Below are 49,252 nucleotides of genomic sequence, written 5' to 3' on the forward strand. Positions count from 1 at the left end.
TTGAGCAAGGCGGCCGAGGTGATGGAGTTGCTGGCCAGCGTGTCGATGCACGGCATCCAGACCAGCGGCAACGACATTCGCAACATCAACGCCGATGCCTGGGAGGGGGTGGCCCAAGACAGCGTGGTCGATTGCCGCCCGTTTGCCGAGATCACCCGACAATGGAGCTCGCTGCACCCCGAGTTTTCTTATCTGCCGCGCAAATTCAAAATTTCCTACAACGGTGCGGTGGAAGACCGGGCCGCCACGGGCTGGTACGACATTGGTCTGCTGGGCGTGAAAAATGCCCAGGGGGAGGTGGGCTTTACCGTCAAAGTGGGCGGTGGCATGGGGCGCACCCCGGTGATTGGCACGGTGGTGCGCGAGTTTTTGCCGTGGAACCAGGTGCTCAATTACATCGAAGCCATCATCCGGGTGTACAACGCCTACGGTCGGCGCGATAACAAGTGGAAGGCCCGCATCAAAATTTTGGTCAAGTCCGAAGGGCAGGCCTTTATTGATGCCGTCGAAAAAGAATTTAACGCGATTGTTGAGCTGGACGGTGCCCCGCACACCATCACCCAGGCGGAGCTGGACCGCGTGAGCGCCTTTTTTGTCGTGCCGCCGTTGAAGCCGGCCAACCGCCCTGCGCAGACCGACACCAGCGCGCCGCTGTACCAGCGCTGGCTGGAGCACAACGTGCGCGGCCACAAGCTGCCGGGGATGAAAACCGTCACCTTGTCGTTCAAGCGCCCCGGTTTTGCGCCGGGGGATGCCGATGCGGACACCATGGAGGCGCTGGCGCACATGGCCGAGCTGTTCAGCGCGGGCGAGGCGCGGCTGACGCACGAGCAAAACGTGATGCTGCCCTGGGTGTTTGAGAGTGATTTGCCGGCCGTTTATGAAGTGGCGCACGCACTGGGCCTGGCCACGCCCAATATCAATTTGCTCACTGACGTGATTGCCTGCCCCGGTGGGGATTTTTGCTCGCTGGCCAATGCGCGCACCTTGCACATTGCCGACCATGTTCTGCTGCGTTACCAGGACGTGAATGAGGTGCTGGACATTGGCCCAATTGACCTGCACATGAGCGGCTGCATCAACAGCTGCGGCCACCACCACAGCGGCCATATCGGCATCTTGGGCGTGGATAAAGACGGCAAAGAGTGGTACCAGGTCACCCTGGGGGGAGCCGACGGCACCACACTGTCCGGCCCGGCGACTGGGGGCAAGGTGGTGGGCCCGGCGTTCTGTGCGGCAGAAATTCCGGACGTTCTGGAAGCCCTGCTGCGCACCTACCGCGCGCTGCGCCAGCCCGGCGAATTGTTTATTGATGCGCTGCGCCGCATTGGTCACGATCCATTCAAGGCCGCTGCCAACGCGGCACGCCATCCGCGCGTCGAAGCGGCGGCGATTTAAGGTGGGGAATGCAGGAGTAAATGCTATGAAAATTATTGCTAATAGCGCTGGTATAGAAAGCGTAAAAACCGAAAAATCCTTAGAAATTGCGAACGATGCCGATGTGGCCGAGCTGGTCGCCAGCGGTGCTTTGCAGGGCATCGCGCAAGTGGTGCTGCACTTTCCGAAATTTACCGATGGCCGCGCCTACACCCAGGCCGTGCTGCTGCGCCGGCGCTACCACTTTCAGGGCGATATCTGCGCCACGGGCGATGTGCTGATTGACCAATTGGTCCACATGCACCGCAGTGGTTTTACCAGCGCCATCCTGGCCGAAGGGGTGAACGCCGATGCCGCCCAGCGGCAGATTGAGCGCTTTACCGCGTTCTACCAGGGCGATGTGCTGCAGCAGCGCCCCCTGTTTGCCCGCCAGGCGGCCGAGCTGGAGCTGGCATGAGCGCCGCCCCCGCCCCCGTCAGCACCCTGCGCAGCGTGGCCCAGCAGGTGGTGCAAACCTCTGCCGTGGCCCTGTTTGCCAAGCCCAGCGCCGACTATGCCGACAAGCTGGCCCAAGCCCAAGACTGCCTGCGCCAGGCCGCGGCCCTGGGCGCGGTCACCCAGGCCAACAGCCTGGGGGTGGAGGACATGGTCATTACCCACATCGCCCGGCAGTTGCAGTTGAACCTTCCCGTGTTTGTGCTCAATACGGGCCGCCTGCACACCGAAACCTTGGCCTTGCTGGAGCGCTTGCAAGCGCAAGAGGGGGTGGACGTGACCGTGTACCACCCCCAGGCCGAGGCGGTGCGCGATTACATCCGCCAGCATGGCCAAGATGCGCTGTACGACAGCATCGCCCTGCGCAAGCAATGCTGCGATCTGCGCAAGATGGAGCCGCTGGCCCGTGCCCTGGCGGGGAAGAAAGGCTGGATTACCGGCCTGCGCCGCGAGCAATCGAGTGCCCGCGCGGCGGTGCCCTTGGTCGATACCAGCGAGCCGCGCACCAAGTTCAACCCCCTGGCCAACTGGACGCAGGGCGATGTCTGGCACTACGTGGCCGAGCACGGCGTGGACACCAACCCCTTGCACGACCAGTTCTACCCCAGCATTGGCTGCGCCCCTTGCACCCGCCCGGTGACGTTGGGCGAAGACTTTCGCGCCGGGCGCTGGTGGTGGGAAGATGAAAACGCCAAAGAGTGCGGCCTGCATGTGCAGAAAAGCAAGCATTAAAGAAGATAGCTGCTTACGCTTGCCAGTTCTACGAAATCTCTGTTTTTATTAAGAATTATCATGAATGCCCCTGTGAACCATGATGTGCTGACGGCCGTCAGCAACCGCCACCTGGATGCCTTGGAGGAAGAGACCATCTTCATCCTGCGCGAAGTGGCCGCCGCGTTTGAGCGCCCCGCGCTGCTGTTCTCGGGCGGCAAGGATTCGCTGGTCATGCTCAAGTGCGCGGAAAAAGCCTTTGGTGTGGGCCGCCTGCCGTTTCCGCTGCTGATGATCGACACCGGCCACAACTTCCCCGAAATGATTGCCTACCGCGACCAACGGGCCCAGGAGCTGGGGGCTGAGCTGATTGTGCGCAACGTCGAAGACAGCATGGCCCGGGGCACGGTGCGCCTGGCCCGCCCGGACGAGCCGCGCAACCCGCACCAAGCCGTCACGCTGCTGGAGGCGATTGACGAATTTCGCTTTGATGCGCTCATCGGTGGGGCGCGGCGCGATGAGGAAAAAGCCCGCGCCAAAGAGCGCATCTTCAGCCACCGCGACAGCTTTGGCCAATGGCAGCCCAAAGACCAGCGCCCCGAGCTGTGGACGCTGTTCAACACCCGCATCGCGCCGGGCGAGCATTTCCGTGTTTTTCCGATCAGCAACTGGACGGAACTGGATGTGTGGCAATACATCGCCCGTGAAAACGTCGGCCTGCCCTCGCTGTACTACGCCCATGAGCGCGAAGTGATTGAGCGCCGGGGCCTGCTGGTGCCCGTCTCGCCGCTGACCCCGCCCAAAGACGGCGAGCAGGTGCAAACCCGCACGGTGCGCTTTCGCACCCTGGGCGATATCACCTGCACCTGCCCGGTGGAAAGCAGCGCAGCCACCCCGGCGGACATCGTGCTGGAGACCCTCACCGTGCAGGTGAGCGAGCGCGGGGCCACGCGCATGGATGACAAGACCAGCGATGCCTCGATGGAAAAGCGCAAAAAAGAAGGCTACTTTTAAATGACAACGATAGCTAACACCACAGAACAGACGGGCCTTAACGTGCAAAAAGATCAAAATTTTTCTGCCCTGCGTTTCATTACCTGCGGCAGCGTGGACGATGGCAAAAGCACCCTGATTGGCCGCCTGCTGGTCGATAGCCGCAGCGTGCTGCAAGACCAGGTGGCCGGTGTCACCAAGGGCGGCGAGGTCGATCTGGCCCAGCTGACCGACGGCCTGGCCTCCGAGCGCGAGCAAGGCATCACCATCGACGTGGCCTGGCGCTACTTTGCCACCGATCGGCGCAAATTCATCATTGGCGATGCCCCCGGGCATGAGCAGTACACGCGCAACATGGTCACTGCGGCCTCGCAGGCCGATGCGGCGATTGTGCTGGTCGATGCCACCAAGCTGGACTGGGCCAATCCGGCCCTGCAACTGCTGCCGCAAACGCGCCGCCACAGCCTGCTGGTGCAGCTGCTGCGCGTGCCCGGCCTGGTGTTTGCCGTGAATAAATTGGATGCCGTGGCCGATCCGGCCCTGGCGTTTGCGCACATTCAGGCCGCACTGCAGCAGTTTGCGCAGGATGCCGGCCTGGCGGTCACCGCCACCGTGCCCATCTCGGCGCTGCTGGGCTGGAACGTCGTCACCCCCCACGCGGGCTGGTGTGGTTACCAAGGCCCCAGCCTGCTGCAGCTGCTGGAAAGCCAGCCCACCACGCCGGCCGATACCCACCTGCCCCTGGCCTTTCCCGTGCAGTGGGTGGAGAAGTTTTCTGCGTCCAGCGACACCAGCCAAGGCCGCCGCGTGTTTTGGGGCCGGGTGGCGGCGGGCCAAGTGCAGCCGGGCCAAGCGGTGCAAATCTTCCCCAGCGGGCAGCTGGCCAGCGTGGCCCAGGTGCTTAACCACACGCGCCAGCCGCAGACCGTGGCTGCGGGCCTGAGTGCAGGCGTGGTGCTGGACCGCGAGGTGGATGTCTCGCGCGGCGATTGGATTGTGGCCGCCCCGCAAGCGGCCGCCGTGGCCGAGGACGACTTTGACACCCCCGCCGCCATCAGCCCCTGGCCCGCCCAGAAAACCGCCACCGCCACCGTTGCCTGGATGGACGACGAACCCCTGGTGGTGGGCCGCGTGTACTGGGCGCTGCATGGCCACCGCTGGGTGAAAGCCAAGGTGCAGCACGTGCTGTTCAATCTGGACGTACATACCCTGGAGCGCCAGGAAGCCAGCCAGCTGGCCCCCAACGCCATTGGCCAGGTGCAACTGCTGCTGCAAGAGCCGCTGCCGCTGGCCAGCTTTGCCCAGGCGCGGGTTTTGGGCTCACTGATTTTGGTGGACACCGCCAGCCACAAAACAGCGGGCGCGGTGCTGGTGCAATAAGCCGCCAGGCTGGGCTGCGGCCCCAGGGCGTTGCGCTGGGCCTGAGATCGTGAACACGTTCTTAGTTCTAGTTGTGGTCTTGGCGCAGTTGCCCATGCGCGTGACACGCCTGGACAAACGCGCTCAGTGGCGCGGTCAGGGTGTGCGCGGGGCGTTGCAGCAAAGAAAAATCACGCCGCAGCGGCGGCAGCAGGCTGGGCAGGATGACCAATTCGTCCCGGTCCAGCCATGGCTGCACCAGCACGCGGGACAGGCAGCCAATGCCCAGCCCCAGCGCGGCGCAGCGGGCAATCGCTTCTGAGCTGCCCAGGGTTGAGCAGGTGCTGGGCCACTCTTGCAGCAGGGGCAGCAGGCTGTGCTCCAACACCTCGCGGGTGCCCGAGCCCGGTTCGCGCAGCAGCCAGTGGGCCTGGCGCAGCGCGGCAATATCGCAGCCGTTTTGCGTCCAGCGTGAGCCGGGGCGGGCCACGAGCAGCAACTCGTCCTGGTACCAAGGCTGGCGCAGCAGTGCCGGGGTGCGGCAGGGCCCTTCGGTTAGACCCAGATCGACCTCCAGGGCCAGCACCGCGTGCTCGACCTGCTCGGTGTTGCCAATGCGCAGGTCCACGTTGATGTGCGGGTGGGTGGCCCTCAGGCGGGCCAGCACCAGGGGCAGAACATGGTTGCCAATGGTGCTGCTGGCGGCCAGGTGCAGGCGCACCGGCTGGGTGCTGGCGTTGGCGGCCCCCACGCTCAGGGCCAGGTGCTGGGCCTGCTCCAGCAGGTTGCGCGCTTGCGGCAGCAGGGTGCGGCCCGCAGCGTTGAGCACCAAGGCACGGCCTTGGCGCTCAAACAGCGTGGTGCCCAGCACGCGTTCGAGCTGCTGCAGCGCCGCACTGGTCGCCGATTGGGACAGCCCCAGCGCCCCGGCTGCCGCCACGGTGGAGCCATGGCGCACCACGGCGGTAAACACTTCCATCTGGCGCAAGGTCATGGGCAGCATGGCAGATCCTATCTATCGGTTTTTTAGTTAAGCGCAACGTAAATTATTCGTTATCCAGGCGCGTCCCGTATCCCTACAGTCGCGTCCATGCAAATTGTGACTGGGCTGGGGTCTCGGGCCGTACCGGGACTGGCATTGACGGGGGCGGGTGCCCTGCTGTGTCTGTTGTTAGAGCGCTTGCCGCTGCTGCAAGCTTGGAGTTTTGGGGCGCTGACCCTGGCGATCGGCCTGGGCATGGTGCTGGGGCATGTGCCCTGGCTGCAAGGCGCAGGCGCAACCCGCTGGGCCGCAGGGGTGCAACTGGCCAAGGGGCCGGTGCTGCGGGCGGGCATCGTGCTGTACGGCCTGCGCTTGAGCGTGCAGGACATCACGGCCCTGGGCTGGGGCGCGGTGGCGCTGGATGTGTTCATCCTGAGCAGCACCGTGGCGCTGGCCTGGGCACTGGGCCGCTACGTGTTCAAGCTGGAGCCGCGCAGCGCCTTGCTCATTGGTGCGGGCAGCGCCATTTGCGGGGCGGCGGCCGTGCTGGCAACGGCCCCGGTGGCCCAGGCGCGCGAGCGTGATGTCGGCGTGGCCGTGGCCACCGTGGTGGTTTTTGGCACGCTGTCCATGTTTTTGTACCCCTGGCTGGCAGGGGTGTTGTGGCCGGCAACGGCGCACAGCAGCCCCGGCTATGGCGTGTACGTGGGCGCCACCGTGCACGAGGTGGCGCAGGTGGTGGTGGCCGCCAGTGCCATCGGGGGCCAGGCGGCGCATACTGCGGTGATCACCAAAATGCTGCGTGTGCTGTTGCTGGCCCCGTTTTTGCTCATCCTGTCGTGGTGGCTGGGGCGCGGGGCCCCGGCCGACGGGGGGCGCGGGCGCATCACCATTCCTTGGTTTGCCCTGGGGTTTGTGGCGGTGGTGTTGCTGCACCCTGGCTTGCCGCCGCCGCTGGTGCGCCTGGGGGTGCTGCTGGACCAAGGGCTGCTGACCATGGCCATGCTGGCCTTGGGCATGGGCATCCAGTGGCAGGCGCTGCGCTGCGCCGGCATCCGGCCCTTGTGGTTGGCGGGGGCGCTGTGGCTGTGGTTGCTGGGGGCCGGTGCGGTGCTGACCCGCTGGGGGTGGCCGGGGTAATGCCAACCCCGTGCCCCCAGACGTTGCCCACCCGTTGCCCTGGCACCAGGCTATGGCGTGGGCCGTTGCGGGGCGCTGCTGGGTGCTTTTTCCGTGACAATCGCGGCATGCACACCACCCCCGCTCTCACCACCACTACGCCCATCGTCCTTTTTGCCCATGGCTCGCGCGACCCGCGTTGGGCGCAGACGCTGGACCACCTGCAAACGGCCCTGGAGCAGCAAGCCGCCGCCCAAGGGCGCACCTGCGTGGTGCGCCAAGCGTTTTTGGAGTTGATGGAGCCGCCCTTGCCCCAGGTGCTGGCCCAGTTGGGCGCCGAAGGGGCCACCCAGGTGGCCGTGCTGCCGGTGTTTTGGTCGGCAGGCAGCCATGTGCTGGGCGACTTGCCCGCGCTGATTGCCCAGGCGCAAGCGGATTACCCGCAATTGCAGGTGCAAACGTGGCCGGTGCTGTCGCGCTGGCCGGGGCTGCTCGATTGGCTGGCGGGGCAGGCGCTGGCGCAGCTGTCTGAATAATTGAATTGGCCCTGGCCGTTGCTTTTGGCCACGGAAACCAGGGTTTTCCCTGTTTTTACGAGGTGCAACCTCTGCGACATTTCAACCTGTTTAGGTTGCACCTTGGTGCGACCTTTTTGTTTAAAGGTTGTTTGCAATGTCTACTACCCTTGGTATCAAAGTTGATGAAGCGCTGCGCGAGCGCATTCGCGCAGCCGCCCAGAATTTAGGGCGCACCCCGCACTGGCTGCTCAAGCAGGCGGTGGTGCAGTATGTGGATGCGCTGGAGCGTGGCCTGCCCAGCATTCGCATTGTTGGCACCGAAAGCGCCGCCGCCGATGCGCTGGAGAGTGAAGAAAGCGCCCTGGCTCCCCACGAAGTGCAGCCTTTTTTGCACTTTGCCCAATCCATCTTGCCGCAAACCCCGCTGCGCGCGGCCATTACCGCCGCTTGGCACCGGCCCGAGACCGAATGCCTGCCCGCCCTGCTGCCCCTGGCGCGGGTGAGCGATGCCGAGCAAGCGGGCAAAGTCCATGCCCTGGCCGCCAAGCTGGTGCAAGGCCTGCGCGATGCCCCGGTGGGCAGCGGCGTGGCGGCGCTGGTGCAGGAGTTTTCGCTGTCCAGCCAAGAAGGCGTGGCGCTGATGTGCCTGGCCGAGGCTTTGCTGCGCATCCCGGACAAGGCCACGCGCGATGCGCTGATTCGCGACAAGATCAGCCAGGGCGACTGGAAATCGCACGTTGGGCGTTCGCAATCCATGTTCGTCAATGCCGCCGCCTGGGGGCTGGTGCTGACGGGCAAGCTGACCGGTACGAACAGTGAAAAAAATCTTTCATCGGCGCTGACCCGGGTGATCGGCAAGGGCGGCGAGCCGCTCATTCGCCAGGGCGTAAACCACGCCATGAAGCTGATGGGCGAGCAGTTCGTTACCGGCCAGAACATTGGCGAGGCGCTGGCCAACAGCCGCAAGTTCGAAGCCCAAGGCTTTCGCTACAGCTACGACATGCTGGGCGAGGCGGCCACCACCGAGCAGGACGCCCAGCGCTACCTGCGCGACTACGAGCAGGCCATCCACGCCATTGGCGCAGCGTCGGCCGGGCGCGGTATTTTTGAAGGGCCGGGCATCTCGATCAAGCTCTCGGCCCTGCACCCGCGCTACAGCCGCGCCCAGTACGACCGCGTGATGGGCGAGCTGCTGCCGCGCGTGCTGCACCTGGCCGAGCTGGCCAAGCAGTACGACATTGGCATGAACATCGACGCTGAAGAGGCCGACCGCCTGGAGCTGTCGCTCGATTTGATGGAGGCGCTGTGCGCTGCGCCCTCGCTCAAAGGCTGGAGCGGTATCGGCTTTGTCGTGCAGGCCTACCAAAAGCGCTGCCCGCAGGTGATCGACTATCTGATCGACCTGGCCCGGCGCAGCCGCCGCCGCCTGATGGTGCGCTTGGTCAAAGGCGCGTACTGGGACAGCGAGATCAAACGCGCCCAGCTCGATGGCCTGGCCGGTTACCCGGTCTATACGCGCAAGGTCTATACCGACGTGAGCTACCTGGCCTGCGCCCGCAAGCTGCTGGAGGTGCCGGACGCGATCTACCCGCAATTTGCCACGCACAACGCGCAAACCCTGGCCACCATCTACCACCTGGCGCAAACCGTGGGTGGCAGCTACTACAGCGGCCAGTATGAATTTCAGTGCCTGCACGGCATGGGCGAGCCGCTGTACGCCCAGGTCACCGGCGCGATTGCCGATGGCAAGTTGGCCCGCCCCTGCCGCGTGTATGCGCCCGTGGGCAACCACGAAACCCTGCTGGCCTACCTGGTGCGCCGCCTGCTGGAAAACGGGGCCAACACCTCGTTTGTGAACCGCATTGGCGACCCCAGCGTGCCCGTGGCCGAGCTGGTGGCCGACCCGGTGGAGGAGGTGCTGCAAATCGCCAGCCAAGAAGGCCGCTTGGGGGCACCGCACCCAAAAATCCCGCTGCCCGCCCAGTTGCTGGCCCAGGGCCCGCAGGGCCGCGCCAACTCGCAAGGGGTGAACTTGGCGCACGAGCAGCAACTGGCCTCGCTGGCGGCCGCCTTGCTCAATAGCACCACGCAAAACTGGCTGGCCGCCCCGGCCGGGGTGCCCCTGCCGGCCGACCCGGCGCAAGACAGCCAGTGGCAGCCCGTGCGCAACCCGGCCGAACTGACCGATGTGGTGGGCTGGGTGCGCGAAACCGATGCCGAACAAGCCCAGGCCGCAGCCGCTGCCGCCGCCCAGGCCGCGCCCATTTGGGCGGGCACACCGCCGGCCGTGCGCGGCGATGTGCTGGCCCGTGCGGCCGATTTGCTGGAGCAACGCAGCCAGCTCTTGATGGGCCTGATCGTGCGCGAAGCGGGCAAAACCCTGCCCAACGCCGTGGCCGAAATCCGCGAGGCCGTGGACTTCCTGCGCTACTACGGCGCCATGGTGGCCGACCAGTTTGACAACGCCCGCGAACGCCCCTTGGGCGTGGTGCTGGCCATCAGCCCGTGGAATTTCCCGCTGGCCATCTTCGCTGGGCAGGTGGCCGCTGCGCTGGCCGCCGGCAACGCTGTGCTGGCCAAACCCGCCGAGCAAACGCCGCTGACGGCCGCCGCCATGGTCGCCATCCTGTACGAGGCCGGGGTGCCGCGCGATGCGCTGCAGTTTGTGCCCGGCCAGGGGGAAACCGTGGGCGCAGCCCTGGTGGCGCACCCGCAGGTGGCCGGGGTGATGTTCACCGGCTCCACCGAGGTGGCCCGCATCATTGCCAAGCAACTGGCCCAGCGCCTGTCGCCCAGCGGCCAGCCGATTCCGCTGATTGCCGAAACCGGCGGGCAAAACGCCATGATCGTCGATTCGTCCGCTCTGGCCGAACAGGTGGTGGGCGATGTGCTGACCTCGGCCTTTGACTCGGCCGGTCAGCGCTGCTCGGCCCTGCGCCTGCTGTGTGTGCAGGCCGATGTGGCCGAGCGCCAGCTCACCATGCTGCGCGAAGCCCTGCAGGAGTGGAGCCTGGGCAACCCCGACCGCCAGAGCACCGATGTGGGCCCGGTGATCGACGAAGAGGCCCGCGCCCAGATCGAGGCGCACATTCAGCAGATGCAGGAAGCGGGGCAAAAAGTCACCCGCGTGCAACGCCAGGACGGCGTGTTAAACGGCCACTTCGTTGCCCCGGCGATTATTGAAATTGATAGCGCCAAGCGCTTAACTCGTGAGGTTTTTGGCCCAGTTTTGCACGTTATTCGCTTTCAGCGTGACCAGATTGACCGCTTGGTGGACGATATCAACGCCACCGGCTATGGCCTCACGTTTGGCGTACACAGCCGCATTGACGAAACCATTGACCGCCTGACCGGCCGCATCCACGCGGGCAACATTTACGTAAACCGCAACGTGGTCGGGGCCGTGGTCGGCGTGCAGCCCTTTGGCGGCATGGGCCTGTCGGGCACCGGCCCCAAAGCCGGTGGGCCGCTGTATTTGTACCGCTTGGTGCAGGGCCAGCCCAATGCCGCGCTGGCCCCGCTGCCACGTGCCCAGGCCAGCGCCCCGGTGCCGGCCCAGCAATTGCTGGCCAGCCTGCAAACCACGGTGGTGGCGGGGGTGGAGCAATCGGGCCGCATCTGCGCCGAGGCGCTGGCCGCCTCGCGCCTGGGCACCAGCGTGCTGCTCAATGGCCCCACGGGCGAGAGCAACCGCTACCGCCTGCTAGCGCGTGGCCCGGTGTGGGCGCTGCCGCGCACGCCGCTGGGCCTGGTACACCAGGTGGCCGCCGCTTTGGCCACCGGCAACCCCTGCCACGTGGTGCTGCCTGCGCAGGACAACGGCTGCGCCGCCGCCTGGCAAGCGCTGCGCGCGGCGGCCGGCGATGCCGGGGTGGCCTGGCTGCACAGTGCCGATGACCAGTCCTGGGGCGATGCCCAGGCCCCCATCACGGCCTTGCTGTTCGAGGGCGATGGCGATGCCCTGGTGGGCATTACCACCGCCGTGGCCGCCCGTGCCGGGGCCATCGTGCGCGTCGAAAGCCGCAGCAGCGAAGCCTTGCACGCCGGGCACGGCTACGACCTGGCCGCCTTGCTGCACGAGCAATCCATCAGCACCAACACGGCCGCGGCCGGGGGCAATGCCCAGTTGATGACCATGGCCTGACAGGGGCCACACCGCCTTCGTTTGGACAACCCTGGCGCGATGCGTTCGCGCGGGGTTTTCTGTTCTTAAAAATGCTGGTTTTCGCTTGCTGTGTAAGCGCTGCTAGCTATTAAAAAGTAGTACATCTCTATGCAATTTTCCTGGAACGATCCCACCGCGATCATGTTCGCGATTTACCTGCTTGCCATGCTGGCCATTGGCTGGCTGGGGTATCTGGGCACTAAAAACCTGTCTGACTACATCCTGGGCGGGCGCAGCCTGGGCAGTTTTGTCACGGCCTTGTCGGCCGGCGCGTCGGACATGAGCGGCTGGCTGCTCATGGGCCTGCCGGGGGCCATCTACGTCTCGGGCCTGTCCGAGTCGTGGATTGCCATTGGCCTGTGCCTGGGCGCTTACCTGAACTGGCGCTGGGTTGCCGCCCGCCTGCGCCTGTACACCGAGCGCGCGGGCAATGCGCTGACGCTGCCGGACTTTTTGGCCAATCGCTTCGAGGACAAGAGCAACGCCCTGCGCATCGTCACCGCGCTGGTGATTTTGGTGTTCTTCACCCTGTATTGCGCCTCGGGCGTGGTCGCTGGTGCCCGTTTGTTTGAAAACATGTTCGGCATGCCCTACGGCGTGGCGCTGTGGGTGGGCGCAGCCTGCACCATCGCCTACGTGCTGATTGGCGGCTTTTTGGCCGTGAGCTGGACGGACACCATCCAAGCCTCGCTGATGATCACCGCCTTGCTGCTGGCCCCGGTCATGGCCTGGCTGGCCTTGTCCGGTGATTTGCAGCAGGGGCTGGACCTGCACACCGTCATCACGGCCGAGCAGTTTGACCTGTTCCGGGGCGCAAGCTTTGTCGGCATCGTCTCGTTGATGGCCTGGGGGCTGGGCTACTTTGGCCAGCCGCACATTCTGGTGCGCTTTATGGCGGCCGCTTCGGTGCAAACCATCCCCAAGGCCCGCCGCATCAGCATGACCTGGATGATTTTGTGCCTGGGCGGTGCCGTGGCCGTGGGCTTTATCGGCATCCCCTACTTTGCTACCCATGCAGCCGGGGCCGCTGCCGTCAATGCCAACGCGGAAACCGTGTTTATGGAGCTGGCCAAGCAGCTGTTCAACCCCTGGATTGCCGGTGCCCTGCTGGCGGCCATTTTGGCGGCGGTGATGAGCACCTTGTCGTGCCAGCTGCTGGTGTGCTCCAGCGCCTTGACCGAAGACATCTACCGCACCTTTTTGCGCAAAAACGCCAGCCAGCAAGAGCTGGTCTGGGTGGGCCGCATCATGGTGCTGCTGGTGGCGCTGATCGCCATCGGCCTGGCCAGCGACCCCAACGCCAAGGTGCTGGGCATGGTCAGCTACGCCTGGGCCGGCTTTGGCGCAGCGTTTGGCCCGGTCATCATCTTGTCGGTGTTCTGGCAGGGCATGACGCGCAACGGTGCGCTGGCCGGCATCATCGTCGGGGCGGTCACCGTGCTGGTGTGGAAGCAGTTTGGCTGGTTGGGCCTGTACGAAATCGTCCCCGGCTTCATCCTGTGCGGCCTGACGGTGTTTGTCGTCAGCCGCCTGGGCCAACCCTCGCCCACCATGCTGGCCGCGCACGCAGCGGTGGAAAAAGAATTTGCCGCCATCGGCCAAGCCTAAAACGCCATTGCTGGCTGCGACAACGCCCCAGGGTTTGTGCCCTGGGGCGTTTTTTGCTGGCGGCCGCAAGCCAACAGGGGCTTCACACGGAAGGTGTACGTTTGTCTTCCAGGTCACGCGGGCCAGCTGCCAGGGAATTTCTAGTCTATAGTGGCCTTACTTTTAATTAATATGACCGAGACTGTCAGAGATGTCTTTCATACCCCGTCTGGATCTGGCAGATACCCTTTCCTCCTTGCTGGATGAGCTTTCCCGCGCCGACATGGGGCGCACTACTGCGCACCATGCCGAGATGCCCGATTCTGAGCAGGAGCAGGAGCAGGAGCAGGAGCAGGAGCAGGAGCAGGAGCAGAGTATTGCATCTAAACCCAGTGCGGACTTCGCGACCGCACTGTCCGCCTTACTCGAAGCACTTGCACTCGCCGGCATCGGGCAAGCAGTGCAGCCTTCGCCGGAAGCCGCACCTCCGGACATCCAGAGCCTCACCGCCTTACTCAATTCTGTGGAGCACCCCCTGCATGCTGCTCGGGCCAGTGCGTTGAACTTTGATCCGTGGAAAGTCGCCGGCCTGGGGCGGGATGAAGTGCGCAACTCCCGCGTACTCGCCTGGTTGCTTAACCCCCGTGGCAGCCACGGTTTCGGGGATGCTCTGCTGCAACGGCTGCTGAACCACCTGGCGCAGCAGCGCTCCGGCTTTCCCACCACAACCGGCCCGTACTGCCAGGTCCGCACCGAGCAAACCCCCAACGGCGAACGCAGGGAACGGGTCGATCTCGAAATCGATGCTGCAGCCTTCTATCTACTCATCGAAGTGAAGATTGGCGCGCCAGAAGGCACCGAGCAACTGAACCGCTATGGCGATGTGGCCCAGGCTATTGCCGGCGGTCGTCCCTGGGCCATCCTTTATTTGACCCCGGGCAAAACCGGCTACAAGACCGGCAACCGCTTTCAAACGCACATTCACCCCCTGTCCTGGCGGAAACTGGCGCAGATGATTGAGCAGGCCATGCCCTCAGCGCCCGCTTCACCAACGACCAGCTGGCATGCGACGCACCACGCCGTCGCGTGCTTCATACAACACATCCGCAATCACTGAGCATTCATCCGGAGCGCACCATGACCCAGAACCACACCGCAGGAACCCTGCTGTTCAAACAACTGAAAACCTTCAATGAAAGCGTTGTTTACTTCGAGCAAACCCTGCAGCCGGCCTTACTCAAAGCGATACAGGACTGTGTCGAGGATTTTTGTAGTTCGGGGAGCGGTTGGCACGGCCATTTCGACTTTCCCGAGGAATCTGATTGCCGCCTGGCTCCGCTGCACTGGCTGATCGAGCAGGGTGAAGAAGAAGTTAGTTTTCAGAAACAGACCCATAAGGCGACATTCGAAATCAACTACATCGAAGACAACAATGGCTATGACTACTGGCTTGCATTGTTCTGCGGTGTCGGCACCGCTGGCGGCGAAGCAGGATTCATGTTTGACTGCGACGGAAAGGCATTTGGTGGCAAGAATGCATGGAAAAGATGCGTCAGGCAGGCAACATCACAGCTGGACCAACTCGCCAAACTGGGCTTCAAGGACCTGGGTGACGGAAACTTCTTTCTGCCGGTTCGGCTGAACACGGATGCCCTGGCAAGCACTTGGGAGGAGTCTGGCAAGTTCGACAAGGACGATGACTGCTTTCAGCCCGTGCGGGATGCACTGGAATGCATTGCAAAAGCAGCCCCCGTTTTCGACGCGCTGATGAATAGTTGCACGCGGTAAAGGCCAATAAATGAACGGTGTGGAGCTGGCAAAAATCGCTGGTGTCCACATGCGTGATGTTGCCCCCGTATTCCAGTCCCCGTCCTAGTTGCAATAAACCGCCAACTCCGACCATGGGCTGAACCACGCCGGGTTTCGTGGAGGCTGGTTGGTTTAAGTCAGGCCGCCACCATGGAGGTCTGACTGGCGAGATGCCGGTAGTAGTTTGCCTCAGCTTCTGCAGGCGGGATGTATCCGATAAGTTCGAGCAGCCTGTGGTGGTTGAACCAGAACACCCATTGGAGCGTGGCCAGCACCGATTCACGGGTTGGCCATGACCGCCGGTGTATCACCTCGGCCTTGTACAGCCCGTTAGGTGCAGTCCGAGACCCACAGCTGGTTGGGCCGCTTGGCTTTGAACTGCCGGTTGACCCGGTCCAGTACGGTCAATAAAAATTAAAAAAGAGAGCTTTTAGCGCTTATTGGTCAAGCGTTATTGGTCTTTTTTATGATTATTTTGAATGGGATTTTTCATCGTCCTGGGCTGCGGGAAATTGGCGCGGCGCACAGGTTTGGGCTTCGCGCTGCATCACCTCGTGGGTGACGGTGCCCAGCCATGCCAGGCCTAAGGCGCTGCTGATGCCCACCAGCCACTGGCCCAGGCGGATTTGGTCGTCCTGCAAATAGGCGTTGCACAGGCGCAAGGGGCTGTCGATGTAGAGCAGGCCGACAATGGCCATCATGGCCAGCAGGTTGCCTAAAAAGAAAAACTGCAGCACCCGCCCCGCCGGTTGCCACGATAGGCGCAGGGCCAGACCGGCCAGCACCAGGGCGGTGCATTTGGCGACCTCTACCTCGGGGCGCAGCAAGGCCAGATCAAGCACGCGCGGAATCATCAGCACGGCCAAGATGCTGCTGGCTGCCACCCAGCCGGTGATGCCGTACTGGTTGATGCTGCGCCCTTGCCAAGCCGGGGGCAGGGCCCCGGCCCAAGCGGCCCCGGTCAGCAGCAGCAAGGGAAACTGCAGCACCATGTGCCGCCACATGCTGGCCTCCAGCCACTGGCGGGCCAGCACGGCCACGGCCAGTGCCAGAGCGCCAACCATTCCCTGGAGTAGGACGCTATTTTTTAGCAAAAAAGCATGAAAATGCTTATCTTTAAAGCGCAAGCAGCTATCAAAATAAGTTAATTTTGGGGCCTGGCTCATACCGCCCCCTGGGCACTGGTGCGCTGGGCTTGGCGGGCCAGATGGCGGGCGTAGTTCAGCGCCAAGTCTTGCTCGGCCAGGTCAAACACGCGCACCATGCGGCCTTGGGCATCGAACACCAGCAGGGCGGCGTTGTGCTCGTAATCGCCAAACCCGTCGGGGATGACGACCACGCCCAGTTGGCGCAGCAAGGCCGCTTGTTCGGCGGGGTTGGCCACCCGCGCAAAGCGCCAGATGGCGGGGTCGGCCCCCAGGGGGCGGGCGTAGTGGCGCAGGAGGTCGGGGGTATCGTGGCCGCCGTCAAAGCTGATCGAGAGCAGTTGCACGCCGGGGTTGTCCTGGGCCAGGGCGGCTTGCAGCTGGGCAAAACTGCTGCCCAGGGTCAGGCAGACGGTTTTGCAGCGGGTGTAAAAGAAGTCGGCAATGGTGACGTGGCCCGGCGTGGTCAGCAGCTGGGGCAGGGTGCTGGGCGCAATGCCCGTGCCATCGACGGTGACCGCCGGCACAGGCACGGGGCGCAGCGCCACTTCCAGGCGGCGCGCGCCTTCGTCCGTCCAGACCTGGAAGTCGTGCGTCAGCCAGGCGGCGGCACCAAAGCCCCCGCCCAGCAGGGCCAGACTCAACAGCACGGTGCGCAGCATGGTGGTGTCTCCTGTTTTGCGAGCTGCTAGCGCTATTTAATCAAGGCTTTGAGGGCTTCACCGCCTTCAAATGGCGTGGTGCGTTCGCTGCCAGCTTCTCTTTCTGAAGCAATAAAGTCGGCGCTGATGGCTTCGGCCTGGTTGCCCCAGGTGCTGCGGATGTGGGTCAGCACCCCGGCAATTTCGGCATCGGACAGTTGCGGGAACGGGGGCATCATGCCGTCAAAGCTTTGGCCCGCGACCTCGATCTTGCCGCTTACGCCGTGCAGCAGGATGTTGGCCAGCACTTTGGGATCGCCCACCACCCATTCCGAGCCCGCCAGCGGCGGGAACACGCCGGGCAGGCCCTGGCCATTGGCCTGGTGGCAGGCGGCGCAGTTGGCGGCAAAAATCGCCCCACCATCCACTGCTGCGCCGGGGACGGCGGCCTGGGCGGTGGGGCGCAGATCGGCCACGGTGCGCATGTCGCCCAGGTCGGTGCGCTCAATGGCGGGGTTCATGAGCAGGTAAACGATGCCAAAAATCACCATTCCCACGGCAACCACCGCCGCCAGCCAGGGCATGGGGCGGATGGCTTCCTCCGGGTCGGCGTTTTCGCGCAGTTCTTGCGGCAGGATTTTGAGTTTGTCAGGCATGGGGGATTCCTCCTGCGTTATTGCGCGGCCGCTTGCGGCTCAGCGGGCAAGATGGGGTAGTTGCGCTTAAGGCTTTGCAGGTATTGCACCAAGTCCAGCGCCTCGGGCTTGGCAACGACTACCTTGCCTTCGGGCCCCTGTCCGGGCGGGAGCTTGACCACCACCTCACCGGCATCGGCCTGGTCTTTCACCTCGAACATGTAGGGGTAGGGCGGCATGATTGAGCCGGGCACATACGCGCGCGGCTGGTACAGGTGGCCCAGATGCCAGTCTTGGCTGGGCTGGCGCACGCCAATGTTCATCAAGTCCGGGCCGGTGCGCATGCTGCCCAGCAGGTGGGGCGTGTCGTACACGTAATCGGCGGGCACCGTGGCACGGCCCCAGCCGCGCTCGGCATCGGGGGCAAAGCCCTTGTCGCGCGGTTGTTGTGAGTGGCAGTACACGCAGCCATTGGCCACGTAGCTGTCGCGCCCGCGCAGCTCGGCGCTGGTGTAGGGCTTGAGCCCTTCGGGGGGCTGGATATCGCGCACCTGCAGATAGGGCAGCACCACCAAGGCGGCGGTGGCCACGGCCAGGCTGACGAGGGCGCCGGTGGCCAGTTTGACTTCACTTTGCATGAGGAACCTCCAGGGCAGCGGCCGCTTTGGCCGGGTCACCCCACAGGGCGGGGCCGCTGCGTTCGGGCTTGACGTTGAGCAGCATGGCCAGGACGTGCCCGGCAAACACCAGGTGACTGAGCACCATCAGCGAGCCGCCCACGCTGCGCCATTGCAGGTAGGGGATGGTCACGGCCACCGAATCCATAAACGGTTTGGCCGCGTCCAGCATGGCGGTGCCCTGCAGCCAGCCGCCGATGGTCAGGAAGATGAAATAAACCATGATCCCCGTGGCCGCAAGCCAAAAATGCACCGCAATCAGGCGCGGCCAGGCCCACTCGCGGTGCAGCACGCGCGGCAGCATGAAGTAAATGGCGCCAAACAGCACCATGGTGACAAAGGCATAGGCCCCCAGGTGGGCGTGGGCCACGGTGAAGTGGGTGAAGTGGGCCACCCGATTGACTGCCCGCAGCGCTTCAAACGAGCCTTGCAGCGACGACAAGATGTACATCACCGCGCCAAACACCATAAAGCGCAGCGTCGGCGAGTATTGGGTCAGGTGTACGCGCCCGCGAATGGTGCAGACCATGTTGATGGCAAACGCCAGCACGGGCACGATCATCATCATGCTTTGCACGATGGACAGCGTCACCAACCAGCCCGGCACCGGGCCGCCGACCAGGTGGTGGCCGCCGACTTGGGCGTAGAAAAACGCCAGCGTCCAAAAACCCAGAATCGACAGGTTGTACGAGCGCACCGGTCGGCCAATCACCTTGGGCAGGAAGTAATAAATGATGCCCACACTCACCGGCGTAAACCACAGGCCCAGCACGTTGTGGCCATACCACCAGTTCATCGTGGCCTGCTGCACGCCGTAGTGCACGCCGGGCAGCTTGCCAATGGTGAACAGCACAATGATCCACAGCAGCGCCGCCAGGTGGTACCAGCTGGTGACGTACAAATGCGCCACGGTGCGGTGGCGCACGGTGCGAAACACGTTGATGGCGATCAGCACCAGGCCCAGGCCGACAAAAATGCCGATCTGCCAGGGAATTTCCAGGTATTCCATACCGGCCGTCCAGCCAATGCCAACGGCCCCGATGCCGCTGGCCACGCCAATGTTTAAAAACACCGCGCCCAACACCACCCAGGGTGCGCCGCGCAGCGTGGTGCGCATCAGGCGCGGCGTGAGCCAGACGATGGCGGCCAGCGCCGCATTGGTGATCCAGCCGTAGAACACGGCCGTCAGGTGCATGGTGCGCATGCGGCCAAAGGTTTGCCAGGCCTCGGCCACCAGCCAGTCGGGCATGTGCAGCTTCAGCGATGCAGTGAGCCCGGCCAAAGAGCCCAGCACCAGCCACAGCACGGCAAACACCAGCAGCAACAGCACCGGCCAGCGCGAGGATTCGTCGGCCAGCATGCGCTGCTCGCGGGTGAAATCGGTGTCGGGCTCGTTGTGCCAGCGCTCGTCGGGCGTTTTGGCGTTAGTGGCATTGATCGCTTTTTGCAGGCGCTCGCGGTCATGCGCGGTCAGCGTGGGGTCGTCGGCCTGGCCGATTTCCCCCGGCGTAAAAATCGCCGAAGCCGCGCCGGGGTTTTCTACCAGCAAGCCCTTGCGCATCGACCACATGAAGGCAAACAAGCCCATCAAGGAGAGCAAAAAGGCGGCCAGCAGACTCAGAACAGTGCTATTCATGGTCTCAAGCTCCTAGGTTTCTTTTTTGCGTACCCATGAGGCGTTCAAAGGTAGCTGCCCGGCCAATTGGATGCCCGTTAGGCACTTCTGTCAGACGCGCTGCAGACCAAAACCACTAGCAGCATGGTTAATGAGAAGATTTGATCTATCTTAAAGAATCGGTCTATAAGCGTGCGCGTGTAGGCGCTGAGCAACAGTCAAACGCAAGCATGCGCATGCCTTCAACAGGGCAGTGGCTTGCATCGCATCCTTGATAACCCGATGTTTGATGCTATGTTTTTCGTTGCTGTGCGTTGGACGATGCCCTGCCGTCGTTGCTGGGGTGGGGACAAATGAGGGCAACGAGGTGTAGTCTCACTCATTGGAATTCCCGTTTTTCTAAATAAAGTTTGTATGAAGTTGTCCCTCTCGTCCTGGGGACTGGGGCTGGCCTTGGCCAGCCTGGGTGTGGCTACATCCCCCTGTCCAGTCGCTGCTGAACCTGTCGCCACGTCTGTCGCCACCCACTCTGATCGTTTGGCACGCATCCAGGCCGCTGGACAGGTGCGGGTGTGTATCTGGCCGGATTACTACAGCATCTCCTTGCGCGACCCGCGCACGCAGATGCTGTCTGGCATCGACATTGATTTAGCCCAGGCCCTGGGAAAGGATTGGGGGGTGGGCGTGCAGTTCGTGGAAAGCTCTTTTGCCCGCTTGTCCGCCGACTTGCTGCAAGAGCGTTGCGACGTGGCCATGTTTGCCATCGGCATCACCCCCGAGCGCCAGCAGGTGCTGCGCTTCACCCAGCCTTATCTGGCCAGCGATGTCATGGCCATTACCACGCGCAGCAACCGCAAAATCCGCAGTTGGGGTGACATTGACCAGCCCGGCATCGTGGTGGCCGTGGCCAAAGGCACATTGCATGAGCCGTTGATGCGCGCGCGCCTCAAGCACGCCCAGCTTATCGCCCCGGAAACCCCGCACGCCCGTGAGCAAGAGGTGCAATCGGGCCGGGCCGACGTGTTTATGACCGACTTTCCTTATTCCCGCCGGATGCTGGAGACCACCGATTGGGCGCGTTTGGTGGCCCCCGTCAGTACCTACCAAATCACCTCTTACGCTTGGGCGATCAAGCCGGGGGACGATGCCTTGCACGAGCGCTTGGAAGCCTTTTTACAGACCATTAAGCGCGATGGTCGCCTGCTGGCGGCAGCGCGTAAGCACAAGCTCGATCCCATCGTCGTGCTGGATTGAATGCCATGTCCGTAGCTCATGCATTGGGTTCCCAGAAACCCTTGGGCCGCCACTCGCTGGCGCTGTTGATTGGCCTGCAACTGCTGCTGGTGCTGACCGTGGCGCTGGGCGGGTGGGGGGCCAGTGCCTACCTGCGCCAACTGACGCTGACCCAGACCCTGGAGCACGCCCAGGCGCAGGCATACAACCTGGAAGATGCCCTTTCGCAAAGCTTTCACCTGCTAAAGATGCACCTGCAGGCGCTGGGGGAAGATCACCCTGACCTGGCCCAGCAGCCGCAGCAACTGCAAGTGGCGATGGCGGCCTTGCAGCAAAAGCTGCCCTATATCCGCTCCCTGTCGGCGCTGGATGGGCAGGGGAAAATCCACATCAGCACCGACCCCGCCAATGTGGGGCAGCGGCTGCTGCTGGGAGAGCTGCAGCACTCGGTGGTCCCTGGTGCTGCGGGCGTGTTGCGCTTTGGCCATCCCTGGCGTGGGCGCAATTTTGCCGATGGCACACCCTGGCCGCGCCATCGCGAGGGCGGGCTGGTGGTCGATTCCGGGTTCTTCCCCGTCACCCTGGTGCTGCCTGGTGCGCCGCAGTGGACGCTGCTGGCAACCATCAACAGCGATTACTTCATCAATCTGGCGCTGAACCACCAAACCTCCGTCGCCTTGCGCTATAGCGTCTATAGCGATGAGGGCATCTTGCTGTTCTCCACCAATGAAAATGCCCAACCCGGCACGCTGATGCCTCGGGCCGAAGCGCTGCAAGACATCCTAGAGCGCCAAGTGGGCACGGCACATTGGCCCCAGACCCGCACCCAGGAGGCTGAGGTGGCAGCTTTTCGCGCCTCGCGCAGCTACCCTTGGCTGGTGCTAGCGCAGGCCCAGACCCAGGAGGTGCTGCGCCCCTGGCGGCAGCAGACCGAACGGTTGGCAGTGATTGCCGTCTTGTCCGTGCTGGGCTTGTTGCTGGTGACTGGCTCCTTGACCTGGCGCGTGCGGCGTGTGCTGGCGCAGGAAGAGCGCCACCTGGAAGCCAGCCGCCTGGCAGCCAGTGTGTTCTCGCACAGCAGCGATTTGATCGCCATTACCGACAGCTTGGGCCGAGTGCTGACGGTCAATCCCACTTTCGAGCGCACTCTGGGCTTTAGCGCCCAGGAGGTCGTGGGCCGCAAGCTGGGTGAATGGCAGGATGGCCGGGCCGCGCCGGCTGGTTTGACCCCGCTGTGGACGGCCTTGGCCAGTGAAGACACGTGGGAAGGCAAGGTGCAGGAGCGGTGCAAGGACGGCAGCGAGCTGATCGGCTGGCTGGCGGCCAGTGCCATTCGGGATGCTCGCCAGCAAGTCGTCAATTATGTTTTTGTGCTGCGCGACCTTTCACGCTTGCACGCTGACGAGGCCACGATTCGCAAACTCTCGCAGGTTGTGGAGCAAAGCCCGTTGAGCATTCTCATCACCTCCACAGCACCTGCCATCGAATATGGCAACCCAGAGTTTTTTCGCATCTGCGGTTTTTCGCCAGAAGAGTTGCTGGGTGTCAATCCGCGCATCATGCAATCGGGCCAGACACCTGTCACCACCTACCGGTCCATGTGGGCTGCGCTTAAGCAAGGCAATGCCTGGGAGGGTGAATTTATCAATCGCCGCAAGGACGGCAGCCTCTACATTGAAAACGCCATCGTTGCGCCGCTGCTCAATGCCGATGGCCAAACCACCCATTACCTGGGTATCAAGCAAGACATCACGGCCTACAAAGAAGCCGAAAAAGCCCTGCGCCTGGCCGCCAGTGTGGTGGCTCAGACGCACGAAGGGGTCATGATCTGCGACGCACAGCGGCTTATTACTGATATCAATCCCGCCTTTACCCGCATCACTGGCTATACGCGCGAGCAGGTGTTGGGCCGCAAGCCCAGCATTCTCTCTGCAGGCAGCAAAAATCAAGAGGGGTACATCGCCATGTCGGCCGCCCTGGCCGCTAGCGGGCATTGGTCGGGCGAATTTTGGAACCGTCGCCCTGACGGCAGTGTGTACGCCACCGCCAATTCGATGAACACCATTACCGATGATGCGAGCCAGATCGCTTACTACATCAACGTGTTCCAAGACGTGACCGAGCGCCGCCAGCAGCAAGAGTTTTTGGAGTCCCTGGCACACTTTGACCCCTTGACGCGGCTGCCCAACCGCACTTTGCTGAACGACCGCATCGCCCAGGCGATGGGCCGTGCCGGGCGCGCGCAATCTCTGTTGGGCGTGTGCTTTTTGGATCTGGATGGATTCAAAGCCGTGAACGATACCTGGGGCCACGAGGCCGGGGATGATCTATTGATCGTTATCGCCCGCCGTCTAGAGGCCTGCGTCCGTGCTGAAGATACGGTAGCCCGCCTTGGTGGGGATGAATTTGTTGTCCTGCTCACAGCGGTGACTGATACCGCGGAATGCGAACGCGCAGCCGCCCGCATTTTGGCCTCGGTACGCGAACCCATTGATGTCGGTGGCCACACCGTGCACGTGGGAGTCAGCATTGGTATCGCCCTGTATCCGCAAGATGGTGATGATGCTGAAACCCTGCTGCGCTACGCCGACATGGCCATGTACCGCGCCAAGCAAGCGGGGCGTAACCGCTGGGTGTTGCATGCGGATGGCTAAGAACGTGTTCACAATCTCCTCGCGGGTGTGCAGTCGCGGCCTCGGGCGGTCTGCGGCGTTGCAAATCCTCGCCATAGCTAGCGCTATGTCTGTGGTTTGCGCCTTGCAGCCCATCCCGATCCGCATCCCGCACCCCTTCGCGTGGAGATCATGAACACGTTCTAAGCGCATAAACACCTTCTTTGCACCTTCTTTGGCATGGGAGCGTGTTGCAGAGGCGGCTTAAATCCCCATGGTGGCCGATTTTTGGGGCAGCCCCTACACTGCGCGGACTTATGAATTCGTCTGCTTCTTCTTCGTTGAATCCCGTTGCCCCCAAAAAAATCACTGGCCTGCAAGGCCCTTGGCGGCGGGTTTTGTTTGTCGGTTTGTATGAGCTGATCGCCATTGTTTGCGCCAGCGGCCTGTTCATGCTGATTGGTCAGCAGCCGGGCGAGTCAGGGGCCATGGCGGTTGCCGCCTCGGTCATTGCCATGAGCTGGAACGTGACCTTCAACCACTGGTTTGAGCGCTGGGAGCTGCGCCAAACCGTCAAGGGCCGCTCGCTCAAACGCCGCATCGCCCATGCACTGGGGTTTGAGGGCGGGCTGGGGGCTATTTTGATTCCCGTCATGGCCTGGTGGTTTGGCATCAGCCTGTGGGAGGCGACGGTGATGGAGGCCGGGATGCTGGCCTTCTTCTTGGTTTACACCTACGGCTTTAACTGGGCGTTTGACCGGATTTTTGGGTTGCCAGCGGCGGCGCAGGGCTGAGCAAATCTTGGTCCACGGCCCCAGGCGGTGGGGCCGGTTGGTGGCTTATTTCTTTCCGAGGCAATGGGCGCACACGCCATACAGCGACATGGCATGGTCTTGAATCGTCCAGCCTAGACGATCGGCCACTTGCAGCTGGCGTTTTTCGATCTCGGGATCAAAAAACTCTTCCACTTTGCCGCAGCTGGTGCAGACCAGGTGGTCGTGGTGCTGGCCTTCGTTGAGTTCGTACACGGCTTTGCCGCTCTCAAAATTGCTGCGCAGCAAAATGCCCGCTTGTTCAAACTGCGTCAGCACGCGGTACACGGTGGCCAAGCCGATGTCCGAGCGCTCATCCAGCAGCACGCGAAACACATCTTCCGCCGTCATGTGGCGCTGTTTGCCTGTTTGGAAAATCTCCATGATTTTGAGGCGCGGCAGAGTGGCTTTCAGGCCGGTGCTTTTTAAGTTTTCAATATTGTTGTTCATGGCGTAACCGTCCAGCAAAAACGGCAACTCGGGCGCTGCCGCATAAAAAACCAAGGCCCAGGAAACGGGGCCAGTCGCAGTCCGGCAAATGCTGCCGCTACAATGCCCCCGATCATATCTGGCCCTTAATACCTATGCCCGCTCTCACCCGTTACCGCGCCGCCTTGGCCCTTGTCCTGCCGCTTGCCCTGGCGGCCTGTAGCAGCGTCAGTGATGCTTCTCGCTCTGCCATGCACAAATTAACGCCCTACAAGGTCGAGGTGGTGCAAGGCAATGTGGTGACGAAAGAGCAAGTACAAGCCCTGCAGCCGGGCATGAGCCGCCAGCAAATCCGCGAAATTCTGGGCTCGCCCCTCATGACCAGCGTGTTCCATTCCGACCGCTGGGAATACGTCTTCACCATGAAGCGCCAAGGCGTGGCCGAGCAGACGCGCAAGCTCACCGTATTTTTCCAGGGCGATAGCTTTGTGCGTGCGCAAGGCGATGAGATGCCCTCCGAGGAGGAGTTCATCGCTTCGCTGTCCAAGCCCAAAGGCAAGCTCAAAATCCCTCCGCTGCAAGCCACCCCTGAGCAATTGGCCAAATACCCTGGCCCAGCGGCCCAGTCGGATGCAAGCACGGCCAGCAGTGCTCCCAACAGCGCTCCCAACAGCGCTACCAGTTCGGCCCCCCAGCGCAGCTACCCGCCGCTGGAGCGGGACTAATCTCTTTCCTGATCTGATTGTTTTATGAGTTCACACCCTCTTCGCATCGCCGTGGCCGGTGCCAGTGGCCGCATGGGCCGCATGCTGATTGAAGCCATTGCCGCCAGTGGCGATTGCCAATTGACTGCGGCCCTCGACCAGCCGCAAAGCCCCAGCTTGGGCCAGGATGCCGCCGCCTTTTTGGGCCAAAGCAGCGGTGTGGCGATTGAATCGGATCTGCGCAGTGCCTTGGCCAAGGCCGATTTTTTGATTGATTTCACCCGTCCTGAAGGCACGCTGGCCCACCTGCAGGTGTGCGCTGAGCTGGGGGTGAAAGTGGTCATTGGCACCACGGGTTTTGACGATGCGGGCAAGGCGGCGATTGCTGCTGCCGCACAAAAGACGGCCGTCGTTTTTGCCCCCAATATGAGTGTTGGCGTGAATGTCACCCTCAAATTGTTGGAGCTGGCCGCGCAGGCGCTGCCCGATTACGACATTGAAATTGTCGAAGCCCACCACAAGCACAAGGTGGATGCCCCCTCGGGCACCGCCTTGAAAATGGGGGAAGTCATTGCTGCGGCGCAAAACACCGCCTTGGCCGATCGCGCGGTGTACGAGCGCTATGGCCACACCGGTGCCCGCAAAGCCGGCAGCATCGGCTTTGCCACCATTCGCGGTGGCGACATCGTGGGCGATCACACCGTGCTGTTTGCCGGCACGGGCGAGCGCATCGAGATCAGCCACAAATCCTCCAGCCGCGCCGGTTACGCCGAGGGCAGTGTGCAGGCAGTGCGCTTTTTAGCGAAGCACTCTGCGGGCTTGTTTGATATGTTTGACGTACTTAAGCTGCGATAAACCACTGTTTGATTGCGCTAAGTGCTATAAAAAAACCGCCTGGACAACCAAGGCGGTTTTTTTTATGGGGCGCTGGGCTGGGCGGGTGGGGTGGTGTGAGAGCGCACATCCGCGTCAAGTCGGGTTGGACTGGCGGTGTTGCGCGTATCAACCACTTCGCCATCTTCTTTGGTGAACAGGCCGATCTGGGCATTGGGCAAGATGTCCAAGACGGCCTCTGAGGGGCGGCACAAACGCACGCCCAGCGGGGTCACCACAATAGGACGATTCAACAAGATGGGGTGCTGCTCCACAAAATCGAGCAATTGTTCATCCGTCCATTGAGGGTTGCCTAAATCCAGCGCTGCATAGGGCGTACCTTTTTCGCGCAGTACCTCGCGCACAGTCATGCCCATGCTTTGGAGCAGGGCCTTGAGCTCTGCGCGGCTGGGTGGGGTGTGCAGATATTCGACGATGTTGGGCTCTACCCCGCTTTGCCGAATCATGGCCAAGGTGTTGCGCGACGTGCCGCAATGGGGGTTGTGATAAATGGTGATGCAGGACATAGGTGGCTGAAGTTACTTTTGTGCAGGGCGCCAGGCATTCACCATGGCCACGAGAGAGAGCATGACCGGCACCTCGACCAACACACCGACCACCGTGGCCAGTGCCGCGCCAGAGTGCAAGCCGAACAAGGAGATGGCCACGGCCACCGCCAGTTCAAAGAAGTTGGAGGTGCCAATCAGGCATGCAGGCCCCGCGATGGTGTGCGGCAGCTTGATCAGCTTTGCCATCCACCAGCTCAGGAAGAAGATGCCGTAGGTTTGCAGCACCAGGGGAATGGCAATCAAGCCAATGACCAAAGGCTTGTTGATGATGGTTTGCGCCTGAAAGCCAAACAGCAAAACCACGGTGGCGATCAGCCCAACGATCGACCAAGGCTTGAGTGCCGATACCAAGTGGCTGACAGCGTGTGATGACCGCCGCTGCAGCCAACTTCGCGTCACAACCCCGGCCGTTAAAGGCAGTACCACGTACAAGAGCGTGGACAGCAGCAAGGTTTCCCATGGCACGGAGACGTTGGTTACGCCCAGCAAGAAGGCTGCAATCGGAGCGAACGCGACGACCATCACCAAGTCATTGATGGAGACTTGCACCAGGGTGTAGTTGGCATCGCCTTTGACCAACTGGCTCCAGACAAACACCATCGCCGTACAAGGTGCAACGCCCAGCAAAATCATGCCGGCGATGTACTCGCTGGCCGATGCGGGGTCCACCCAAGGCGCAAAGAGGTACTCAAAAAACAGCACGCCCAGTGCCGCCATGGTGAAGGGCTTGATCAGCCAATTGACCACCAGCGTCAGCATCAAGCCTTGCGGTTTTTTGCGCACATCCTTGACGGCCGCCCAGTCAATTTGAATCATCATGGGATAAATCATGACCCAGATGAAGACGGCCACCACCAGATTGACCTGCGCATACTCCAGCGCAGCAATCGACTCAAAGGCGGCCGGCATGATGAGGCCAAGCGCAACGCCCGCAGCGATGCCCAGAGCGACCCAGACAGTCAAAAAGCGTTCAAAAATACCCATTTTTAGCTTTCTTTCGTTTCAGGTTGAATGGCGGGCGTGCCGCACGAGCTAGCAGTTGCTTGGCCGCAATCCGCACCAGCGCAGCAGTTCTCCGTGAGATAACTAAGCAGCAAATGCATCTCGTCATATGCCGCGCGATAAAACAAATTTCGGCTCACACGCTCTTGGCACACCAGGCCCGCATGCATCAGCTCCTTGAGATGGAATGACAGTGCCGTGGCAGGCACGCCCAGCCGTTCTGCGAGTACCGAGGGGGTCAGCCCTTGAGTACCTGCCATGACCAGGGCGCGAAAAACACTCAGGCGCACGGGATGCGCCAGTGCAGCCAATGCTTTGATAACTTGGTCTTCATTCATTATTCAATGATAGTTGAATTATTGAGGTATTGAACAAAAAAAGAACCTCGCCAACGGCAGTGAACAAGCGCTAGCGTTGCTCACCGACGGGACGAGGCTCTTGAGAGTGTCAAGACCTAACGCAGCACTTCTGGCTGCAGTGCGGGCTAGAACGGAATATCGTCGTCGCCAAAATCGTCAAACCCGGCCGAGGGGCGCGGTGCAGCTGGTTGCGCCGCGGGCGCTGGCGGCGGCGCGGGAGGGGCTTGGCGTGGGGCGGATTGTTGCTGCTGCTGTTGAGGTGGCTGGTATTGCGCTGCGGCCTGCGGTTGGCGCTGCGGGGCCGCGTAGTTGCTGTTGCCATAGCCTTCGTTGCTGCCGTAGCCACTGTTGCCGCCATCGCCCTGCTGCTGGCTGCGGCCGCCAAGCATTTGCAGGGTGTCGGCGCGGATTTCGGTGGCGTAGCGATCTTGGCCCGATTGCGGATCGGTCCATTTGCGCGTGCGGATGGAGCCTTCGACGTACACCTGCGAGCCTTTGCGCAGGTACTGCCCGGCGATTTCAGCGAGGCGGCCATTGAACACGACGCGGTGCCATTCGGTGGCTTCGCGGTTCTCGCCAGAGGTTTTGTCGCGCCACTTGTCGGTGGTGGCGATGGTGACGTTGGCCACTTGGTCGCCACTGGGGAAGGTGCGCATTTCCGGGTCGCGCCCGAGGTTGCCAACCAAGATAACTTTATTGACGGATGCCATGGTGTTGTTCCTTTTGCAGCCCAGGTGTTGAGGGGGAGGAGTCTGGGCCAAATCCATTGAAAAACGGCCCCTCCGGCAGGCCGCAGGTGCGCAGCATAACCGCCCCCTTTGTTCGCGGCAGAGGCCAGGCAAAAAAGCCCAGCACGGGGTTTGTGCGTTGCTGCGCAGCGGTGCTTACGCCATCGCCGTGATGATGCCGCCGCCCAGGCAGACCTCGCCGTCGTACAGCACGGCCGACTGGCCGGGGGTGACGGCCCATTGCGGTTGTGCGGCGCAATCCAGGGTGAAACGGGTGCTGTCGGCCTGCGCCAGTTGCGTGGTTGCATCGGGCTGGCGGTAGCGGGTTTTGCTGCCGTAGGTGCCCAGCGCCGGGGCGTGGCCGGCGACCCAGCTGGCCTGGTCGGCCTCGACCCGCGCAGACAGCAGCCAGGGGTGGTCGTGCCCCTGCACCACGACCAGGGTGTTGTGTGGCACGTCTTTGCGGGCGACGAACCACGGGGCATGCTCGCCCGCGCCCCGGGCCGCGCCTTTTTCTTTCACGCCGCCAATGCCCAGGCCCGAGCGCTGGCCCAGCGTGTAAAACGACAGGCCGACGTGCTGGCCCAGTTTGCGCCCCCGGTCATCGACGATGGGGCCGGGTTCTTTGCTGATGTAGCGGTTCAAAAAGTCGCGAAAAGGGCGCTCGCCGATAAAGCAGATGCCAGTGGAGTCTTTCTTTTTGGCGTTGGGCAGGGCCAGCTCTGCGGCGATGCGGCGCACCTCGGTTTTGCACAGGTGGCCAATCGGAAACAGCGCTTTGGAGAGCTGCGCCTGGTTCAGCCGGTGCAAAAAATAGCTTTGGTCTTTGCTGGCATCCACGCCCTTGAGCAGTTCGAACAGGCCGGTGCTGGCGTTCTGGCGCACACGGGCGTAGTGGCCGGTGGCGATTTTTTCCGCGCCCAGGCGCATGGCGTGGTCGAGGAAGGCTTTGAACTTGATCTCGGCATTGCACAGCACGTCCGGGTTGGGCGTGCGCCCGGCTTGGTATTCGCGCAGAAATTCAGCGAACACGCGGTCTTTGTAGTCGGCGGCAAAGTTCACATGCTCGATCTCGATGCCCAGCACATCGGCCACGCTGGCGGCATCTAAAAAATCTTGGCGGCTGGAGCAAAACTCGGAATCGTCGTCGTCTTCCCAGTTTTTCATGAAGATGCCTACCACCTCATGGCCTTGTTGCTTTAAGACGTGGGCGGTGACGGCGGAGTCCACGCCGCCGGACAGGCCGACGACGACGCGTTGTTTTTTCATGGCAAGTCGTATTTGGTCGTATTAAACGGTGGGTTGTTACAGGGGGTGAAAGCGCTGTTAGCGGCGCATCAGCGCCTCAATGGCATCGACTTCCACGGGCACGTCGCGCGTGAGCAGCTCGCAGCCGGTGGCGGTGACCACGGCATCGTCTTCGATGCGGATGCCAATGTGGTGAAAGTGCGCGGGCACGCCCTCGGCCGGGCGGATGTACAGGCCCGGCTCAATGGTCAGGCACATGCCGGGGCGCAGGATGCGGCTGGGGCGGCTGCCGTCGGGGTGGGCGGCAGCGCCGGGTTCGGTGTAGCTGCCGCAGTCGTGGACGTCCATGCCCAGCCAGTGGCTGGTGCGGTGCATGTAGAACGGGGCGTAGGCTTTGTTGGCGATGATGTCCTGGGCGCTGCCGTGCTGGTGGGCATTGAGCAGGCCCAGATCGAGCAGCCCCTGGGCTAGCACGGCCACGGTGGCCTCGTGCGGGTCGGTAAAGCGGTTGCCCGCGCGGGTGGCGGCAATGGCCGCTTGCTGGCTGGCCAGCACCAGTTGGTACACATCGCGCTGCGGGCCGCTGAAGCGGCCATTGGCGGGAAAGGTGCGGGTGATGTCGGCGGCGTAGCCATCGAGCTCGCAACCCGCGTCAATCAGCACCAGGTCGCCATCGCGCACGGGCGTGTTGCCGGCGCGGTAGTGCAGCACGCAGGCGTTGGCCCCGGCGGCGACGATGCTGTCGTAGGCCACGCCCTGGGCGCCGCCCTGGCGAAATGCGTGCAACAGCTCGGCATCCAGGTGGTATTCGCGCACGTCCTCACCCGCTCGCAGCATGCGGGCGCTGGTTTGCATGGCCCGCATGTGGGCGCTAGCGCTGATGGTGGCGGCGCGGCGCAGGGTGGCCAGCTCGTGCGGGTCTTTGATGAGGCGCATTTCATCGAGCAGCTGGCACAGGTCGCCCTGCTGGGCGGGGCACAGCACCCCGGCACGGGCCCGTTGGCGCACGGGGGTGATCCAGCGCTCGATTTGCGCGGCCAGGCCGTCGTGGGTGGCAAAGGGCCACCAAATGCATTGCTGGTTGTCCAGCAGGGGGGGCAGGTGCGCGTCGATCTCGGTGTTGGCGTAGGCGGCATCCAGCCCCAGGGCGGCGGGCGCGGCTTGGGGGCCGAGGCGGTAGCCGTCCCAAATTTCGCGCTCGATGTCTTTGGGCTGGCAAAACAAGGTGGCGCGGCCCTCGGCGGTGAGCACCAGGGTGGCACCCGGCTCGGTAAAACCGGTCAGGTAAAAAAAGTAACTGTCGTGCCGGTACAGGTAAAAGTTGTCGCGGTTGCGCTGGCGCTCGGGCGCGGTGGGGATGATGGCGATGCCGCCAGCGCCCAGTTGGGCGGCCAGTTGGGCGCGGCGCTGGGCATACACATCCAGGGGGTAGGCAGTGGAGCAGGTCATATTAAAAAAATAGCTTGTTGCGCTGATAGATCAATGAATTCAAGGCAATTAAATAGTAAAACCTTTTAATTACCAGCGGTTGCAGCTTCTAAATAAGGAAGCAAATACCGCCCGGTGTGGCTGGCGGGGTGGGCCGCCACGGTCTCTGGCGTGCCCTGGGCGACGACCTGGCCGCCGCCCGCACCGCCTTCGGGGCCGATGTCGATGAGCCAATCCGCCGTTTTAATCACGTCCAGGTTGTGCTCAATGATGACGATGGTGTTGCCCGCATCGCGCAGGCGTTGCAGCACGCGCAAAAGCAGCTCCACGTCGGCAAAGTGCAGGCCGGTGGTTGGCTCGTCCAGGATGTACAGGGTGCGGCCCGTATCGCGCTTGCCCAGCTCCAGCGCCAGTTTGACGCGCTGGGCCTCGCCGCCCGAGAGCGTGGTGGCGCTTTGCCCCAGGCGGATGTAGCCCAGCCCTACGTCCATCAGCGTTTGCAGGCGGCGGGCCAGGGCGGGCTGGTCGGCAAAAAAGGCCAGCGCGGCCTCTACGGTCATGTCCAGCACCTGGGCGATGTTTTGGCCCTTCCACTGCACTTCAAGGGTTTCGCGGTTGTAGCGCTGGCCGTGGCAGACGGCGCAGGCCACGTACACATCGGGCAGAAAGTGCATTTCCACCTTAATCAGGCCGTCGCCCTGGCAGGCTTCGCAGCGCCCGCCGCCGCTGGCCTGGGGTACGTTAAAGCTAAAGCGCCCCGGGCCGTAGCCGCGCTCGCGCGCGGTGGGGGCCTGGGCGAACAGGTCGCGGATGGGGGTGAACAGGCCGGTGTAGGTGGCCGGGTTGCTGCGCGGGGTGCGGCCAATGGGGGCTTGATCGACGCAGATGACCTTGTCGATCAGCTCCAGGCCCAAGAGCGCCTCGTGCGGCTGCGGCTGGGTGGCGGCGCGGTGCAGGCGGCGGGCGGCCTCGGCGTACAGGGTGTCGTTTACCAGGGTGGATTTGCCCGAGCCGGACACGCCCGTCACGCAGGTGATGAGGCCAATGGGAAAGTCCACCGCAATGTGCTGCAGGTTGTGCCCACTGGCCCCCACCACGCGCAGGCATTGCAGGCCGGGGTGCTGGGCGGGGGGCGGTGCGTGCAGCGGTTGGCCAAAGGCGTTTTTGGCGCTGGCCGTGGGCGCATCGGCTTCGCGCAGTGGCAGCCACGGTGTGCGCCGCGCGGGCACGGCAATGCGGCGCTGGCCGCTCAAATACTGGCCCGTGGGCGAGTCGGGGCTGGCCATGATCTGCGCCACCGTGCCCTGGGCCGTGATGCGCCCGCCGTGGCTGCCCGCGCCGGGGCCCAAATCCAGAATGTGGTCGGCGCAGCGCATCATGTCGGCATCGTGCTCGACCACGATCACGCTGTTGCCCAGGTCGCGCAGGCGCTGCAAGGTGGCAATCAAGCGGTCGTTGTCGCGCTGGTGCAGGCCGATGCTGGGCTCGTCCAGCACGTACATCACGCCCGAGAGGCCGCTGCCGATCTGGCTGGCCAGGCGGATGCGCTGCGCCTCTCCGCCCGAGAGGCTGTCGGCGCTGCGCGACAGGCTCAGGTAGCCCAGCCCCACATCGGTCAGAAAGCGCAGGCGGTTGGTGATTTCTTGCAAGATTTTTTCGGCAATGGCGGCCTGGTTGCCCTGCAGCTGCACGCTTTCGCACCAGTGCAGCGCCGCACTCAGGGTGCTGGTGCTGATGGTGTGGATGTTGCGCTGCTGCGCCCCGGTGCCGATGAATACATGCAGCGCCTCTTGGCGCAGCCGCGCTCCGTGGCAGTGCGGGCAGGGGCGGCTGCTGCGCAGCGCGGCCAGGCTGTCGTGCAGCGGGCCGCTGGAGTGGCTGGCCCAGCGCCGCGCGAGGTTGGGCATCACCCCCTCAAACGGGTGCTGCACGCTTTGGTGTTGCCCGTCGTGCTGGTAGGTGAAGGCGATGGCCTCTTCGCCCGAGCCCCACAGCACCACGTCCTGCACTGCCTGCGGCCAATCGGCAAACGGCGCATCAATGTCTTGGCCGTAATGCCGGGCCACGGCCTGCAGCAGCTCAAAGTAGGTGCTGTGCCGCCGCTCCCAGCCAGGAATGGCCCCGCTGGCCAGGCTGATCTCAGGGTGCGCCAACACGCGTTGCGGGTCGAAATCTTCCGCGTGCCCCAGGCCGTTGCAGGTGGGGCAGGCCCCTTGCGGGGCGTTGAAGGAGAACAGGCGCGGCTCCAGCTCGCCCAGGGCGTAGTGGCATTGCGGGCAGGCAAAGCGGCTGCTCAGGGTGAGCAGCTGGCCGCTGTCCATGTCCTGCACCTCGATGCGGCCGGCTTCGGGGGCCAGGCGCAGGGCGGCCTCCAGGCTTTCGGCCAGCCGCTGGGCGATGTCCGGGCGCACCTTGAGGCGATCGACCACCACGGCAATCTCGTGGCGCTGGGTTTTGTCCAAGGTGGGCAGGTCGGCGGCCTGCACGATCTGCCCGTCGATGCGAAAGCGCACAAAGCCCTGGGCCTGCAGCTGCACCAGCAGCTCGGCAAATTCGCCCTTGCGCCCGCTGACCACCGGGGCCAGCAGCATCAGCCGCGTGCCCTCGGGCAGCTGCAGCAGGCGATCGACCATCTGGCTCACGGTCAGCGCCTGCAGCGCCTGCCCATGCTGCGGGCAGTGCGGCACCCCGGCGCGGGCCAGCAGCAGGCGCAGGTAGTCGTTGATCTCGGTGACGGTGCCGACGGTGGAGCGCGGGTTGTGGCTGGTGGCTTTTTGCTCGATGGCGATGGCGGGCGACAGGCCTTCGATCACGTCCACGTCCGGCTTGTCCAGCTGCCCCAGAAACTGCCGTGCATAGGTGGACAGGCTCTCGACATAGCGCCGCTGCCCTTCGGCATACAAGGTGTCAAACGCCAGGCTGGATTTGCCCGAGCCGGACAGCCCGGTAATCACCACCAGCTGGTTGCGGGGAATATCGACATCAATGTTTTGCAGATTGTGGGTGCGCGCCCCGCGAATGCTAATGAGGCGCTGGCCCAGAGAGGGGCCGATGGAAGAGGAGGGGGGAGCAGAAGAAGAAAGCACAGGCACGCTGCAAAGAGCCCAAAAAAACGCCCCATGATAGAGGCGTTTCGCTTTTAGAACGTGAACAGGTTCTTACAGCTGGCAACGGGCCAGCGCCCGCGGCTTATGGCCGGTAGCCCAGGGCCGGGGCGTTGCCAGTGGCCAGCTGGCCACCGTCTTGCGGGCGATCTTGCAAACGAAAGACGCTGACGGTCTGCACCAGTTGGTGCGATTGGGTTTGCAGGCTGGCCGCAGCGGCGGCCATTTCCTCGACCAGGGCCGCGTTTTGCTGCGTCACCTGGTCCATCTGGGTGATGGCCTCTCCGATCTGGTCCACGCCCTCGCGTTGCTCGCGGCTGGCGGCGCTGATCTCGCCCATGATGTCGGTCACGCGGCGGATGGCGGCCACCACTTCCTGCATGGTGTTGCCCGCCTGATCGACCAGCACGCGCCCTTCATCGACGTGGGTCACGCTGTCGTGGATGAGCTGCTTGATCTGGCGTGCCGCCTCGGCGCTGCGCCCGGCCAGGGCCCGCACTTCGCTGGCCACCACGGCAAAGCCCCGGCCCTGCTCACCGGCGCGGGCCGCCTCCACGGCGGCGTTCAGCGCCAGGATGTTGGTTTGGAAGGCAATGGAGTCGATCACGCCGATGATGTCGCCGATCTTGGTCGAGTCCGCGTGGATGCTTTGCATGATGTGCACCACCTGCTCCACCGTCTGCCCGCCCTGGTCGGCAATGCGGCTGGCGTTGTTGGCCATCTGGTTGGCCTGGGCGGCGTTGTCGGCGTTGTGGCGCACGGTGGCACCCAGCTCTTCCATGGAGGCGGCGGTTTGCTCCAGGGCGCTGGCCTGGCTTTCGGTGCGGGCCGAAAGGTCGTGGTTGCCATGCGCAATCTCGGCACTTGCCGAGGCCACACCATCCGCACCGTGGCGCACCTGGCCGACGATGCGGGCCATGCTCTCTTGCATCTGCAAGATGCCGTGCAGCACGCTGCCATCATGCACGCGCTGCTGCTGGCTGCGCACGGCCAAATCCCCTTTGGCCACGGCATGCACCAGGGTGTTCAGCGTGGTGGGCTCATCGCCCAATTGGCGCATGATGCTGCGCGAAATCAGCCAGATGGTGACGGCCAGCAAGAGGGTGAATGCGCTGCCAATGAGCAAGGCCTCGACCATGCGCTTGAGGAACAGGGCCTGCACGTCATCGACATACACCCCAGAGCCCACCACCCAGCCCCAGGGGGCGTAGCCCTTGACGTAGGAGACTTTGGCCACCGGCTGGTCGTGCCCCGGCTTGGGCCAGAGGTATTCGACAAAGCCCTGTCCGTCTTTCTTCACCGTATCGACAAACGAGACAAACAGGTGCTTGCCCGTGGGGTCGGTGGTGCCGCTCAAGTCCTTGCCGTCCAGCTCGGGGCGGATGGGGTGCATCAGCATGTGCACCTGCATGTCATTCACCCAGAAGTACTCCCCCTCGCCATAGCGCAGCTTGCCGATGGCCTTGAGTGCCCGCTCTTTGGCCACCTCCTCGGGCAAATCCTGGCTCTTGGCCAGATCGTGGTAGTGCGAGGCAATGCCGGTGGCAATATCGACCATGCCTTTGAGGTTGTTTGAGCGCTCTGCCATGAGCAAAGTGCGCTCAGAAAACATCAAGGTGACCACCACCACCAGCAAGCCAAAGGCTGAGAGCACCACGGCGGTCATTAACCGGTTGGCAACGCTAAAACGGGTAAGAAACTGCATGCTTGAATTTCCAAGTTGAAAAATACGGTAAAACGAACGGACTGAGGTGTACTCGGTAGAGGACAAAATCAGTTTGATTTAAGCGAAGGTTTTTTGGCCCATTCCTGGGGTATTCCAGAATGCGCACGGCTTTTTTAAGAATTACAGACAATAGTCCTTCACTTTCTGCCCGCAATAGGCGCATGCCCTTGGTAAATCGCGTGACTGCTTCCCCTTCTTCCTCCTCGGCCGCTACGGCCCCTTCCGCCCCCGACACCATGACCCGGCAAGAGCTGCGCTCCAGCGGTAGCTTGGCGCTGATTTTTGCGCTGCGCATGCTGGGTCTTTTTCTGGTGCTGCCTGTGTTTGCGCTGGAGGCGCAGCATTATGCAGGCGGCAACGACCCGGCCATGGTGGGCTTGGCCCTGGGCATGTACGGCCTGACGCAGGCGGTCTTTCAATTGCCGCTGGGCTTGGCTTCAGACCGCTTTGGCCGCAAAAAAGTCATCATCGTGGGGCTGCTGGTGTTTGCCCTGGGCAGCTTGGTTGCCGCGCTGGCCGATTCGCTCATGGGCCTGGTCTGGGGCCGCGCCTTGCAGGGCGCAGGCGCAGTTTCAGCGGCCGTCACGGCCCTGTTGGCCGATCTCACGCGCGACAGTGTGCGCACCAAGGCCATGGCCATGGTGGGCGGCAGCATTGCGCTGATGTTTTCGCTGGCGCTGGTGTTGAGCCCGCTGCTGGCCGGCTGGGTGGGCTTGTCTGGCATTTTTTGGATTACCTTGGCCTTGACGCTGGCCGGCATTGCCGCCGTGCTGTGGGTGGTGCCGCCCGAGCCGGTGCAGCACACCGCCATGCCCCGTGGGCGTTTTGCTGATTTGCTGGCCTACCCGGATTTGCTGCGCCTGAATGTGGGCGTGTTCGTCTTGCACACCGTGCAAATGGCCATGTGGGTGGCCGTGCCCACTCTGTTGGTGCAAGCGGGCTTGGTCAAAACGGCGCACTGGCAGGTGTACCTGCCCGCCGTGCTGTTGTCATTTGCTGCCTTGGGGCGCTTGTTCGCGATGGAGCGCAAGGGCCAGTTGCGCTCGGCCTTGCTACTGGCCATCGTGCTGGTGCTGCTGGTGCAGGCCGGGCTGGGAGCGCTGACGCTGGCGGGCGATGCGCCCTCGCTGTGGCTGCTGGGCGCGGCCATGCTGGTGTTCTTTATCGGCTTCAACATGCTGGAGGCCACCCAGCCCAGCCTGGTCTCGCGCATGGCCCCCGACCGCCTGCGCGGCGCGGCCCTGGGGGCGTACAACACGCTGCAATCACTGGGCTTGTTTGCCGGGGGATTTTTGGGCGGCTGGCTCTCGCGCCATGGCAGCCTGACCGGGGTGTTTGCAGCCACGGCCTTGCTGTGTGTGGTCTGGCTGGTGGTGACGTGGCCGCTGCAGCCCATCGGGCGCAATGCAGGCAAAACCACATAAAAAGAGCTGCTTACGCTTGTATTTATTAGAAATTTTGATTTTTAAAGCCTGATATCCTTTTAATCAAGGCGCAAGCAGCTATTGTTTTTAAAGTGGTTGCGGCTGGCTTTCCAGCTGTTCCCGGGCTTTTTCTACCCAGCCGTACAGGTTGTCGTGCAGCTCTTGCTGGTTGAACGTGCAGCTTTCTTCGGCGGCCAGGGTGCTCGCTTCTAGGCGATCCAGCAGTGCCAGCAGCACCTCGCCGTAGCGCGGCGGCAGGCTGTCCAGCAGTGCGCTCGAGGCGCGGGCTTGTTCGCTGAGCGCACTGGCGCTGATGGCGCATTCCTCGTAGCGCAGCAGGTTGTCGTGCAGGGCTTGCAGTTGCATCAGGGCGTGGCTGGTGGTCATGGTGCGTCCTCCTGGGGGTGTCAGTCGTTGAAACAGTGTAGGCCGTCGGCGCGCAATGTGGGGGCTTCAAGCCCGCGCAAGGGGGCGATCTCGGTGAAAATCCGCACATGACTTGCACTGCTTCCACGGTTTCTACCGCTGACCTCATGTTCACCCTGGGCACCCAGGCCAAAGCCGCTGCGGCGCTGATGGCCAAAGCCCCGGCCGATCGCAAAAACCAGGCCTTGCGCGTGTTGGCGCATTTGCTGCGCACCCAGGGGGCGGCGCTGGCTGCGCACAACGCCCAAGACATTGAGCGCGCCCAGGCCGCCGGCTTGGCCGCGCCCATGGTTGATCGCCTGCGCCTGACCCCGCAGGTGCTGGAGACCTGCGCCCAGGGCTGCGAGCAGCTGGCGGCCATGCCCGACATCATTGGCGAAATCATGGGCATGAAGCAGCAGCCCAGCGGCATCCGCGTGGGCCAGATGCGTGTGCCCATTGGCGTGTTCGGCATGATTTACGAAAGCCGTCCGAATGTGACGATTGAAGCGGCCAGTTTGTCGATCAAAAGCGGCAATGCCTGCATTTTGCGCGGCGGCTCGGAGGCGCTGGCCTCCAACCAGGCGCTGGCGGCCCTGGTCACGCAAGCGCTGCGCGCGGCCGATCTGCCCGAGCATGGCGTGCAGTTGGTGCCCACCACCGACCGCGCGGCCGTGGGGGCGCTGATTACCATGCCGCAGTTTGTCGATGTGATCATTCCGCGCGGCGGCAAGGGCTTGATTGAGCGCATCAGCGCCGAGGCCAAGGTGCCCGTCATCAAGCATTTGGACGGCAATTGCCACACGTATGTGGATGATCCGTGCGACCTGGACATGGCCGTGACCGTGACGGACAACGCCAAAACGCAAAAATTCAGCCCCTGCAACGCCAGCGAAAGCTTGCTGGTGGCGCGCGGTGTGGCCGCCCAATTCTTGCCGCGCATCGGTGCCATCTTTGCCCAAAAGGGAATAGAAATGCGCGTTTGCCCCGCCAGTAAAGCGCTACTAGCTCCTATTTTTGGTGCTAATGTGGTCGATGCCACTGAGGAGGATTGGCGTACTGAGTACCTGGGGCCAATCATCAGCATCCGCATCGTGGAGGGACTGGAGGCGGCCATTGCGCACATCAACCGCTATTCCAGCGGCCACACCGAGGCGATTTTGACGCGCGACCACCTGCATGCGCAGCAGTTTTTGCGCGAGGTCGATTCCAGCAGCGTCATGGTCAATACCAGCACCCGCTTTGCCGATGGGTTTGAATACGGCCTGGGGGCGGAGATTGGCATCAGCACCGATAAATTCCACGCCCGTGGGCCGGTGGGGATGGAGGGGCTGACCTCGCTGAAATACATTGTGTTGGGCGAAGGCCAAGTGCGCCGGTAAACCGGCTGGACCATAAAGCAAGGCTGGCGCAAGCCAGAAATGCGATGAAAATCATTATCTTGGGGGCGGGTCGCGTGGGCTATAGCGTGGCCGAAAGCCTGGTGTCTGAGCGCAATGACATCACGGTGATCGACACCAATGCCCAGCGTCTGCGTGAGCTGCAAGAGCGCTTTGATCTGCGCTGTGTTCTGGGCAATGGCATTGATGCCAAGGTGCTGAGTGAAGCGGGCGCACGCGATACCGATTTGCTCATCGCCTGTGCGGCCCAGGACGAGACCAATCTGGTCTGCTGCAAGATCGCCCACATGCTCTACAACATTCCGACGCGGATTGCGCGGGTGCGCTCCTCGGGCTTTGAGGTGGAGCAGCCGCTGATGGGGCCCGAAGGCTTTGCGGTCGATGCCATCATTTGCCCCGAGGCATCGCTGACCCGTTACATCAGCAAGCTCATTGAGTTCCCCGCGTCGCTGCAGGTGCGCAGCTTTGCCGGGGGGCGGGCTTGCCTGGCCTCGGTGCGGGCACGGCTGGGGGCGCAGGGAACGGGGCTGACGATTGAGGCACTGCGCACCCATATCCCGCAGCTGCATCTGCGTGTGGTGGCAATTTACCGGCGTTTTGCCGATGGCCCGGACCGCTTTGTGCGCTGCGATGGCCGCACGCGCATCGAACCGGGCGATGAGGTGTTTGTGATTGCCGGGCGCGAGCACCTGAAAGAAATTTTGAAAGTCTTTTACAACGCCCCAGGCATGCCCGCCCGGGTGGTGCGGCGCATCATGATCGCCGGGGGCAGCTTGGTGGGCCAGCGCTTGGCGCAAGAGCTGGCCAGTGAGGCCAAGGGCTTTCAGATCAAATTGCTGGAATCCAATGCCCAGCTGTGCCAAACCTTGGCCGCACAACTGCCGCCCGAGGTGTTGGTGCTGCACGGCAGCTTGGGCGATGAAGACTTGCTCATGGAAGAGCACATTGAGGACATCGATTTTTTCCTGGCACTGGGCGATGATGATGAAAACAACATCATGGCCAGCCTGTTGGCCAAACGCCTGGGCGCGCGGCGCGTGCTGGCGCTGATCAACCAGCGCAGCTACGCCGATTTGATGCACGGCACGCAGATCGACATTGCCTTGACCCCTTCGCAAGCCATGCTGGGCGAGTTGCTGGCCTATGTGCGCAAAGGCGATGTGCAGGCGGTGCACAGCCTGCGCCGGGGCGTGGCCGAGGCGCTGGAGCTGGTGGTGCGCGGAGACAAAAAAACCTCCCGCGTGGTCGGTCGCGAGGTGGGCAGCCTGCGCCTGCCTGAGGATGTGCACATTGGCCTGATCGTGCGCGGTCTGCCCGATGAGCTGGCCGAGACGCAGGCCGATGAGGCCGCCCAGCACGAGCCCGAGGTGATCTTCCCGCGCTCCGATACGGTCTTGCAAAGCAATGACCACGTTGTGTTTTTCTTGCCGCACAAGCGCCTGGTGGCCGAGGTGGAGCAGCTGTTTCGCGTCGGTGCGACGTTTTTCTAAAGGCCAGCGATGCGCGATGTTTTACCCGTTTTGCGCGTGCTGGGCATGCTGCTGTTGCTGTTTGCGCTGTCGATGTTGGTGCCTTGGGCGACTTCCTACTACCAGCGCGATGGCGTAACCCTGGTGTGGCCGATGGCCATGGGGCTGACGGCCTTGTTGGGCGTGGCGCTGTGGTGGGGCTTGTTTCCGTTTAAGCAAGATTTGCAGCCGCGCCATGGGGTGATTTTGGTCACCGTGGCCTGGGTGAGTTTGCCCTTGTGTGGGGCCCTGCCCATCTGGGGGGTGATGTTTGTCCAGGGCGCACCGATTTCGGTCACCCATGCCTATTTTGAAGCCGTCTCCGGACTGACCACCACGGGGGCCACCGTGCTCTCGGGGCTGGATGCGTTGCCGGTGTCGCTCAATATGTGGCGCACCTTCTTGCAATGGATGGGGGGGATGGGGATTTTGATTTTGGCCGTGGCCCTGCTGCCGCTGCTGGGGGTGGGGGGCAGCCAGCTGTTTCGCGCCGAAGCGGCCGGCCCGATCAAAGACACCAAGCTCACCCCGCGCATGGCGGGCACGGCCAAGGGGCTGTGGGGCGTGTACAGCCTGTTTTCGATTGCCTGCGCGGTGGCGTTTTGGCTGGGTGGGATGGCCCCACTGGATGCGGTGATGCACATGTTTGCCACGGTGAGCTTAGGGGGGCTGTCGCCCCACGATGCCAGTTTTGGATTTTTTCAATCGCCGCTGCTGGAGGGCATCGCGCTGATTTTTATGCTGCTGGCCAGCTGCAATTTTGCGCTGTACTTTATTGCGCTGCGCAAAGGCAACTGGCGCACCCTGTGGAACGACCCGGAGATGCGGGCCACCATTGGCGTGCTGCTGGGCGGTGGGGTGTTGGTGGCGCTGCTGCTGTGGGCCAAGGGTGTGTACGGGCCGCTGGAGGCCCTGCGCTACGGGATGTTTCAGGTGGTCTCAGTGGCCACCACCACCGGCTTTGCCACGACCGATTACCTGACGTGGCCGGTGTTTGCCCCGGTGCTGATGCTGTTTTTATCCGGGGTGGCCACCAGTGCGGGCTCTACCGGGGGCGGCATCAAGATGATGCGCATGCTGATCTTGTTCCAACAAGCCCGGCGCGAAATGACCCGCCTGGTGCATCCCCGCGCGGTGCAGCCGGTGGTGGTGGGCGGCAAGGTGATTGAGCACCCGATGATTTTTTCGGTGCTGGCGTTTATGCTGGTTTATGGGGCCACCATCATTGTGCTCAGCATGGTGCTGTTGCTGACCGATTTGGACCCCGTCACCGCGTTCTCTGCCGTGGTGGCCAGCGTGCACTGCACTGGGCCGGGGCTGGGGGCCTTGGGGCCAGCGTCCAACTACGCGGTGCTTACGGATTTTCAGATTTGGGTATGCACCCTGGGTATGCTATTGGGGCGGCTGGAGATTTTGAGCTTCATGGCCTTGCTGACGCCCGCATTTTGGCGGCGCTGAGGATGTGGCTCGGGCCCAGGGAGGAACAAATACTGCCCCAAGCAGGTCAGCACTCCCTACAATCAGCCTCCATTGTCTATAGAGGGCATTCATGGTTCCGCACTTTATTACGGCCTTGACCGGCCCCATCAACGAGCTTGAGCAGCGCATCATCGACTCCACCCCAGCCATTGAGCGCTGGTTTCGGCTGGAGTGGATGGAGCACACGCCGCCGTTTTACGCTTCCATTGACCTGCGCAATTCCGGCTTCAAGCTGGCACCGGTCGATACCAACTTATTCCCCAGTGGCTGGAATAACCTGACCGAGCCCATGCTGCCGCTGGCCGTGCAGGCCACCATGGCCTCGATCGAGAAAATCTGCCCCGAGGCCCGCAATCTGCTCATCATTCCGGAAAACCACAACCGCAGCCCGTCGTACCTGGCCAGCTTGGCGCAGTTGCAGCGGATTTTCAAAATGTCGGGCTTGAATGTGCGCCTGGGCTCCATCAGCCCAGACGTGAAAAAACCGGTGGAAATCAACCTGCCCACCGGCCAAAGCGTGGTGCTGGAGCCGGTGGTGCGCACCAAGCGCCGCTTGGGGGTGAAGCACTTTGACCCCTGCACCATCTTGCTCAACAACGACCTATCGGCCGGGGTGCCGGGTATTTTGGAAGAGCTGTACGAGCAATACCTGCTGCCTCCGCTGCACGCCAGCTGGAGCATGCGCCGCAAATCGCGTCACTTCCAAAGCTATGAAGAGGTGGCCAAGCGCTTTGGCAAGATGCTGGGCATTGACCACTGGTTGATTCATCCCCTGTTTGCCAAGGCCGAAGGGCTGGACTTTGCCCAGAACACGGGCATGGAGGCTTTGTCTGCGCAAGTCGATGCGCTGCTGACCAAAATCCGCCGCAAATACAAAGAGTACGGCATCAAGGACAAGCCCTTCGTCATGGTCAAAGCCGACAACGGTACGTATGGCCAAGGCATCATGACCGTGCGCGATGCCAAGGAGTTGCCCGAGCTGTTGGCCACGGCCGGCGAAAAGCTGGGCTTTGTCCACAATGGCGTGTCGGTACACGATGTGATCGTGCAAGAGGGCGTGCAAACTTCTGAGCGCATGCACGATGCCGTGGCCGAGCCGGTGGTCTACACCATGGACCGCTACGTGGTCGGCGGCTTCTACCGCATGCACCCTGAGCGCGGCATCGACGAAAACCTTAACGCCCCTGGCTCCAGCTACGTGCCGCTGGCCTTTGCCCACAGTGCGCAAATGCCCCAGGCAGGGCAACACCCCGGTGCCAGTGCCCCCAATCGCTTCTACATGTATGGCGTGATTGGCCGCCTGGCCATGCTGGCGGCCAGCTACGAGCTGGAGGCCACCGACCCAGATGCCGAGGTGTACGACTAAGTCGAAAAACCAGCGTGAGTTCACGGCGACAGAGCCGGTATGCCAGACCCGAAAAAAATTTGAATATGAATACACAGAGGCGCACAATTGCGCCTCTTTTTTTCTAGGAACCTCGGCCCCACAGCCGAGGGGCGTTTGTGCAAAACCAGTCCTCGTCGTTACCGGCGCTGACGTTGGGGGCCATTGGTGTCGTGTTTGGCGACATTGGCACCAGCGTGCTCTATACCGTCAAAGAAATCTTTGCCACTGGCCATGTGCAGTTCACCCATCACAACGTCTATGGTGTGCTGTCACTGATTTTTTGGACGCTGACCCTCATTGTTTCGCTTAAGTACGTGGTGTTGGTGCTGCGCGCGGACAACAACGGCGAGGGGGGCCTGGTCGCCATGCTGACTTTGGCCTCCCGTGCCGTGGCGGATCGCCCGAAACTGCGCCACGGCATGCTCTTGGTGGGCATTTTTGGCACTTGTTTGTTCTACGGCGATGGGGTCATCACCCCCGCTATCACGGTGCTGGGGGCGATGGAGGGCCTGGAAGTGGTGTCGCCCCAGTTCAAGGCCTACGTCATCCCGCTGACCTTGCTGGTGCTGTTCGCCCTGTTCTTTGTGCAAAAAACAGGGACTGCTGGCATTGGCAAATTTTTTGGCCCGGTGATGATGCTGTGGTTCCTGGCCATTGCGGCTCTGGGGCTGCTGCATATTGCCCAGCATCCGGAGATTTTGTGGGCCCTCTCCCCGCACTACGCCTGGGGCTTTAGCCTGCACAACCCCGGCATCACCTTCATTATTTTGGGGGCCGTGGTGTTGTGCGTGACTGGCGGCGAAGCGCTGTACGCCGATATGGGGCATTTTGGCAAGCGCCCGATTCGGGTGGCGTGGTTCTCTATTGCCATGCCCGCACTCACCTTGAATTATTTTGGCCAAGGGGCGCTGCTGCTGGCGCAGCCAGAGGCGGTGAAAAACCCATTTTTTTATTTGGCACCCGAATGGGCCGCTTTGCCCCTGGTGGGTTTGGCCACGGCGGCGGCGGTGATTGCTTCGCAGGCGCTGATTTCTGGGGCGTTTAGCGTGACCAAGCAGGTGATTCAGCTGGGCTTTTTGCCTCGCCTGCAAGTGCGCCATACCAGCGCGTATGACAAGGGGCAGATTTACATCCCCTTTGTCAATTGGGCACTGTTTGCGCTGATCGTGCTGGCAGTGGGGCTGTTTCGCAGCTCGGGCAACTTGGCGGCGGCGTATGGCATTGCGGTGACGACCGATATGTTGATCACCACGGTGCTGACGTTCTTTGTGATTCGCTACGCTTGGAAGCGGCCATTAATGCTGTGCATCACGGCCACCGGGGTGTTTTTTACGGTGGATGTGTTGTTTTGGGCCTCCAATTTGCTCAAACTTTTGCACGGGGGCTGGTTTCCTTTGGTCATTGCGGGGGTGGTTTTTTTGCTCATGGTGACGTGGCGGGATGGCCGGGCGCGGCTGGGCGCTGCCATGCAAGATTCGGCGTTAGAGCTGCAAGCATTTTTGGATGCGCTGTTTCTTGCTCCTCCCACGCGGGTACCGGGCACTGCCGTGTTTTTGACTTCCAAAGAGGCTTTGGTGCCCAATGCCCTGCTGCACAACCTCAAACACAACAAGGTGCTCCATGCGCAAAATGTGTTTGTGACAGTGCGCAGCCACGAGGTGCCGTGGGTGGCCATGGACAAGCGCCTAGAGGTGCGCTCTTTGGGCCATGGCTGCTGGTCGGTCATCGTCCACTACGGGTTTAAAAATGACTACGATTTGCCCCGTGCTTTGGCCTTGCTCGAAGGAGCTGGGGTGGCGTTGACGCTCAACCCCATGGCGACCAGTTACTTTGTTTCCCGCGACATTGTGGTGCCGACGCTGGGCAAAGGCATGGCGCTGTGGCGTGAAAAGCTGTTTGCCCAAATGCACCGCAGCGCCCGCACGGCGGCCGAGTTTATGAACCTGCCCAGCAATGCTGTGGTGGAATTGGGGTCGAAAGTAGAAATTTAAGCTATTTAGGGCTTAAACCCTTATGCATCAAGCGCTAACAGCTATATAAATTGTTTATTCAGACATGCAGTTTTTTCGGGATGTAAGCCTCTCCACCATCGTGGCGGGGCTGGTGGCCGTATTGGTGGGCTTTACCAGCTCCATCGCCTTGGTCTTTCAGGCAGCGCAATCTTTTAGTGCCAGCAGTGCGCAAATCACCTCCTGGGTCTGGGCACTGTGCATGGGTGTGGGGCTGTGCTGCATCGTGCCTTCGCTGTGGCTGCGCCAGCCCGTCATGGTGGCCTGGTCCACGCCCGGTGCTGCCGTTTTGGCCGCAGGCGGTGCGGCAGGGCAGTTTGGTCTGGAGCAGGCCGTGGGTGCGTTTATCGGCAGCGCCTTGCTTATCCTTCTGTGCGGGGTGACGGGGATTTTTGAGCGCCTCATGACGCGCATTCCTGTGGCGTTGGCTTCGGCCTTGCTGGCCGGTGTGCTGGCCAAATTTGGCATGGATGCCTTTGGCGCTGCTGCCAGTGGCCCCGCCATCGTGCTGCCCATGCTGGCGGCTTATATCCTGGGCAAGCACTACCACCCCCGCTATGTGGTGCTGTGGACGTTGGTTGCGGGCATCGCTGCGGCCGCCCTGCAAGGCCAACTGCACTGGGAGCAAGTGCAGTGGACGCTGGCCACGCCGCAATGGACCACGCCGGTCTTCACGTGGCAGGCCTTTGTCAGCCTGGGCCTGCCGCTGTTTGTGGTCACCATGGCTTCGCAAAATCTGCCTGGGGTCATTGTCATGCGCTCGGCAGGCTATGCCGTGCCGGTGTCGGGCATCGTCAGCCTGACGGGAGCGCTCAGTGCTGTGTTGGCCCCTTTTGGCGGGTATGCCATTAACTTTGCGGCCATTACTGCCGCCCTGTGTACCGGCACCGAGGCGCACCCCAACCCGGCCCGGCGCTACACCGCTGCGGTGGTTTGCGGCGTGGCCTATTTGCTACTGGGGTTGTATGCCGCTGTGGTCACCGGCTTGCTGTTGGCTTTTCCGAAAGAATTGGTGCTAGCCATCGCCGGGTTTGCCTTGCTGGCCAGTATTGCCGGTGGCCTGCACGCTGCCTTGGCCGATGCCCGGCAGCGGGAAGCCGCCATCGTGACTTTTTTGGTCACCTTAAGCGGTGTGACGCTGTTGGGCGTAGGCTCAGCGTTCTGGGGGGTGGCAGCAGGTGCAGCGGTTTTGCTGGCGCAAAAGCTCCCCCAATGGAAGAAGATTTAATTCACGGACTGTTATGCAACTGCTTTTTATTGCCGATCCACTGGCCAGCTTCAACACCAAAAAAGACACCACTTTCGCCATGATGCGCGAAGCGCAGCGTCGGGGGTACGCCATCTACGCTTGCCAGCCGCAGCACTTGCAATGGCAAGCCGGTGGCCAAGTGGAGGCACTCGTGCAGCACATTCGTATCACCGATGCCGCCCCTGGCAGTACCGACTGGTTTGAAGTGCTGCAAACACAAACCCGCACTGTGGCCAGCTTTACCGCCAGTTTGATGCGCAAAGACCCGCCGTTCGATAGCGAGTTTTTTTACGCCACCCATCTGCTCTCCCAGGCTGAGCGGGAAGGGGCCAAAGTCTTCAACAACCCGGCGGCCTTGCGTGAGCACCCGGAAAAACTCGCCGTCATGGAATTTCCCCAATTCCTCGGCCCCACCTTGGTCACCCGCCAAGCGTCGGCCATTCGTGCTTTCCATGCCCAGCACCAGGACATCATCCTTAAGCCCCTGGACGGCATGGGCGGCATGGGCATCTTTCGGGTCAAGTCCGATGGACTGAACCTTGGTTCCATCATCGAAACCCTCAACCAAAATGGGGGCACCAGCGTCATGGTGCAAAAATTCCTGCCCGAAATCAGTGCAGGCGATAAGCGCATCCTCATCATTGGGGGCCAGCCCGTGCCCTTCTGCTTGGCCCGCATTCCACAAGGCAACGAAGTGCGTGGCAATCTGGCTGCAGGGGGCAAAGGCGTGGCACAACCCCTGAGTGCCTCTAACCAAGCCATGGCCGAGGCCGTCGGTGCCCAGCTGGCCCCTCGGGGTTTGCTGCTCATTGGGTTGGATGTTATTGGTGAGTGCATCACCGAAATCAATGTGACCAGCCCCACTTGCTTCCAGGAAATCCAGCAGCAAACAGGTTGTGATGTCGCAGCCTTGTTCATTGATGCACTGGAGCACGCCTGTAAAGTGTGAGAATTTCCGGGAAAACCCCAATCTCATGCTATAGTTCGCCCCCTCGCAACGACAAGCGGCGGGGCGGTGATTCAGAAGAATTGCAGGCCCAGAAGAAAATTTTCTTCACCACTTGTCAGATGCACAAATTTCTGTGTACAATGCAAGGCTTCGCTAAACAAGCAGCTTGAAAAAGTTTAAAAGTTAGCGAAAAGTTTTAAAAAATCTTTTTTGCTTTTTTAAAACAGACAGCAAAACGCTGTGCTACAATACAAGGCTTCGCTGATTGCAGCGGTGCTTAGAAGTTGCAAAACTTCTGTTTGAGATCTTTAACAAGATACAGCCGATAAGCGTGGGTATTTGGTGGTGGATAGAAGTTTGCCATTAAATACTCATGTGAATATGAAGTGAAGTTCACTTCAATTCCGTTTTTGAGTGAAGTCGCAAGACTTTAAATTTTTTAAGATCGAACTGTAGAGTTTGATCCTGGCTCAGATTGAACGCTGGCGGCATGCCTTACACATGCAAGTCGAACGGTAACAGGTCTTTCGGGATGCTGACGAGTGGCGAACGGGTGAGTAATACATCGGAACGTGCCTAGTAGTGGGGGATAACTACTCGAAAGAGTGGCTAATACCGCATGAGATCTATGGATGAAAGCAGGGGACCTTCGGGCCTTGTGCTACTAGAGCGGCCGATGGCAGATTAGGTAGTTGGTGGGATAAAAGCTTACCAAGCCTACGATCTGTAGCTGGTCTGAGAGGACGATCAGCCACACTGGGACTGAGACACGGCCCAGACTCCTACG

General features: G+C 62.3%; 40 protein-coding genes, 1 rRNA gene and 1 pseudogene (1 of these 42 only partly in view). 25 read left to right on the top strand and 17 right to left on the bottom strand.

Features of this window, described 5'->3' with window-relative positions:
• The 5 genes in view from J1777_RS03080 to J1777_RS03100 are tightly spaced (at most 60 nt apart) and all read left to right on the top strand, a layout consistent with a single transcriptional unit that may run on beyond the window.
• Positions 1 to 1,398, top strand: the 3' portion of a protein-coding gene (locus tag J1777_RS03080) for a nitrite/sulfite reductase (RefSeq protein ID WP_207574365.1). It extends 387 nt beyond the left edge of the window; the window shows 1,398 of its 1,785 coding nt (coding positions 388–1,785); the start codon falls outside the window, past its left edge; it ends in the stop codon at positions 1,396 to 1,398.
• Positions 1,399 to 1,423: 25 nt separating this feature from the next.
• Positions 1,424 to 1,834, top strand: coding sequence for a DUF934 domain-containing protein (locus tag J1777_RS03085; protein WP_207574366.1), 411 nt, complete (start codon positions 1,424 to 1,426; stop codon positions 1,832 to 1,834).
• Positions 1,831 to 2,604 (top strand): phosphoadenylyl-sulfate reductase, encoded by a 774-nt coding sequence (locus J1777_RS03090; protein WP_207574367.1) that lies wholly within the window; start codon positions 1,831 to 1,833, stop codon positions 2,602 to 2,604. The genes J1777_RS03085 and J1777_RS03090 overlap by 4 nt, the downstream gene beginning before the upstream one ends.
• A gap of 60 nt (positions 2,605 to 2,664) precedes the next feature.
• On the top strand, positions 2,665 to 3,597 hold the full coding sequence (gene cysD / locus J1777_RS03095; protein ID WP_207574368.1) for a sulfate adenylyltransferase subunit CysD: 933 nt from the start codon (positions 2,665 to 2,667) through the stop codon (positions 3,595 to 3,597).
• Entirely contained in the window at positions 3,598 to 4,956 is a 1,359-nt protein-coding gene (locus tag J1777_RS03100) for a sulfate adenylyltransferase subunit 1 (RefSeq protein ID WP_207574369.1), read from the top strand. It begins immediately after the preceding gene.
• 67 nt (positions 4,957 to 5,023) lie between these two features.
• On the opposite strand, the gene J1777_RS03105 is transcribed toward J1777_RS03100, so the two are convergent.
• The gene (locus J1777_RS03105; protein WP_207574370.1) at positions 5,024 to 5,938 is read right to left on the bottom strand and encodes a LysR substrate-binding domain-containing protein; all 915 of its coding nucleotides are present in this window, start codon (positions 5,936 to 5,938) and stop codon (positions 5,024 to 5,026) included.
• Between the two features lie 87 nt (positions 5,939 to 6,025).
• Between J1777_RS03105 and J1777_RS03110 the strand changes: the two genes are divergently transcribed.
• The 6 genes from J1777_RS03110 to J1777_RS03135 all read left to right on the top strand — a co-directional run bounded on the left by J1777_RS03110 (position 6,026) and on the right by J1777_RS03135 (position 15,094).
• On the top strand, positions 6,026 to 7,057 hold the full coding sequence (locus J1777_RS03110; RefSeq protein ID WP_207574371.1) for a YeiH family protein: 1,032 nt from the start codon (positions 6,026 to 6,028) through the stop codon (positions 7,055 to 7,057).
• A 107-nt stretch (positions 7,058 to 7,164) separates the two neighbouring features.
• Complete coding sequence (locus J1777_RS03115; RefSeq protein ID WP_207574372.1) at positions 7,165 to 7,572, top strand: sirohydrochlorin chelatase; 408 nt, start codon at positions 7,165 to 7,167, stop codon at positions 7,570 to 7,572.
• Between the two features lie 136 nt (positions 7,573 to 7,708).
• Positions 7,709 to 11,698, top strand: coding sequence for a trifunctional transcriptional regulator/proline dehydrogenase/L-glutamate gamma-semialdehyde dehydrogenase (gene putA / locus J1777_RS03120; RefSeq protein WP_207574373.1), 3,990 nt, complete (start codon positions 7,709 to 7,711; stop codon positions 11,696 to 11,698).
• A 129-nt stretch (positions 11,699 to 11,827) separates the two neighbouring features.
• The gene (gene putP, locus J1777_RS03125) at positions 11,828 to 13,327 is read left to right on the top strand and encodes a sodium/proline symporter PutP (RefSeq protein WP_207574374.1); all 1,500 of its coding nucleotides are present in this window, start codon (positions 11,828 to 11,830) and stop codon (positions 13,325 to 13,327) included.
• A gap of 190 nt (positions 13,328 to 13,517) precedes the next feature.
• Positions 13,518 to 14,423, top strand: a complete 906-nt coding sequence (locus J1777_RS03130; protein WP_207574375.1) for a PDDEXK-like family protein — start codon at positions 13,518 to 13,520, stop codon at positions 14,421 to 14,423.
• A 20-nt stretch (positions 14,424 to 14,443) separates the two neighbouring features.
• Positions 14,444 to 15,094: a hypothetical protein gene (locus tag J1777_RS03135; protein ID WP_207574376.1), complete on the top strand. Its 651-nt coding sequence runs from the start codon at positions 14,444 to 14,446 to the stop codon at positions 15,092 to 15,094.
• Positions 15,095 to 15,252: 158 nt separating this feature from the next.
• Here the strand turns inward: J1777_RS03135 and J1777_RS03140 are convergent.
• The 6 genes and pseudogenes from J1777_RS03140 to J1777_RS03165 form a co-directional block, all read right to left on the bottom strand.
• Positions 15,253 to 15,447, bottom strand: a pseudogene (locus J1777_RS03140) (IS3 family transposase); the annotation flags it as partial.
• Between the two features lie 138 nt (positions 15,448 to 15,585).
• Entirely contained in the window at positions 15,586 to 16,179 is a 594-nt protein-coding gene (locus J1777_RS03145) for a hypothetical protein (protein WP_207574377.1), read from the bottom strand.
• A 98-nt stretch (positions 16,180 to 16,277) separates the two neighbouring features.
• A complete protein-coding gene (locus J1777_RS03150) occupies positions 16,278 to 16,922 on the bottom strand; it encodes an SCO family protein (RefSeq protein WP_207574378.1) in 645 nt (214 codons plus the stop codon).
• 32 nt (positions 16,923 to 16,954) lie between these two features.
• Complete coding sequence (locus tag J1777_RS03155; protein WP_207574379.1) at positions 16,955 to 17,557, bottom strand: c-type cytochrome; 603 nt, start codon at positions 17,555 to 17,557, stop codon at positions 16,955 to 16,957.
• 17 nt (positions 17,558 to 17,574) lie between these two features.
• Positions 17,575 to 18,174 carry a cbb3-type cytochrome c oxidase subunit II gene (locus tag J1777_RS03160; protein ID WP_207574380.1) on the bottom strand — a complete coding sequence of 200 codons (600 nt, stop codon included), beginning with the start codon at positions 18,172 to 18,174 and terminating at the stop codon, positions 17,575 to 17,577.
• Positions 18,164 to 19,849 (bottom strand): cbb3-type cytochrome c oxidase subunit I, encoded by a 1,686-nt coding sequence (locus J1777_RS03165; RefSeq protein ID WP_207574381.1) that lies wholly within the window; start codon positions 19,847 to 19,849, stop codon positions 18,164 to 18,166. Before J1777_RS03165 ends, J1777_RS03160 begins: the two co-directional genes overlap by 11 nt.
• A 393-nt stretch (positions 19,850 to 20,242) precedes the next feature.
• Between J1777_RS03165 and J1777_RS03170 the strand changes: the two genes are divergently transcribed.
• From J1777_RS03170 to J1777_RS03180, 3 genes are all read left to right on the top strand, one after another.
• Positions 20,243 to 21,082 carry an ABC transporter substrate-binding protein gene (locus J1777_RS03170; protein ID WP_207574382.1) on the top strand — a complete coding sequence of 280 codons (840 nt, stop codon included), beginning with the start codon at positions 20,243 to 20,245 and terminating at the stop codon, positions 21,080 to 21,082.
• A 5-nt stretch (positions 21,083 to 21,087) separates the two neighbouring features.
• Entirely contained in the window at positions 21,088 to 23,715 is a 2,628-nt protein-coding gene (locus tag J1777_RS14435) for a sensor domain-containing diguanylate cyclase (RefSeq protein ID WP_207574383.1), read from the top strand.
• Between the two features lie 275 nt (positions 23,716 to 23,990).
• The gene (locus tag J1777_RS03180; protein WP_207574384.1) at positions 23,991 to 24,467 is read left to right on the top strand and encodes a PACE efflux transporter; all 477 of its coding nucleotides are present in this window, start codon (positions 23,991 to 23,993) and stop codon (positions 24,465 to 24,467) included.
• 45 nt (positions 24,468 to 24,512) lie between these two features.
• Here the strand turns inward: J1777_RS03180 and fur are convergent, their stop codons facing one another.
• Positions 24,513 to 24,935 carry a ferric iron uptake transcriptional regulator gene (gene fur / locus J1777_RS03185; protein WP_207574385.1) on the bottom strand — a complete coding sequence of 141 codons (423 nt, stop codon included), beginning with the start codon at positions 24,933 to 24,935 and terminating at the stop codon, positions 24,513 to 24,515.
• A gap of 134 nt (positions 24,936 to 25,069) precedes the next feature.
• On the opposite strand from fur, the gene J1777_RS03190 reads away from it, so the two are divergent.
• Entirely contained in the window at positions 25,070 to 25,639 is a 570-nt protein-coding gene (locus J1777_RS03190; protein WP_207574386.1) for an outer membrane protein assembly factor BamE, read from the top strand.
• A gap of 24 nt (positions 25,640 to 25,663) precedes the next feature.
• Complete coding sequence (gene dapB / locus J1777_RS03195; RefSeq protein WP_207574387.1) at positions 25,664 to 26,473, top strand: 4-hydroxy-tetrahydrodipicolinate reductase; 810 nt, start codon at positions 25,664 to 25,666, stop codon at positions 26,471 to 26,473.
• A 62-nt stretch (positions 26,474 to 26,535) separates the two neighbouring features.
• Here the strand turns inward: dapB and arsC are convergent, their stop codons facing one another.
• The 8 genes from arsC to J1777_RS14440 form a co-directional block, all read right to left on the bottom strand.
• Positions 26,536 to 27,018, bottom strand: coding sequence for an arsenate reductase (glutaredoxin) (gene arsC / locus J1777_RS03200; RefSeq protein WP_207574388.1), 483 nt, complete (start codon positions 27,016 to 27,018; stop codon positions 26,536 to 26,538).
• Positions 27,019 to 27,030: 12 nt separating this feature from the next.
• The gene (gene arsB / locus J1777_RS03205) at positions 27,031 to 28,044 is read right to left on the bottom strand and encodes an ACR3 family arsenite efflux transporter (RefSeq protein WP_207574389.1); all 1,014 of its coding nucleotides are present in this window, start codon (positions 28,042 to 28,044) and stop codon (positions 27,031 to 27,033) included.
• Positions 28,045 to 28,046: 2 nt separating this feature from the next.
• Positions 28,047 to 28,400, bottom strand: a complete 354-nt coding sequence (locus tag J1777_RS03210; RefSeq protein ID WP_207574390.1) for an ArsR/SmtB family transcription factor — start codon at positions 28,398 to 28,400, stop codon at positions 28,047 to 28,049.
• Positions 28,401 to 28,546: 146 nt separating this feature from the next.
• A complete protein-coding gene (gene ssb, locus J1777_RS03215) occupies positions 28,547 to 29,131 on the bottom strand; it encodes a single-stranded DNA-binding protein (RefSeq protein ID WP_207574391.1) in 585 nt (194 codons plus the stop codon).
• A gap of 174 nt (positions 29,132 to 29,305) precedes the next feature.
• The gene (mnmA, locus tag J1777_RS03220) at positions 29,306 to 30,418 is read right to left on the bottom strand and encodes a tRNA 2-thiouridine(34) synthase MnmA (protein ID WP_207574392.1); all 1,113 of its coding nucleotides are present in this window, start codon (positions 30,416 to 30,418) and stop codon (positions 29,306 to 29,308) included.
• Positions 30,419 to 30,475: 57 nt separating this feature from the next.
• Entirely contained in the window at positions 30,476 to 31,846 is a 1,371-nt protein-coding gene (locus J1777_RS03225; protein WP_207574393.1) for an aminopeptidase P N-terminal domain-containing protein, read from the bottom strand.
• Positions 31,847 to 31,911: 65 nt separating this feature from the next.
• Positions 31,912 to 34,911, bottom strand: coding sequence for an excinuclease ABC subunit UvrA (gene uvrA, locus J1777_RS03230; protein WP_207574394.1), 3,000 nt, complete (start codon positions 34,909 to 34,911; stop codon positions 31,912 to 31,914).
• A gap of 103 nt (positions 34,912 to 35,014) precedes the next feature.
• A complete protein-coding gene (locus J1777_RS14440) occupies positions 35,015 to 36,634 on the bottom strand; it encodes a methyl-accepting chemotaxis protein (RefSeq protein ID WP_278253449.1) in 1,620 nt (539 codons plus the stop codon).
• Positions 36,635 to 36,891: 257 nt separating this feature from the next.
• On the opposite strand from J1777_RS14440, the gene J1777_RS03240 reads away from it, so the two are divergent.
• The gene (locus J1777_RS03240) at positions 36,892 to 38,079 is read left to right on the top strand and encodes an MFS transporter (RefSeq protein ID WP_207574412.1); all 1,188 of its coding nucleotides are present in this window, start codon (positions 36,892 to 36,894) and stop codon (positions 38,077 to 38,079) included.
• Positions 38,080 to 38,166: 87 nt separating this feature from the next.
• On the opposite strand, the gene J1777_RS03245 is transcribed toward J1777_RS03240, so the two are convergent.
• Positions 38,167 to 38,466 carry a hypothetical protein gene (locus tag J1777_RS03245; protein WP_207574395.1) on the bottom strand — a complete coding sequence of 100 codons (300 nt, stop codon included), beginning with the start codon at positions 38,464 to 38,466 and terminating at the stop codon, positions 38,167 to 38,169.
• A 146-nt stretch (positions 38,467 to 38,612) separates the two neighbouring features.
• On the opposite strand from J1777_RS03245, the gene J1777_RS03250 reads away from it, so the two are divergent.
• The 8 genes from J1777_RS03250 to J1777_RS03285 all read left to right on the top strand — a co-directional run.
• The gene (locus tag J1777_RS03250; RefSeq protein ID WP_377738175.1) at positions 38,613 to 39,866 is read left to right on the top strand and encodes a glutamate-5-semialdehyde dehydrogenase; all 1,254 of its coding nucleotides are present in this window, start codon (positions 38,613 to 38,615) and stop codon (positions 39,864 to 39,866) included.
• A gap of 44 nt (positions 39,867 to 39,910) precedes the next feature.
• The gene (trkA, locus tag J1777_RS03255) at positions 39,911 to 41,374 is read left to right on the top strand and encodes a Trk system potassium transporter TrkA (RefSeq protein WP_207574397.1); all 1,464 of its coding nucleotides are present in this window, start codon (positions 39,911 to 39,913) and stop codon (positions 41,372 to 41,374) included.
• A gap of 9 nt (positions 41,375 to 41,383) precedes the next feature.
• The gene (locus J1777_RS03260; RefSeq protein ID WP_207574398.1) at positions 41,384 to 42,850 is read left to right on the top strand and encodes a TrkH family potassium uptake protein; all 1,467 of its coding nucleotides are present in this window, start codon (positions 41,384 to 41,386) and stop codon (positions 42,848 to 42,850) included.
• 91 nt (positions 42,851 to 42,941) lie between these two features.
• On the top strand, positions 42,942 to 44,237 hold the full coding sequence (gene gshA / locus J1777_RS03265) for a glutamate--cysteine ligase (RefSeq protein WP_207574399.1): 1,296 nt from the start codon (positions 42,942 to 42,944) through the stop codon (positions 44,235 to 44,237).
• A gap of 137 nt (positions 44,238 to 44,374) precedes the next feature.
• Positions 44,375 to 46,249 (top strand): KUP/HAK/KT family potassium transporter, encoded by a 1,875-nt coding sequence (locus J1777_RS03270; RefSeq protein WP_207574400.1) that lies wholly within the window; start codon positions 44,375 to 44,377, stop codon positions 46,247 to 46,249.
• A gap of 64 nt (positions 46,250 to 46,313) precedes the next feature.
• On the top strand, positions 46,314 to 47,495 hold the full coding sequence (locus J1777_RS03275) for a benzoate/H(+) symporter BenE family transporter (RefSeq protein ID WP_207574401.1): 1,182 nt from the start codon (positions 46,314 to 46,316) through the stop codon (positions 47,493 to 47,495).
• Between the two features lie 13 nt (positions 47,496 to 47,508).
• A complete protein-coding gene (gshB, locus tag J1777_RS03280; protein ID WP_207574402.1) occupies positions 47,509 to 48,465 on the top strand; it encodes a glutathione synthase in 957 nt (318 codons plus the stop codon).
• A 447-nt stretch (positions 48,466 to 48,912) separates the two neighbouring features.
• Positions 48,913 to 49,252, top strand: a 16S ribosomal RNA gene (locus tag J1777_RS03285); the annotation flags it as partial.

This window comes from Comamonas denitrificans (assembly GCF_017368815.1).
GTDB classification, from domain to species: domain Bacteria; phylum Pseudomonadota; class Gammaproteobacteria; order Burkholderiales; family Burkholderiaceae_C; genus Comamonas; species Comamonas denitrificans.

Excerpts from the sequence above, each read along its gene's own strand:
- J1777_RS03085 (WP_207574366.1), top strand. The coding sequence starts at position 1,424 with ATGAAAATTATTGCTAATAGCGCTGGTATAGAAAGCGTAAAAACCGAA.
- J1777_RS03090 (WP_207574367.1), top strand. The coding sequence starts at position 1,831 with ATGAGCGCCGCCCCCGCCCCCGTCAGCACCCTGCGCAGCGTGGCCCAG.
- cysD (WP_207574368.1), top strand. The coding sequence starts at position 2,665 with ATGAATGCCCCTGTGAACCATGATGTGCTGACGGCCGTCAGCAACCGC.
- J1777_RS03100 (WP_207574369.1), top strand. The coding sequence starts at position 3,598 with ATGACAACGATAGCTAACACCACAGAACAGACGGGCCTTAACGTGCAA.
- J1777_RS03105 (WP_207574370.1), bottom strand. The coding sequence starts at position 5,938 with ATGCTGCCCATGACCTTGCGCCAGATGGAAGTGTTTACCGCCGTGGTG.
- J1777_RS03110 (WP_207574371.1), top strand. The coding sequence starts at position 6,026 with ATGCAAATTGTGACTGGGCTGGGGTCTCGGGCCGTACCGGGACTGGCA.
- J1777_RS03115 (WP_207574372.1), top strand. The coding sequence starts at position 7,165 with ATGCACACCACCCCCGCTCTCACCACCACTACGCCCATCGTCCTTTTT.
- putA (WP_207574373.1), top strand. The coding sequence starts at position 7,709 with ATGTCTACTACCCTTGGTATCAAAGTTGATGAAGCGCTGCGCGAGCGC.
- putP (WP_207574374.1), top strand. The coding sequence starts at position 11,828 with ATGCAATTTTCCTGGAACGATCCCACCGCGATCATGTTCGCGATTTAC.
- J1777_RS03130 (WP_207574375.1), top strand. The coding sequence starts at position 13,518 with ATGTCTTTCATACCCCGTCTGGATCTGGCAGATACCCTTTCCTCCTTG.
- J1777_RS03135 (WP_207574376.1), top strand. The coding sequence starts at position 14,444 with ATGACCCAGAACCACACCGCAGGAACCCTGCTGTTCAAACAACTGAAA.
- J1777_RS03145 (WP_207574377.1), bottom strand. The coding sequence starts at position 16,179 with ATGGTTGGCGCTCTGGCACTGGCCGTGGCCGTGCTGGCCCGCCAGTGG.
- J1777_RS03150 (WP_207574378.1), bottom strand. The coding sequence starts at position 16,922 with ATGCTGCGCACCGTGCTGTTGAGTCTGGCCCTGCTGGGCGGGGGCTTT.
- J1777_RS03155 (WP_207574379.1), bottom strand. The coding sequence starts at position 17,557 with ATGCCTGACAAACTCAAAATCCTGCCGCAAGAACTGCGCGAAAACGCC.
- J1777_RS03160 (WP_207574380.1), bottom strand. The coding sequence starts at position 18,174 with ATGCAAAGTGAAGTCAAACTGGCCACCGGCGCCCTCGTCAGCCTGGCC.
- J1777_RS03165 (WP_207574381.1), bottom strand. The coding sequence starts at position 19,849 with ATGAATAGCACTGTTCTGAGTCTGCTGGCCGCCTTTTTGCTCTCCTTG.
- J1777_RS03170 (WP_207574382.1), top strand. The coding sequence starts at position 20,243 with ATGAAGTTGTCCCTCTCGTCCTGGGGACTGGGGCTGGCCTTGGCCAGC.
- J1777_RS14435 (WP_207574383.1), top strand. The coding sequence starts at position 21,088 with ATGTCCGTAGCTCATGCATTGGGTTCCCAGAAACCCTTGGGCCGCCAC.
- J1777_RS03180 (WP_207574384.1), top strand. The coding sequence starts at position 23,991 with ATGAATTCGTCTGCTTCTTCTTCGTTGAATCCCGTTGCCCCCAAAAAA.
- fur (WP_207574385.1), bottom strand. The coding sequence starts at position 24,935 with ATGAACAACAATATTGAAAACTTAAAAAGCACCGGCCTGAAAGCCACT.
- J1777_RS03190 (WP_207574386.1), top strand. The coding sequence starts at position 25,070 with ATGCCCGCTCTCACCCGTTACCGCGCCGCCTTGGCCCTTGTCCTGCCG.
- dapB (WP_207574387.1), top strand. The coding sequence starts at position 25,664 with ATGAGTTCACACCCTCTTCGCATCGCCGTGGCCGGTGCCAGTGGCCGC.
- arsC (WP_207574388.1), bottom strand. The coding sequence starts at position 27,018 with ATGTCCTGCATCACCATTTATCACAACCCCCATTGCGGCACGTCGCGC.
- arsB (WP_207574389.1), bottom strand. The coding sequence starts at position 28,044 with ATGGGTATTTTTGAACGCTTTTTGACTGTCTGGGTCGCTCTGGGCATC.
- J1777_RS03210 (WP_207574390.1), bottom strand. The coding sequence starts at position 28,400 with ATGAATGAAGACCAAGTTATCAAAGCATTGGCTGCACTGGCGCATCCC.
- ssb (WP_207574391.1), bottom strand. The coding sequence starts at position 29,131 with ATGGCATCCGTCAATAAAGTTATCTTGGTTGGCAACCTCGGGCGCGAC.
- mnmA (WP_207574392.1), bottom strand. The coding sequence starts at position 30,418 with ATGAAAAAACAACGCGTCGTCGTCGGCCTGTCCGGCGGCGTGGACTCC.
- J1777_RS03225 (WP_207574393.1), bottom strand. The coding sequence starts at position 31,846 with ATGACCTGCTCCACTGCCTACCCCCTGGATGTGTATGCCCAGCGCCGC.
- J1777_RS14440 (WP_278253449.1), bottom strand. The coding sequence starts at position 36,634 with ATGCAGTTTCTTACCCGTTTTAGCGTTGCCAACCGGTTAATGACCGCC.
- J1777_RS03240 (WP_207574412.1), top strand. The coding sequence starts at position 36,892 with ATGACCCGGCAAGAGCTGCGCTCCAGCGGTAGCTTGGCGCTGATTTTT.
- J1777_RS03245 (WP_207574395.1), bottom strand. The coding sequence starts at position 38,466 with ATGACCACCAGCCACGCCCTGATGCAACTGCAAGCCCTGCACGACAAC.
- J1777_RS03250 (WP_377738175.1), top strand. The coding sequence starts at position 38,613 with ATGTTCACCCTGGGCACCCAGGCCAAAGCCGCTGCGGCGCTGATGGCC.
- trkA (WP_207574397.1), top strand. The coding sequence starts at position 39,911 with ATGAAAATCATTATCTTGGGGGCGGGTCGCGTGGGCTATAGCGTGGCC.
- J1777_RS03260 (WP_207574398.1), top strand. The coding sequence starts at position 41,384 with ATGCGCGATGTTTTACCCGTTTTGCGCGTGCTGGGCATGCTGCTGTTG.
- gshA (WP_207574399.1), top strand. The coding sequence starts at position 42,942 with ATGGTTCCGCACTTTATTACGGCCTTGACCGGCCCCATCAACGAGCTT.
- J1777_RS03275 (WP_207574401.1), top strand. The coding sequence starts at position 46,314 with ATGCAGTTTTTTCGGGATGTAAGCCTCTCCACCATCGTGGCGGGGCTG.
- gshB (WP_207574402.1), top strand. The coding sequence starts at position 47,509 with ATGCAACTGCTTTTTATTGCCGATCCACTGGCCAGCTTCAACACCAAA.